At 36.9% G+C, this 57,671-nt stretch carries 55 protein-coding genes and 2 pseudogenes (1 of these 57 only partly in view); 28 read left to right on the plus strand and 29 right to left on the minus strand.

Annotation, left to right across the window (positions count from 1 at the left end; genetic code table 11):
- The 7 genes from secA to OLM61_RS02805 form a co-directional block, all read left to right on the plus strand.
- Positions 1-1,833, plus strand: partial view of a preprotein translocase subunit SecA gene (secA, locus tag OLM61_RS02775; protein ID WP_264525002.1) — the 3' portion only. The gene continues 1,509 nt to the left of window position 1, outside the view; the window shows 1,833 of its 3,342 coding nt (coding positions 1,510-3,342); the start codon falls outside the window, past its left edge; it ends in the stop codon at positions 1,831-1,833.
- Between the two features lie 210 nt (positions 1,834-2,043).
- Entirely contained in the window at positions 2,044-2,388 is a 345-nt protein-coding gene (locus OLM61_RS02780) for a hypothetical protein (protein ID WP_264525003.1), read from the plus strand.
- A 115-nt stretch (positions 2,389-2,503) separates the two neighbouring features.
- Positions 2,504-3,307 carry an MbnP family protein gene (locus OLM61_RS02785; protein ID WP_264525004.1) on the plus strand — a complete coding sequence of 268 codons (804 nt, stop codon included), beginning with the start codon at positions 2,504-2,506 and terminating at the stop codon, positions 3,305-3,307.
- 236 nt (positions 3,308-3,543) lie between these two features.
- Positions 3,544-4,584, plus strand: a complete 1,041-nt coding sequence (locus tag OLM61_RS02790; RefSeq protein ID WP_264525005.1) for a cytochrome-c peroxidase — start codon at positions 3,544-3,546, stop codon at positions 4,582-4,584.
- Positions 4,585-4,762: 178 nt separating this feature from the next.
- Complete coding sequence (locus tag OLM61_RS02795; protein ID WP_264525006.1) at positions 4,763-5,722, plus strand: transporter; 960 nt, start codon at positions 4,763-4,765, stop codon at positions 5,720-5,722.
- Positions 5,723-5,830: 108 nt separating this feature from the next.
- A complete protein-coding gene (locus tag OLM61_RS02800; protein ID WP_264525007.1) occupies positions 5,831-6,466 on the plus strand; it encodes a DUF2306 domain-containing protein in 636 nt (211 codons plus the stop codon).
- A 62-nt stretch (positions 6,467-6,528) separates the two neighbouring features.
- Entirely contained in the window at positions 6,529-7,353 is an 825-nt protein-coding gene (locus tag OLM61_RS02805) for a YARHG domain-containing protein (RefSeq protein ID WP_264525008.1), read from the plus strand.
- Positions 7,354-7,476: 123 nt separating this feature from the next.
- On the opposite strand, the gene OLM61_RS02810 is transcribed toward OLM61_RS02805, so the two are convergent.
- The 4 genes from OLM61_RS02810 to cysC all read right to left on the minus strand — a co-directional run bounded on the left by OLM61_RS02810 (position 7,477) and on the right by cysC (position 10,552).
- Complete coding sequence (locus OLM61_RS02810) at positions 7,477-8,139, minus strand: TrmH family RNA methyltransferase (RefSeq protein WP_264526350.1); 663 nt, start codon at positions 8,137-8,139, stop codon at positions 7,477-7,479.
- Between the two features lie 64 nt (positions 8,140-8,203).
- A complete protein-coding gene (locus OLM61_RS02815; RefSeq protein ID WP_264525009.1) occupies positions 8,204-9,172 on the minus strand; it encodes a sulfotransferase family protein in 969 nt (322 codons plus the stop codon).
- A gap of 9 nt (positions 9,173-9,181) precedes the next feature.
- Complete coding sequence (locus tag OLM61_RS02820) at positions 9,182-9,865, minus strand: aspartyl/asparaginyl beta-hydroxylase domain-containing protein (protein ID WP_264525010.1); 684 nt, start codon at positions 9,863-9,865, stop codon at positions 9,182-9,184.
- Between the two features lie 126 nt (positions 9,866-9,991).
- Positions 9,992-10,552 (minus strand): adenylyl-sulfate kinase, encoded by a 561-nt coding sequence (gene cysC, locus OLM61_RS02825; RefSeq protein WP_264525011.1) that lies wholly within the window; start codon positions 10,550-10,552, stop codon positions 9,992-9,994.
- Between the two features lie 149 nt (positions 10,553-10,701).
- Here cysC and OLM61_RS02830 point away from each other — a divergent pair, with 149 nt between their 5' ends.
- The 3 genes and pseudogenes from OLM61_RS02830 to OLM61_RS02840 all read left to right on the plus strand — a co-directional run bounded on the left by OLM61_RS02830 (position 10,702) and on the right by OLM61_RS02840 (position 15,360).
- On the plus strand, positions 10,702-11,394 hold the full coding sequence (locus tag OLM61_RS02830; protein ID WP_264525012.1) for an SIR2 family NAD-dependent protein deacylase: 693 nt from the start codon (positions 10,702-10,704) through the stop codon (positions 11,392-11,394).
- Positions 11,395-11,555: 161 nt separating this feature from the next.
- Positions 11,556-12,901: pseudogene (gene purB / locus OLM61_RS02835) on the plus strand (adenylosuccinate lyase).
- Positions 12,902-13,128: 227 nt separating this feature from the next.
- Positions 13,129-15,360, plus strand: coding sequence for a cation:proton antiporter (locus tag OLM61_RS02840; protein ID WP_264525013.1), 2,232 nt, complete (start codon positions 13,129-13,131; stop codon positions 15,358-15,360).
- A gap of 98 nt (positions 15,361-15,458) precedes the next feature.
- Here OLM61_RS02840 and OLM61_RS02845 read toward each other — a convergent pair whose 3' ends face one another.
- The 4 genes from OLM61_RS02845 to OLM61_RS02860 form a co-directional block, all read right to left on the minus strand.
- A complete protein-coding gene (locus tag OLM61_RS02845; RefSeq protein ID WP_264525014.1) occupies positions 15,459-16,250 on the minus strand; it encodes a chitinase in 792 nt (263 codons plus the stop codon).
- 17 nt (positions 16,251-16,267) lie between these two features.
- The gene (locus OLM61_RS02850; RefSeq protein ID WP_264525015.1) at positions 16,268-16,561 is read right to left on the minus strand and encodes a hypothetical protein; all 294 of its coding nucleotides are present in this window, start codon (positions 16,559-16,561) and stop codon (positions 16,268-16,270) included.
- 579 nt (positions 16,562-17,140) lie between these two features.
- The gene (locus tag OLM61_RS02855) at positions 17,141-17,779 is read right to left on the minus strand and encodes a peroxiredoxin (protein ID WP_264525016.1); all 639 of its coding nucleotides are present in this window, start codon (positions 17,777-17,779) and stop codon (positions 17,141-17,143) included.
- Between the two features lie 112 nt (positions 17,780-17,891).
- On the minus strand, positions 17,892-18,803 hold the full coding sequence (locus OLM61_RS02860) for an AEC family transporter (protein WP_264525017.1): 912 nt from the start codon (positions 18,801-18,803) through the stop codon (positions 17,892-17,894).
- Positions 18,804-18,911: 108 nt separating this feature from the next.
- Between OLM61_RS02860 and OLM61_RS02865 the strand changes: the two genes are divergently transcribed.
- From OLM61_RS02865 to meaB, 5 genes are all read left to right on the plus strand, one after another.
- Positions 18,912-19,478 (plus strand): Crp/Fnr family transcriptional regulator, encoded by a 567-nt coding sequence (locus OLM61_RS02865; protein WP_264525018.1) that lies wholly within the window; start codon positions 18,912-18,914, stop codon positions 19,476-19,478.
- A 53-nt stretch (positions 19,479-19,531) separates the two neighbouring features.
- Positions 19,532-20,011 (plus strand): hypothetical protein, encoded by a 480-nt coding sequence (locus tag OLM61_RS02870; RefSeq protein WP_264525019.1) that lies wholly within the window; start codon positions 19,532-19,534, stop codon positions 20,009-20,011.
- Between the two features lie 128 nt (positions 20,012-20,139).
- Positions 20,140-20,547: an Rrf2 family transcriptional regulator gene (locus tag OLM61_RS02875; protein ID WP_173966149.1), complete on the plus strand. Its 408-nt coding sequence runs from the start codon at positions 20,140-20,142 to the stop codon at positions 20,545-20,547.
- Between the two features lie 57 nt (positions 20,548-20,604).
- The gene (locus tag OLM61_RS02880; RefSeq protein WP_264525020.1) at positions 20,605-21,246 is read left to right on the plus strand and encodes an NAD(P)-dependent oxidoreductase; all 642 of its coding nucleotides are present in this window, start codon (positions 20,605-20,607) and stop codon (positions 21,244-21,246) included.
- Between the two features lie 175 nt (positions 21,247-21,421).
- Positions 21,422-22,513, plus strand: coding sequence for a methylmalonyl Co-A mutase-associated GTPase MeaB (gene meaB, locus OLM61_RS02885; protein ID WP_264525021.1), 1,092 nt, complete (start codon positions 21,422-21,424; stop codon positions 22,511-22,513).
- A 21-nt stretch (positions 22,514-22,534) separates the two neighbouring features.
- Here meaB and OLM61_RS02890 read toward each other — a convergent pair whose 3' ends face one another.
- The 4 genes from OLM61_RS02890 to OLM61_RS02905 all read right to left on the minus strand — a co-directional run bounded on the left by OLM61_RS02890 (position 22,535) and on the right by OLM61_RS02905 (position 26,977).
- Positions 22,535-23,080 (minus strand): hypothetical protein, encoded by a 546-nt coding sequence (locus tag OLM61_RS02890; RefSeq protein ID WP_264525022.1) that lies wholly within the window; start codon positions 23,078-23,080, stop codon positions 22,535-22,537.
- 174 nt (positions 23,081-23,254) lie between these two features.
- Positions 23,255-25,195, minus strand: coding sequence for an LTA synthase family protein (locus OLM61_RS02895; RefSeq protein ID WP_264525023.1), 1,941 nt, complete (start codon positions 25,193-25,195; stop codon positions 23,255-23,257).
- Between the two features lie 55 nt (positions 25,196-25,250).
- Positions 25,251-25,478: a hypothetical protein gene (locus OLM61_RS02900; RefSeq protein ID WP_017495128.1), complete on the minus strand. Its 228-nt coding sequence runs from the start codon at positions 25,476-25,478 to the stop codon at positions 25,251-25,253.
- Between the two features lie 113 nt (positions 25,479-25,591).
- On the minus strand, positions 25,592-26,977 hold the full coding sequence (locus tag OLM61_RS02905) for an MATE family efflux transporter (RefSeq protein WP_264525024.1): 1,386 nt from the start codon (positions 26,975-26,977) through the stop codon (positions 25,592-25,594).
- A gap of 189 nt (positions 26,978-27,166) precedes the next feature.
- On the opposite strand from OLM61_RS02905, the gene OLM61_RS02910 reads away from it, so the two are divergent.
- Together OLM61_RS02910 and OLM61_RS02915 are read left to right on the plus strand one after the other, a co-directional pair.
- Positions 27,167-27,670 (plus strand): hypothetical protein, encoded by a 504-nt coding sequence (locus tag OLM61_RS02910; RefSeq protein ID WP_264525025.1) that lies wholly within the window; start codon positions 27,167-27,169, stop codon positions 27,668-27,670.
- 168 nt (positions 27,671-27,838) lie between these two features.
- Positions 27,839-28,774 (plus strand): DUF6268 family outer membrane beta-barrel protein, encoded by a 936-nt coding sequence (locus OLM61_RS02915; protein ID WP_264525026.1) that lies wholly within the window; start codon positions 27,839-27,841, stop codon positions 28,772-28,774.
- 2 nt (positions 28,775-28,776) lie between these two features.
- Here OLM61_RS02915 and OLM61_RS02920 read toward each other — a convergent pair whose 3' ends face one another.
- The 6 genes from OLM61_RS02920 to OLM61_RS02945 all read right to left on the minus strand — a co-directional run bounded on the left by OLM61_RS02920 (position 28,777) and on the right by OLM61_RS02945 (position 36,193).
- On the minus strand, positions 28,777-29,490 hold the full coding sequence (locus tag OLM61_RS02920) for a LytR/AlgR family response regulator transcription factor (protein WP_264525027.1): 714 nt from the start codon (positions 29,488-29,490) through the stop codon (positions 28,777-28,779).
- Positions 29,491-29,764: 274 nt separating this feature from the next.
- Positions 29,765-30,814 carry a sensor histidine kinase gene (locus OLM61_RS02925; protein ID WP_264525028.1) on the minus strand — a complete coding sequence of 350 codons (1,050 nt, stop codon included), beginning with the start codon at positions 30,812-30,814 and terminating at the stop codon, positions 29,765-29,767.
- Positions 30,815-30,938: 124 nt separating this feature from the next.
- Positions 30,939-31,538, minus strand: a complete 600-nt coding sequence (locus OLM61_RS02930) for a porin family protein (protein ID WP_264525029.1) — start codon at positions 31,536-31,538, stop codon at positions 30,939-30,941.
- Between the two features lie 258 nt (positions 31,539-31,796).
- Positions 31,797-33,569, minus strand: a complete 1,773-nt coding sequence (locus OLM61_RS02935) for a cytochrome-c peroxidase (protein WP_264525030.1) — start codon at positions 33,567-33,569, stop codon at positions 31,797-31,799.
- A gap of 95 nt (positions 33,570-33,664) precedes the next feature.
- On the minus strand, positions 33,665-35,116 hold the full coding sequence (locus OLM61_RS02940) for a PhoX family protein (protein ID WP_264525031.1): 1,452 nt from the start codon (positions 35,114-35,116) through the stop codon (positions 33,665-33,667).
- A gap of 195 nt (positions 35,117-35,311) precedes the next feature.
- Complete coding sequence (locus OLM61_RS02945) at positions 35,312-36,193, minus strand: PPK2 family polyphosphate kinase (RefSeq protein WP_264525032.1); 882 nt, start codon at positions 36,191-36,193, stop codon at positions 35,312-35,314.
- A gap of 108 nt (positions 36,194-36,301) precedes the next feature.
- Between OLM61_RS02945 and OLM61_RS02950 the strand changes: the two genes are divergently transcribed.
- From OLM61_RS02950 to OLM61_RS02995, 10 genes and pseudogenes are all read left to right on the plus strand, one after another.
- The gene (locus OLM61_RS02950) at positions 36,302-37,141 is read left to right on the plus strand and encodes a DUF6929 family protein (RefSeq protein ID WP_264525033.1); all 840 of its coding nucleotides are present in this window, start codon (positions 36,302-36,304) and stop codon (positions 37,139-37,141) included.
- A 14-nt stretch (positions 37,142-37,155) separates the two neighbouring features.
- Positions 37,156-38,390: pseudogene (locus tag OLM61_RS02955) on the plus strand (S9 family peptidase); the annotation flags it as partial.
- A 273-nt stretch (positions 38,391-38,663) separates the two neighbouring features.
- Positions 38,664-39,308, plus strand: a complete 645-nt coding sequence (locus OLM61_RS02960) for a prolyl oligopeptidase family serine peptidase (RefSeq protein ID WP_264526351.1) — start codon at positions 38,664-38,666, stop codon at positions 39,306-39,308.
- Positions 39,309-39,621: 313 nt separating this feature from the next.
- Positions 39,622-40,122 (plus strand): RNA polymerase sigma factor, encoded by a 501-nt coding sequence (locus OLM61_RS02965; protein WP_264525034.1) that lies wholly within the window; start codon positions 39,622-39,624, stop codon positions 40,120-40,122.
- A 2-nt stretch (positions 40,123-40,124) separates the two neighbouring features.
- A complete protein-coding gene (locus OLM61_RS02970) occupies positions 40,125-41,084 on the plus strand; it encodes a hypothetical protein (protein WP_264525035.1) in 960 nt (319 codons plus the stop codon).
- 92 nt (positions 41,085-41,176) lie between these two features.
- On the plus strand, positions 41,177-43,342 hold the full coding sequence (locus OLM61_RS02975) for a YfbK domain-containing protein (protein WP_264525036.1): 2,166 nt from the start codon (positions 41,177-41,179) through the stop codon (positions 43,340-43,342).
- Positions 43,343-43,461: 119 nt separating this feature from the next.
- Positions 43,462-43,782: a Plug domain-containing protein gene (locus OLM61_RS02980; protein ID WP_264525037.1), complete on the plus strand. Its 321-nt coding sequence runs from the start codon at positions 43,462-43,464 to the stop codon at positions 43,780-43,782.
- Between the two features lie 133 nt (positions 43,783-43,915).
- Positions 43,916-44,503 (plus strand): LURP-one-related/scramblase family protein, encoded by a 588-nt coding sequence (locus OLM61_RS02985; RefSeq protein ID WP_264525038.1) that lies wholly within the window; start codon positions 43,916-43,918, stop codon positions 44,501-44,503.
- A gap of 111 nt (positions 44,504-44,614) precedes the next feature.
- Entirely contained in the window at positions 44,615-45,331 is a 717-nt protein-coding gene (locus OLM61_RS02990) for a 3-ketoacyl-ACP reductase (protein ID WP_264526352.1), read from the plus strand.
- Between the two features lie 149 nt (positions 45,332-45,480).
- The gene (locus OLM61_RS02995; RefSeq protein WP_264526353.1) at positions 45,481-45,990 is read left to right on the plus strand and encodes a hypothetical protein; all 510 of its coding nucleotides are present in this window, start codon (positions 45,481-45,483) and stop codon (positions 45,988-45,990) included.
- A gap of 158 nt (positions 45,991-46,148) precedes the next feature.
- On the opposite strand, the gene mtaB is transcribed toward OLM61_RS02995, so the two are convergent.
- A complete protein-coding gene (gene mtaB, locus OLM61_RS03000; protein WP_264525039.1) occupies positions 46,149-47,483 on the minus strand; it encodes a tRNA (N(6)-L-threonylcarbamoyladenosine(37)-C(2))-methylthiotransferase MtaB in 1,335 nt (444 codons plus the stop codon).
- 503 nt (positions 47,484-47,986) lie between these two features.
- On the opposite strand from mtaB, the gene OLM61_RS03005 reads away from it, so the two are divergent.
- Complete coding sequence (locus OLM61_RS03005) at positions 47,987-48,502, plus strand: hypothetical protein (RefSeq protein WP_264525040.1); 516 nt, start codon at positions 47,987-47,989, stop codon at positions 48,500-48,502.
- Positions 48,503-48,616: 114 nt separating this feature from the next.
- Here the strand turns inward: OLM61_RS03005 and OLM61_RS03010 are convergent, their stop codons facing one another.
- The 10 genes from OLM61_RS03010 to OLM61_RS03055 all read right to left on the minus strand — a co-directional run bounded on the left by OLM61_RS03010 (position 48,617) and on the right by OLM61_RS03055 (position 57,477).
- Positions 48,617-49,144 (minus strand): GNAT family N-acetyltransferase, encoded by a 528-nt coding sequence (locus OLM61_RS03010; protein ID WP_264525041.1) that lies wholly within the window; start codon positions 49,142-49,144, stop codon positions 48,617-48,619.
- Between the two features lie 6 nt (positions 49,145-49,150).
- Entirely contained in the window at positions 49,151-49,954 is an 804-nt protein-coding gene (locus OLM61_RS03015) for a Cof-type HAD-IIB family hydrolase (RefSeq protein ID WP_264525042.1), read from the minus strand.
- A 128-nt stretch (positions 49,955-50,082) separates the two neighbouring features.
- Positions 50,083-50,301: a putative signal transducing protein gene (locus OLM61_RS03020; protein WP_173966174.1), complete on the minus strand. Its 219-nt coding sequence runs from the start codon at positions 50,299-50,301 to the stop codon at positions 50,083-50,085.
- Positions 50,302-50,330: 29 nt separating this feature from the next.
- Positions 50,331-51,146, minus strand: coding sequence for an alpha/beta hydrolase (locus OLM61_RS03025; RefSeq protein WP_264525043.1), 816 nt, complete (start codon positions 51,144-51,146; stop codon positions 50,331-50,333).
- 13 nt (positions 51,147-51,159) lie between these two features.
- Entirely contained in the window at positions 51,160-51,825 is a 666-nt protein-coding gene (locus OLM61_RS03030; RefSeq protein ID WP_264525044.1) for a DEAD/DEAH box helicase, read from the minus strand.
- A gap of 86 nt (positions 51,826-51,911) precedes the next feature.
- The gene (locus OLM61_RS03035) at positions 51,912-53,075 is read right to left on the minus strand and encodes a sigma-54-dependent transcriptional regulator (RefSeq protein WP_264525045.1); all 1,164 of its coding nucleotides are present in this window, start codon (positions 53,073-53,075) and stop codon (positions 51,912-51,914) included.
- Positions 53,076-53,184: 109 nt separating this feature from the next.
- Positions 53,185-54,501 (minus strand): ABC transporter permease, encoded by a 1,317-nt coding sequence (locus OLM61_RS03040; protein ID WP_264525046.1) that lies wholly within the window; start codon positions 54,499-54,501, stop codon positions 53,185-53,187.
- Between the two features lie 78 nt (positions 54,502-54,579).
- Positions 54,580-55,509 (minus strand): ABC transporter ATP-binding protein, encoded by a 930-nt coding sequence (locus tag OLM61_RS03045; RefSeq protein WP_264525047.1) that lies wholly within the window; start codon positions 55,507-55,509, stop codon positions 54,580-54,582.
- Positions 55,510-55,677: 168 nt separating this feature from the next.
- Positions 55,678-56,790 carry a molecular chaperone DnaJ gene (gene dnaJ, locus OLM61_RS03050; protein ID WP_264525048.1) on the minus strand — a complete coding sequence of 371 codons (1,113 nt, stop codon included), beginning with the start codon at positions 56,788-56,790 and terminating at the stop codon, positions 55,678-55,680.
- 108 nt (positions 56,791-56,898) lie between these two features.
- The gene (locus tag OLM61_RS03055; protein ID WP_264525049.1) at positions 56,899-57,477 is read right to left on the minus strand and encodes a nucleotide exchange factor GrpE; all 579 of its coding nucleotides are present in this window, start codon (positions 57,475-57,477) and stop codon (positions 56,899-56,901) included.
- Positions 57,478-57,671: the final 194 nt, after the last annotated feature.

Raw genomic sequence — 57,671 nt, forward strand, 5'->3', positions numbered from 1 at the left:
GTAGAATATGTGATCATGGACAACAAGATTATGATTGTCGATGAGCAAACAGGTCGTATCATGGATGGTCGTCGTTATTCTGACGGTTTACACCAGGCGATCGAAGCTAAAGAAAACGTAAAAATCGAAGCTGCTACACAAACTTTTGCAACCGTTACATTACAGAATTATTTCAGAATGTACAGCAAATTAGGTGGTATGACCGGTACGGCTGTTACTGAAGCCGGAGAGTTATGGCAGATTTATAAATTAGACGTTGTTGAAATTCCAACCAACCGTCCGATTGCAAGACAAGACAAAGAAGATTACATCTACAAAACGACACGTGAAAAATTCAACGCTGTTATCGAAGACGTTACGCAATTATCAAATGCAGGAAGACCTGTATTGATTGGAACAACTTCTGTAGAGATCTCAGAATTGTTAAGCCGAATGTTGAAAATGAGAGGCGTTACACATAACGTTTTGAATGCTAAAATGCACAAACAAGAGGCACAAATCGTTGAAGAAGCAGGTAAAGCCGGAGTGGTAACTATTGCAACCAACATGGCTGGTCGTGGTACCGATATTAAATTATCTCCAGAAGTAAAAGCTGCCGGAGGTTTAGCAATTGTTGGTACAGAGCGTCACGATTCGCGTCGTGTAGACAGACAGTTACGTGGTCGTGCAGGACGTCAGGGAGATCCGGGAAGTTCTCAATTTTATGTTTCACTTGAAGACAACCTAATGCGTTTATTTGGTTCTGAAAGAGTAGCTAAAGTTATGGACAGAATGGGACTTCAGGAAGGTGAAGTTATCCAACATTCGATGATGACTAAATCGATCGAGCGTGCTCAGAAAAAAGTAGAAGAAAACAACTTTGGTGTTCGTAAACGTTTATTAGAATACGATGACGTAATGAACTCTCAACGTGAAGTAGTATACAAACGTCGTCGTCACGCATTATTTGGTGAGCGTTTGAAACTGGATATTGCAAACATGCTTTATGATACTTGCGAATTAATCGTAAGCAACAATAAAATAGCCAATGATTTCAAAACATTTGATTTTGATTTAATTCGTTATTTCGGAATTACATCTCCAATTTCTGAAGCAGATTTTACGAAATTAACCGATATTGAAGTTACCGGAAAAGTGTACAAAGAAGCTTTATCTTTCTATACTGAAAAAACAGAAAGAAGCGCCAGAGAAGCTTTCCCAATCATTAAAGGAGTTTACGAAGAGCCAAACAATCATTTTGAGCGTATCGTAGTTCCGTTTACAGACGGTATCAAAACACTGAATGTGGTAACTGATTTGAAGAAAGCATACGACAGCGAAGGAGCTCAGTTAATTGCTGATTTCGAAAAAAATATCACTCTTTCTATTGTTGATGAGGCCTGGAAAAAACACTTACGCAAAATGGACGAATTGAAACAATCTGTTCAATTGGCCGTTCACGAGCAAAAAGATCCATTGCTTATTTACAAATTAGAGGCTTTCAATTTGTTCAGAGGAATGTTAGACAACGTTAATAAAGAAGTAATTTCATTCTTGTTCAAAGGTGATTTACCGGCTCAAAACGTTCCTGAAATTCACGAAGCTAAAGAAGTACGTCAAAAAGAAAACTTCAAATTAAGCAAAGACGAAATTGTAAACAGCGAGGAAATCAACCGTGAAGCGGGAGAAACACAACAGCGTCAGGTTACGGAAACAATTGTGAGAGACATGCCAAAAATCAACCGTAATGATACTGTAACGGTTCAGGAAGTTGCAAGTGGCAAAACAGAAACAATGAAATTTAAAAAAGCGGAATCTTTAGTAGCCTCAGGCGAATGGGTTATCGTTAAATAATAAAGACTTTTAATTATGTAAACCCGACAGGTTTCAAAAACCTGTCGGGTTTGTCATTTTTAGAATATCCGCAAGTGTAAAATACCTGCGGATATTTTTTTTAGAAAAAAATCAATATTTGTTCGTTCAAAAAACGATTATAATGTATTTTTGCAAACGAAACAACGAAATCAACTCTTGAAGAAGTTATTTACCATATTTCTTTGCTGTATGCTCTTAGTGCCCTCATTCGGCAGTTTTGTTGTTTATACCACTTTCAAATTAAATCAGGACGAAATATCAAAAACAATTTGTGTGCAGCGCAAAATGGTTTTTAATACCTGTAACGGTCGTTGTGAACTTCAAAAAAGTTTAAAAAAATACGCCGATAATGAAAAGAAGATGCAAAACAACCTGAAAGAAAAATCAGAAGTTGTTTACATTCAAAATACCAGTACAGCAGATTTCAAATTGGTAGCACCTATTACAGTTGCAGCAAAAATTTATGCTTCTTTAAACGAAAAACCAATTTCGGTTTCTATCGCGACCTTTCGCCCTCCATCCTATTTTATATAATTTTTAAATCACATTTCAATACCAATTGAAATGATTTTCATTGTACCCAAAAAACAATGAAAACGTGCCTGCGCACACCTTACATTTAAATTTACAATTATATAAAATTCACAAAATGAAAAATACTTTATACAAAGCCCTTGTTATTGTAGCACTATCTATATCCTTAGTTTCATGTTCAAACGATGACAATAACGAAACTGTTTCAGGAAGCGGAAACATTACTTTAAAATTCGACAACGCTTATGGCGCAAACGATCTGATTTTAAACACACAAGGTAATACAACTTCAAACAACGAAGTACTAAAAATCAACCTTGTAAAGTATATCGTGAGCAATGTTGTTTTCACAAAAGCGGACGGTACGACTTTTACCTATCCAAAAAGCAAAAGCTATTTTATTGCTGACGAATCTACTGCTGCCGGTCAGCAATTTAAACTAACAGATGTTCCTGCAGGCGATTATGTTAAGGTAAAATTCGGAATCGGAGTTGACGAAGCACAATGGAAACTGGGTGCTGCGGGTCAGGGAGATTTTCTTGCGCAAGCAGACGCTGCCGGTATGATGTGGTCATGGGCTGCAGGATATAAATTTCTTGCTTTCGAAGGTACTTTTACCTCTGAAACGGTTACAAAAGCTACCCCATTTATGATCCATACCGGAAAAACAGGAACAGATTACAACTACACTGAGGTAACTGTAGATTTTCCAACAAAAGCTTTGGTTCGTTCCAACATTACTCCAGCGGTTCATATTATTACAGATCTTTCTAAAATAATTGACGGTCAGAACAAAATCAAACTTTCCGATAACAATATGGGCGGCATGGGCGCTATGATTATGGGTGGTGCAAAACTGCCATTGATCACTCAAAACATTTCGACAATGTTTAGAGTAGACCACGTACATAACGACTAATTTATTTTTAAGAAGCACAAACCTCAGGCGAAACAAAACCTGAGCTTTCCAACCTACCTTATCTTTTGTGTCCGCTAAAATGGACACAAAAGGATACTGGTAACGGAGAATAATACTGCTGCTTCTGCAAATCAAAGAGTAATTCTCGTAAAAAAATCCGGCCAGTTCTGCTTTGCGTCAACTCGTATAAACGGCGGCGGAAAAATTCTCTTTACTCTTTTTACACTTAAAAAATCATGCTGAAAATAAAACATTTTCTATGGTTGCTGCTTCCGCTGATGTGGAGCTGCTCTGATCAGGAAGAGGAGTATGTAAACATTCCTTTAGAGTTTACAGTACCTTCCAATTTTCCTGCTTTAGCCTATAATCTTGCGCAAAATCCCCCGACCGAAAAAGGATTTGAACTGGGTAAAAAACTATTCTATGACGGACGTTTAGCGTCAGACGGAGTAGTTTCCTGTGGCTTTTGTCACATACAGGCCAATGCTTTCACCCATCACGGACACACCGTAAGTCACGGTGTAAACGATGCTCAGGGAACACGAAACACGCCATCGATTCAGAATCTGGCCTATCAGCCAATATTTATGTACGATGGAGCCGCAGACCATTTAGACCTGCAACCTATCGTTCCCTTAACAAGTATTATCGAAATGAATGGCGATTTGAATACCATTTTAAAGATGATGAAAGGCGACAAGGAATACCAAAAATTATTTGGACAGGCTTTTACCGATGGAGAAATCTCAACCGAAAATATGCTGAAAGCACTTTCGCAGTTTATGGTTATGGTAACTTCTTCCAATTCAAAGTTTGACAAATACAGACGAAAAGAAGCCGGCGGAACTTTAACCGCTGATGAATTGGCCGGATATGATTTATTCAAATCAAAATGTGCTTCCTGTCATGCCACCGACTTACAGACAGATAACTCATTTCGCAACAACGGCCTGGCCGTAAACCCAATGATCAATGATGTTGGAAGATATAAAGTCACTGAGCTAGCAAGCGATTATTACAAATTTAAAGTGCCCAGTTTACGCAATGTAGAAGTCTCAGGACCTTATATGCACGACGGACGATTTGGCACTTTGGAAGGTGTTTTAGAGCACTATGCACGCGGCATAGAATCTTCGCCAACTCTGGATCCGATATTAAAACAAAACGGAAAGTTTGGAATTACACTTTCTGAAACGGATAAAAAGCAAATCATCGCTTTCCTTAAAACGTTAACCGATACAGACTACCTGACCAACAAACGTTTTGCTGAATATTAAAAATACGGTAATAGTCTGCCCGATACTTTCTTCTGTGAAAATTTGTGCAGGCTGTAGCCAAAAAAACATAATGAAAACCGAAGTCCTAGCCCCGATAGAGGCGGTATCCTTTTGGGGTGATTTTTTTCACCCCAAAAGATAAAGCCGAAAGCGGGATTAGCTTCTAAAAAAAAATAAAATGAAAAAGATATTAGTAATGTTCACCTTTTTGATTGGTTTATCAGCCTTTAGTTTCACCGCAAAAGACAGTATTTCTGCCTTCACTTTCCAACGTATGGCCCTGATGGAAGATTTTGACTGTGATGCCTGCGGCTGTTCTGCAAGTGGCGGGAGTATGGGGTTTAGCTCTATGCTGAACAATAATTTTGTGGGACTGAGATATTTCAAACAAAGTTATACCAGCCGTGACGGGATTTTTGCAAACTCTCCCTGGATTGATGAAAATTTCAACACGGTTCAGGCATGGGCGCGCATCCCGCTTACAGAGAAAATGCAAATTTCGGCATTGGTTCCCTATCATTTTCATGAAAGAAAACTAACCGCTGGAACCGAAAGCATCGCCGGTTTAGGAGATATTACGGTGATGGCTTTGTACACCGTTTTTGAAACACAAAAGGACAGTACATTCTTTACGCATAAAATAAATCTGGGTGGTGGTGTTAAAATTCCGACTGGAAAATTTACGGAAGCCAACAATTTAGGAAGCGTCAACCAGAGTTTTCAATTGGGAACCGGGAGCTGGGACTTTCCATTGGTTTCAGAATATGTAGTGAAACATAAAAACTTGGGATTAAACACTACGCTGAATTATATTTTTAAAACACAAAACAGCAAAAATTACCAGTACGGCGATCAGTTTAACTATGCCGCAACCTTCTTTTATTTGTTTGATACAAAATCGATTCAGATTGTTCCCCAAGCCGGACTGGCAGGAGAACTTTACCAAACGAATAAACAGCACAATCTGAATTTACCCAATACAGCCGGTGATATTTTGTTTGGAAAATTTGGTATTGAAGCCGGAAAAGATAAATTTTCGATCGGTGTAAATGCAATGCTTCCTATTACTCAAAATCTGTCCAATGGCAATATGGAAGCCAATTACAGATGGAGTATTAATTTGAATTATACTTTATAAACCTGACATTGATTCTGTACAAAATCCAGAAATAATATCTAATCCCTAATTGCAAATGTAGTTAGGGATTTTTTATATTTGAACAATCTAAATACACTCAATCAAAAATTGAAAAAAAATCTTTGGCACTCATTGCGACTCATCTGGACTATTTGCTTTAGTTTTTTTTTCATTCTAATGATTAAAATAACATGGCAGTACATACCGCTAAAAAGTGACGTCGCTTTTCTTCAAATAAAGCAAACCGAGATTAGCCAGATTCCTTTTTATTATCCAATATTTTACGTTCATGTTTACTCGGCTATTTTTATTTTGTTTGCCGGTTTCTTTCAGTTTAATGCTGCTATTTTAAAAAAATATCCCGCAACACATAGAAACATCGGTAAATTTTATGTTCTTGTCGTGCTTTTTTTAAGTGCACCTTCTGGTTTCTTTATTGGTCTTTTTGCAAACGGTGGTCTTTACTCTAAAATCTCTTTTACTACTTTGTCTCTTCTTTGGTTTTATTTTACACTCAAAGGTTTTTCTTCTATAAAAAACAAAAACATCGAGCAGCATAAAGCCTTTATGTTGCGAAGTTTTGCTTTAACATTTTCTGCAATAACATTACGTTTTTGGAAGGTTATTCTTGTATATTTGTTTCAACCAGCACCTATGGATGTCTATCAAATTATTGCATGGCTAGGCTGGATTCCTAATTTATTAATCGTTGAGTATTATCTTTATAACCAATTAAAAAAATGAAAAAACTTTTTTGTCTACTAGTATCTATATTACTTTTTTCCTGTAATTCTAAAGAGAAAAAAATGACAAAAGACATCGCCGAAGATCAGCCTAAAGAAATTAGAACCGATTTATATGGCTCCTACGTAGGTGATTTTACAATTCTGGAACGCGATACAACAAGACCTGAAAAAGAAAACCATATCAATAAGATTAACATTCTGATCAAAAAAATCACATCCTCAGAAGTTACAGGGCAAAGTATAGTTGCCGGAAACAGCAGACGACTTACTGGTGAAATGACTATAGAAGGAAACACTGTTCATTTTAGACTAAATGAACCTGGCGACGATAAAAATGATGGCGTTTTTGATTTTGAAATAAAAAATGACACGCTTTTAGTAGGAACATGGACTGCTAACAACACTAAAAAAGAAGTTAGGAAAAGAAAATTTGAACTCACCAAAAAAGAATTCAAGTATAACCCGAATGTAATGCTTCCGGAGGAAGGAATGTATATCGATTATGCAAATCCAAAAGAGAAAGAAGTAACAGAGGTAAATGATGATCCTGAAGTTAAAGAGACCGAAACTTATATGGAAACGGTCTATAGAGCCGCGTCAGAAAGTATTATTTTACTAAATTCCTCCACACAAAAATTAAAAGAATCTGATATTAAAAACCTAAAGAAAATTGATTTAGAGATTCTTAGAAATACCATTTTTGCCAGACATGGGCTCACTTTTAAAACGAAAACAGTTCGTCAGTTTTTTGATAATATTGAATGGTATATCCCTGTCTCGGATGATGTTAATAGTGAATTAACATCGGTCGAAAAAGAAAATATTGTTTTATTAAAACGTTTTGAAAAATATGCCGAAGACAATTACGACTCTTTTGGAAGATAGGTGTTTTTAGCCACAAATATCGCTTTAAAAAAGGTTCAAAGTAGCAAAGGGACAAAGTTTTTTAGCCATGAATTCACGAATGTTTAATCAAAATACATTCGTGAATTCGTGGCTAAATATTTTCTATCTGGGATTTTCTTCGTAGTACCTTGCTTCAATTCGTTTAATATCTTTAATCGAATTTTTCGCCCAGGCCAAACGTTTCTCCAGAATTTCTTCTTCGGATAAATGCCAGTCGATATCTGATTTTTGCAGTCGGTTTGTTAGGTTTTGAATGATAATGGCCGCCGAAACTGAAATATTCAGACTCTCGGTAAAACCAACCATTGGAATTTTAAGAAAACCATCGGCTTTATCTAAAATTTCCTGTGACAATCCGTCTCTCTCGGTTCCAAAGAATAATGCACTGGGTTTTGTAATATCAAAATCTTCCAGCAAACAGTCATTTTCATGCGGTGTGGTAGCAATAATCTGATAGCCCTGATTTTTTAACGTCGAAATGCAGGTACTAACGGAGTCGTACTGATGAATATCTACCCATTTTTGGGCTCCCATCGCGATTTCTTTATCGATTTTTTTTCCGTAACGCTGTTCGATCACATTAAGTTCCTGAATTCCAAAAACCTCACAACTGCGCATCACAGCGCTAGTATTGTGCATCTGAAAAACATCTTCTACCGCAATTGTAAAGTGCTTTGTACGGTTTCCGAGTACTTTCAGAAATTTTTCTTTTCGGTTATCGGTTAATATATTTTCAAGGAAAGCGAGGTAATCTAAATCAATCATTTCAATCTTATTTGTCACAAAAATACATTTTAAATAAAACAGAAAGAAAAATTCAGGATTATTTTCAATGTGCCGCGTCCTCTAACAGCATATTCCCCAATCTCTCATGCAAACTGTTTACCTCTGTTAAATCGATCTCTAAAACTTCTTCATTAAAGGAGTCCCCTGTAAAAACCGCTTTTTCATTTTTAGAATGTGTCTGAAGTCGCCCGTACATTCCCTCAAGTTCATCAGCACTATAATCGACTGCCATAAAGGAGATAAACTTTTCAATGACACTCTTCATCCCGTCGTTATAATTGAGTTTGACAACATTTTGATCGGTTTTATAAAAATCCAGAAAGCCCTGAAAATATTTCTCCAGCACCAATGCTCCGTATTGCTGGAAACTAATCTCACTAATTTCTTTAGCAGAAATTCCAAAAACCTCAGGAGGCAGTAAATTCGGAACCATATGCATTCCCATCATTTTTTGATGTGATTTTAAAACTTCTGTCGGATTTCTGTAAAGCAAAGCAAAAGGCAGTTCCGGGAAGGTCGATCTCAGATAATTGGCTTTAAAAATATGCCAGGCATCCAGTTTTACAATTAAATTCTGTTGCTCCGGAAATCTTTTCTGACCTAAGAAAGTTAGCAATGCTTTTAAAAGTGCACTTTTTTTCTCCAAGCCAAAATTATGACTTCTTAAAATCTCGTCGATAAGGGGTGCTTCCGAAATCATGATGTTTTCAGCCGAAGTAGCCAGTGACTGACTTAACATTGTAGATCCGCATCGCGAAACATGAAACACCAAAGCTTTTAACTCGACCGAAGCAAGCTCCTGAGACCACTCGATTAAATTTTCGACCGTACTAACGGCTTTAAACGAACTGGAATTATACGCATGGCTTTTACATTTAGAAATGGTTTCATCAAAAAAAGGATCAATATACCTTTTGTCGCCCAGGTACAGCCATTCCAGATAAACCTCATTTTCTTTCTCAATCAACTTATAGGGAATCCAATTAAATAAAGGGTGATTTGTATTTTTCATTTTCAGTATTTATTTGGATTGTAAATCGGCGATAATCTGGACTCCTGCTGCCGACGGATTTCTGGAAAGTTCTGCAATAATCTGTTGTTTCATCTCGTCAGAGTACTGTTCTTTTTTTCGGGAATAATGAATATCAAAACCCATCTCCGTGAATAATTGATCCGACCATTCATTTCGGATACAATCCAACGTGAGATGGATACGAGCTTCAGCACTTTTGTTTGCTACGCTATGCGGAAGCTGAAAATTAGCATACCAGCATTCCCCCATTTTCATAGGAACCAGTTTTTTATCCACATAAAAAAATACGTCAGGATTTGTTATGATCGGAACATGAATTCGAAAAAAGCCATCTTCATAAGAGGTATCATTATCAGTATGCTCTTTTATTTCGCTTTGAGGTCCTAACCGAAGCAAACGCACAGCCTCTTTTTCGCATTGAAACCAATCCATAATCTCTTTAAAATAATGACACCGATCCAGTAGCTCCGTATTTTTATAGCCTTCGTTGGCAAAAGAAGTAATGTCGTTTATCAAACCCGACTGGGATCTCAACGATACACTTGTCCAATTGCCTTCATAGCGGCCTGTATTAAAATGAGGCGTCCATAAATCGTTTTCACATAAAGCGAATTCTTTCTGCAATTTATCTATTGAAAAAGAAACGGGAAGTTTACTCGAAGAAGGATTCATATGCGTTTTAAAAGATTAAATTAGTAAGTATTCCTGGGGCTTGTAAATATATAAATTTTACAAACGCTTTACCATCAAAGAAATAAGTAAAACCGTTCGGATTTGAAAACCTGCGGCCCTTAAACGTTAAGCCAAATCAGGCAAACTGTCTATAATAAAATCATACAGTTTATGGGTTGAAAAAGAAACCGTTTCGAAATCGGTTTTCAGTACTAAATCGGCGTTTACGGGAACCTCAAAAACATCACTTATTCCGGTAAAATTATTTATTTTGTCACGGTCATTGTCGGGTAACAATGCTTTTTTATACAGTCCTTTTGGGTCTCTTTTGATTAAATTATTGATCGAACAATCTAAATAAACCGTTCTGACAAACTCATAATTTCTCAACTCATTTCTCAAATTTTCATAAGGATTGATGACTGACATCAAAACAATCGTATCCGACACCACAAAGTTTCGCCCGACATTAAAAAGCCGTCTGACGTTTTCACAGCGGTCTTCCTTAGAAAATCCCAGGTCTTTACAGATTGTTTTTCGATAGACATCGCCATCAATTATCTCTACTTTATAGTTTTTTTCCACCAACAACTGACGAACATTTTCAGCCAATGTCGTTTTACCTGAACCCGATAATCCTGTGAATTGTATTAAAATCATTGAAAAACTCTTTTTTTTATTCCTCACTAAAACTAAATCATTTGCAAGATTCAAACAACAAGTATAAATACGCTTTTATGGTACCTCTAAACTACTAAAAGAATTGTGCCAGCTGTACGCTTTTCTTCCAAAAATGAATCAGTAAATCACTATTTTTATCCTTTAATTAGAACAAAATGAAAAAGAAGTTAGTTGTTTTAACCGGAGCCGGAATTAGTGCCGAAAGTGGAATCAAAACTTTTCGCGACAGCGATGGCTTATGGGAAGGCCATGATGTAATGGAGGTGGCTACTCCTGAAGGCTGGAGAAAAAATCAGGAATTGGTTCTCGACTTTTACAACAAAAGGCGTCAGCAACTTAAAGAAGTAGAACCCAATGCCGGGCATAAAATTCTGGCCGAATTAGAGCAGGATTTTGATGTGCACATTATCACTCAGAACGTAGACGATTTGCACGAACGCGCCGGAAGTACAAAAGTGCTGCATTTGCATGGAGAATTACTAAAGGTACGAAGCACTCAAAACCAAAATATAATTTTAGACTGGACAGAGGATTTACATACCGGCGACACAGACCAAAACGGACATCAGTTACGCCCCCATATTGTATGGTTTGGCGAAGCTGTTCCGGCACTTGAAGAAGCAATTGAAATTACCGAAACAGCAGATTATTTTGCAGTCATTGGAACGTCGTTACAGGTATATCCCGCAGCAGGATTAATTTCATACACCTATTCGGTTACTCCCGTTTTTTATATTGACCCAAATCCAATTGCGATTCCGAATATTCAGAACAAAGTGGAAGTAATTGCCGAAGTAGCATCAAATGGTGTGGCGGCTCTCAGAGATCGCTTAAAAGCTGCACTCTAGTTTTTGATTAGTATTTAGTTGTTAGTCCTTAGTCCCTAGTCCTTAGAAGTAAGATCCGAAGACTAACAACTAAGGACTAGGGACTAAAGACTAACCTTTTTTATCTGTTTTTATCCGCAAATTCTGTTTATATTTGTGCCTTTCGAACAAACAACATAACAATGACTACTTTAAACGAATTGAACGCTATATCTCCAATTGATGGACGATATAGAAATAAAACCCTTTCATTAGCACCATTTTTCTCAGAAGAAGCTCTAATCAAATACCGCGTATTGGTTGAAGTTGAATATTTCATCGCTTTATGCGAAGTGCCTTTACCACAGCTTGCAGGCATAAACTCTGATTTGTTTGACAGCTTAAGAAATATCTACAAAAATTTCTCTACTGAAGACGCTCTTTGGATTAAAGAAACTGAAAAAGTAACCAACCACGATGTAAAAGCTGTGGAATACTTTATCAAAGACGCTTTTGAAAAACTAGGTTTATCTCCATACAAAGAATTCATTCACTTCGGATTAACGTCTCAGGACATTAACAATACTGCGATTCCGCTTTCTACAAAAGAAGCTTTTGAGCAGGTTTATATGCCTTCATTAATTGCCTTAATTTCTAAATTGAAAGAATTAAGCGTAGAATGGAGAGATATTCCAATGTTGGCCCGCACACACGGACAGCCTGCTTCACCTACTCGTTTAGGAAAAGAAATTTTAGTTTTTGTAGAGCGTTTAGAAGAGCAAATGCGTTTGTTATTTAATATTCCGTTTGCCGCTAAATTTGGTGGTGCAACCGGAAATTACAATGCACATCACGTAGCTTACCCACAAATTGACTGGAAACAATTTGGTAATAAGTTTGTAGAAAGCGATTTAGGCTTACACCATTCATTTCCAACCACTCAAATTGAACATTACGATCATTTTGCTGCATTTTTTGATGCTTTAAAAAGAATCAACACCATTATCATCGACCTAGATCGTGATATCTGGACGTATGTTTCGATGGATTATTTCAAACAAAAAATCAAAGCAGGAGAGATTGGTTCCTCTGCTATGCCACATAAAGTAAACCCGATTGATTTTGAAAATTCAGAAGGAAACTTAGGAATTGCTAATGCTATTTTTGAACATTTGGCCGCAAAATTACCGGTTTCAAGATTGCAACGTGATTTAACAGACAGTACTGTTTTGCGTAACATTGGAGTTCCTATCGGACATACGATTATTGCTTTTGAAGCTTCTTTAAAAGGTTTAAACAAACTATTGTTAAACGAGGCTAAATTTGCCGAAGATTTAGAGAAAAACTGGCTGTTGTAGCCGAGGCGATTCAGACAATTTTACGTCGTGAAGCTTATCCAAATCCGTATGAAGCTTTGAAAGGTTTGACCAGAACAAATGAAGCAATTGACAAAAAAGCCATTCATAATTTTATTGCCACTTTAGAAGTTTCTGATGCTGTGAGAGCCGAATTAATGGCCATTACCCCTAGCAACTATGTAGGAATCTAAAGAAAACCTATCATATTTTCGCAAAAAAAGCTATCTTTATCGATAGCTTTTTTTATTTACAAATCGTATTAAAAAATTAGCCATACGATTTCACTCCCTTTTTATTTTTTGAAGGAGTTGCGAGTGAACATAATTTACATTGAAAAGCTGTTCTTTCAGGAAACTGTTTTTTTAACAAAAACTGAAACAACAAGCTGAATGATTTCCATAACAAAAAACACTACTCTATGATCGCCTTAAATGCCGCTGCAGAAACTACCCACCATTTACAACCCTTAATTAGCGACTTAGGTCTAATCCTGCTGACTGCAGGAATTGCTGTTTTATTATTTAGATTAATCAAACAGCCCTTAGTTTTAGGGTATTTAATTGCCGGTTTTCTGGCCGGAAATCATTTTGATTTCTTCCCTACCATTACCGAGATGAAAAGTGTTGAAGTCTGGGCAGAAATTGGTGTAATCATCTTATTATTTAGCTTAGGTCTCGAATTTAGTTTTAAAAAGCTAATGAAAGTCGGCGGGACAGCCTCTATAACAGCCATTACCCAAATTATCACCATGGTCGTCATTGGTTATATGGTCGGGCGTTGGATGGGCTGGGCACAAATGGACAGCATCTTTTTAGGAGTCATACTCTCTATTTCCTCCACAACCATTATTTTAAAAACTTTTGATGAACTGGGTGTAAAAGCTCAAAAATTTGCCGGAATCGTAATCGGGTCTTTAATTGTACAGGATCTTGTCGCTATTTTGATGATGGTATTGTTGTCTACTATTGCAGTAAGCCAGCAGTTTTCGGGAGGCGAATTGATGATGTCTGTCTTGAAACTGATTTTCTTCCTTACCGTATGGTTTCTTGGAGGTATCTTTTTTATCCCAACATTGCTTAAAAAAGCCAAACATTTACTGACTGACGAAATGCTGCTGATTATTTCGCTAGCCCTTTGTTTAACGATGGTGAGTTTTGCTGCAAACGTAGGTTTTTCACCAGCATTGGGTGCTTTTATCATGGGTTCTATTATTGCCGAAACCACACAGGCAGAACATATTGAACACCTTATTAAACCTGTAAAAGATTTATTTGGGGCTATTTTCTTTGTATCAGTTGGTATGCTTATCGACCCTAAAATGTTATACACACATGCGTTGCCTGTCGCCATTTTAACTTTTGTGACCATCATTGGTCAATCGGTAAGTTCAACTATTGGAGCGTTACTGGCCGGTCAGCCTTTAAAACAATCGGTACAAACGGGAATGAGTTTGTCGCAAATTGGGGAGTTCTCGTTTATCATTGCTACTTTGGGAATGACGCTGAACGTAACAAGTTCCTTTTTATATCCTGTAGTTGTTGCAGTTTCGGCCATCACCACTTTTACAACGCCATTTATGGTAAAATATGCCGTGCCGTTTTCTGATTTCCTGGAACGAAAACTTCCTCGAAAATGGGTTAAAAACATCAACCGTTATAGTGTCAATGCTCAGGCCATAAAATCAGTCAGTACTTGGCAAAAAGTACTGAATGCCTATATCATTCAAATCGTTTTACACACTATTGTTATCGCAGCCATCATTTTATTATCTGTAAAATTTGTTGCGCCTTTGGTGGTAGAAACAAGATTCGGAAATGCATTGGCAGCCCTTATTACTCTGGTCATTATTGCTCCGTTTTTATGGGCACTTTCCCTTCGAAGAGTTGCGGTAGAAGAAGTGGATACTTTATGGGAAGAACGCAAATACCGTGGCGCCATTTTAATGTTGATTCTGATTAGAATGAGTCTTGGACTGTTCTTAATTGGATTCTTGCTAAACATTTTCTTCTCTCCTTTAGTTGCCCTGATTGCCTTAGTAGTTGCCGTAGTAGTTTACCAAATATTCCCTAAAAAACTAAACGAGCAATATCATAAAATTGAAAATCACTTTCTTAAGAATTTACACGATCGTGAAAACAAAAAAATCGACAGACGTTATGCTAATTTAATGCCGTGGGACGGTCACATGTCATTTTTTGATATTGGAACCGAATCAAATTTAGTAGGCAAAACCCTTGAAGAATTGCGTATTAGAGAATCAATGGGAATCAATATTGCTTATATCAAACGAGGAGATATCACGATTCCTATTCCGACTAAAAACGAACGTCTGTTTCCTGGTGATGAAATTTGCGTTATTGGTACAGATGCCCAGGTTACTGAATTCAATAAATATCTCAACCAAAACGAAATTGAAGCTCCTGCAAACGTAGAAGAATCTGAAGTTGTACTGCGCCAACTGGAGATTTCCAATGAGGATTTTATTCAGAAAAGTATCGGACAATTTAGAGGAAAAACCGGTGGACTTGTTGTGGGGATTGAAAGAAACGGTAATCGTATTTTAAATCCGGAATCTCGCTTAATTCTGGAAAAAAATGACATCATCTGGGTCGTTGGTGATAAAAAACGAATGTCAGATTTATTAAAGTAAAATAACTTAAAAAAAATAAGCTACTTAGAAAAACAGCTCCCTACCAAAAATGATTTTTGGTAGGGAGCTGTTTTTTTATGCTCCGGCCTTGACAGTAATTATCTAAACGGCTGCATTTTATCACATTGACATTCACAATTTGGATCACTGGTATTGAGAACGGTTAAATATCTTTGATAAAAACCTCTTCTGGATTGTGTTTTGTCATTATCAGCTTTATTGCACTCCAAAGCACCATTGATAATATTAATCGTAGCTCCGAAACCTGGTTTACGCCCCTCATTAATATCTTCTTGGGCAGGCACCCACTTACCAACCATCACGGCATGACACGAAGGTTTAGGAGCCTGTGGGGTCATCCAAAACCATATTGCAGTCTGGAACGCCAAAACAGCATCTTTGGCTACATTTTCAGGATTTTTAAGCAATATGTTTTTATCTTCGTATAAAAACTCACTTATCTGCCCATAATTGTAGTTCCAGCTCAACTGTATTGGCCCTCGACCGTGATAGGACTTCCCGGCAACCGGAGGATAATCCTTGTTATTCTCGTCTCTATAACCCGTGGTGCTATTACTATCATACCCTACCTCTTCACGAAAGTGTAAACCCCATGAATAAGCTCCTCCGGGTGCTGTCGACCAGCCTCCTGTAGTTTCATGAGATATATTGGCCAAAAAAGCAGCTAGTTCTCTTTTACGAACTTCCAAAGAACCACTTCTTATAAAATCTGCATAATCAACTTCTTGTTTCACTATAGCGGTAGTATTCCAGGAAGCACTGAAATCAGCATCTTCTTTAATCACTTTGGTCTCATTAGTAGATTTTTTAGTACGGGTTATTTTCTGAAACCATCCTTTTCTTTCGATCACAACCTTTATATCGGCCATAAGATCAGTCGCTTTCATCAGCGCATCATAGTAAAAAAATCTTTTGAAGGATTCACAATCCAGTTATTGCTCTGCTCTGCTCCATAACGGTAAGGGAACAACTCTAAAAATTGCTGTTGGCTTATAAGCTCTTTAAGCCCAGTATTATTCCCTGAGGTATCCGGAGTATCCAGTTTTACAGGTTCTTGATCAGGTTTAGGATTTTCGGTCGTAGGATCCTTCTTTTCTTCCAGATTATCATCACTACAGGAAGATAATAAAGAAAGTAAACTAAACAAAGTAAGCAAAAAAGCAAGTCGTGTAAATTTCATTAATACGTTTTTTTTTGTGGGACATTCACTGTACAATTAGTGTTATTTTTTTAAATCATGGTGGAGTTTTATTCTTTGGATTTCTCCAAATTACCAATTGTTAAAGTTAGCAATCCTCTGTACTGATTCCTTGAACAGGTGTGCGAGTGGCAAAACTCCTTGATTTAAGCATTCATGCAGCAAAGTTACCATACCAATCTTTTATTATGGGGACCAATTCAATACCTGGCAGCTTTTGTTTCATAAATGGTCAATTCAATTCTTTATACCTCTCTTCTAAACAACATATCCCGAAATTATTATTCTCTACTCTTGAATCTCAAAAAAAAATCCGGGTCTTTAAGATAGAACTCTTAAAAAACCGAAATCTCACTTAATTCTGGAAAAAGATGATATCATCTGGGGCGCCGGCAAGAAAAAAACGAATGGTCGAGTTTATGAAAGAGGTACTAAAACACTAAGGTTCTAAGGTTTGGAGTTATTAAAACTTCTTACCTTAGAACCTTAGTTAATATTTACAAAAATCCACAAGAAAAAACTTTGCGCCTCAGTACCTTAGAACCTCAGTAGCTTAGCCCCTTACTTATTAGGCTGCGGAGTTATACGCAAATAAGGTTTTATTGGAGTATATCCTTTTGGGAATTTCGCAGGAATATCACTATCCGGAACTGCCGGTGTAATCACAACGTCTTCTCCGTCTTTCCAGTTGGCAGGAGTTGCCACACTATAATTGGCTGTTAATTGCAGACTGTCAATGACACGAAGCAATTCATCAAAATTTCTTCCTGTTGAAGCCGGATACGTCAACGTTAATTTTATCTTTTTATCGGCACCAATTACAAATACAGAGCGTACGGTGAATTTATCGCTTGCATTAGGATGCAGCATATCGTATAAAGTAGCGATTCTTTTATCTTCGTCGGCAATTATTGGAAAATTAACCGTTGTATTCTGGGTTTCGTTGATGTCTTTGATCCACTCTAAATGAGACTCTAAACCATCAACGCTCAGTGCGATAACTTTTGTATTTCTTTTGGTAAATTCCGGAAGATAATTGGCAACTGTTCCTAATTCGGTAGTACAAACCGGAGTAAAATCAGAGGGATGCGAGAATAAAACACCCCAGGAATCTCCCAACCATTCATGAAATTTAATTGGTCCTTCGGTTGTTTCTGCATGAAAATCCGGAGCAATATCTCCTAATCTTAATGTTGACATAATTGTATATTTTTTAGTTTCTCTAAAATTAGTCAAAAAAAGAACAAAGAAAACACTGATTTTCTAAAAAAACGTTAAAGTTCTATCTGCTCTATCTAATTAGTATTTAAAACTAAATAAAACGCACTATACAATACCAGACTGCAAGGGTTACAAACGAAATTGGGATTCCGAAACCAATCATCATACTGCTCAATTTTGGCTTTAATCCATAGGTCGAAGCTAAGATTGCACCCGTAATCATGGGAGGCATTGCCATTTCCATAATGGTTATTTGAATGGCTTCAGAATGTTGTTTGAAAATAAAAACATACAAAACCAAAATAACAAACGGAACTACTATAAGCCGGAAGAAAAGTCCAAGGCGCAGAAATTGCCAATGCTGGCTTTTTCGGTCAAAAGTAAGTTGTAATCCCACCGAAAGTAAAGCCAAAGGAGTTACCAAACTTCCCACTTTCAACATAACAGACTGAATATTTACATCTAAATCGTACTCGAAGACATTCAACAGGCAGGCTGTAACAAAAGTAACAAACGGAGGGAATAAAATTATTTTTTTGAAAATACTAAAAGAATCCGCACTGCCTTTAGAATAAAAGGCGGCTACAAAAACTCCCAGCGTCGAAACCACCACAAAAGTCCCCGGCTGATCGACAAGAATTGCCGTTTCTAAACCTTTTTTCCCAAACAGAGCCTCAATAATGGGGTATCCCAAAAAAGAAGAATTACTTAATCCGGCAGTTAAAATCAAACAGCCGATTAATCTGTTGGACCAGCCCAATCTTCTGCCCAGAAAGTGAAAAAATACAAAAGCCAGTAAAAAACTAATCCAGCCCGAGAGTATCGGAAACAGTAATTCATTGCTCCATTTTATTTTTGGAATATGGTACAACGTAATTGCGGGCAGACACACATAAAGCACTACCTTATTTAGAACCTTATAAATATGAGTTGGAAATTGCTTTATATGCTGCAAAAGCAAGCCCAAAGCGAGAAATAGAAATATTTGAATAAAGTTGTTCATATGATTGAGTCCTGACAAAAATAGACATTTATTACTTGATGTGTAAAACATTTTAAACCACATCTTTAAGTTTTTTTGTTACTTTTAAGTGTAAAATCCAAAAAACAAATGCAGCTAATACGAGACAATTTTGAGCGAATGACCAAGCTTACGGATGCCGAATGGCATACTTTTTCATCCAAACTTGTACGTCAGGAATTTCCAAAGAAAACGCCAGTACTTGAAACGGGTACAGTCGAAAATTACCTCTCATTTGTAGAAAAAGGTCTGGTGAGATATTACATCCCCGGTGAAGACCATGATCTTACTTTTACCTTTGTATTTGATGGTGAATTTACAAGCGGTTACGATTCCTTTATCACCAGATTACCGGTACATTATACCATTGAAACGCTTTCAGAAACGGTGCTTTGGCGCATATCTTATGAAGATCTTCAGGAGGTGTATGCCGAAACTAAAATTGGCAATACTATTGGACGCATTGCAAGCGAAGGACTGTTTCTTAAAAAAGCAAAAAGAGAACTTTCACTGCTTAACGACTCTGCTGAGCAGCGTTATCTTAATCTTTTTACCGAGCAGCCACAGCTCATACAAAGGATTCCTCAAAAATACCTTGCCTCTTATATTGGCATCACTCCACAGGCATTGAGCAGAATACGTAAACGAATTTCTTAACCCAGGTTCATTGTTTCAGATCCCTTTACTGCGCAACTTTGTAAAAAAAAGATATGGAAACTTTAATTGTGTTACTAGGTGTCTTTACAATTGCACTGCTCTTCGTAAAGCTTACTTCAAAAAGATTTGAAATTTCAACCGCGGCCAGAATTGCCATGGCAGCCATGCTTGCATTTACAGCTGTAAGCCATTTTGTATTTACCAAAGGAATGGCCATGATGGTCTCTTTTTTGCCCTGGCCAACCGTAATTGTTTATGCGACAGGAGTTATAGAACTGGTCGCAGCAGTGGGGCTATTGATTCCGAAAACGAGATTGCTAACTGCTAAATTACTTGTGCTCTTTTTTATCGTTTTGCTTCCTGCGAACATCTATGCCGCCAGCCACAGTATCAATCTGCAAACAGCCAGCTACAACGGCAAAGGACTATCCTACTTATGGTTTAGAGTACCATTGCAGCTTTTGTTTATCGGTTGGGTTTATTTTTCTTCGATCAGAAATCAGGCACTGCATAAACCTGTTACCGCCTACTAAAACAGGCCTTTTACCACATTTTGTTCCAAAATCAGGTTGTGGTTTTTCTGCGTGAAAAATTAATTTTTAGTTAAAACTTTTTTTTATTTCAAAAAACACCTTAAATTTGTAATATATTTTATTACAGTATGATTTCAGGTAAGTTTGCCATAACGATTCACATTTTAACTTTACTCACTAAATTCCCGAATGATTTTTTATCCTCGGAATTTATTGCAGGGAGTATCAATCTGAATCCGGTGTTGGTGAGAAAAGAAATTGCCAATTTAAAAGCACATCATATTGTTGAAAGCAAAGAGGGCAAAAACGGCGGTACAAAACTGGCTGTTGATCCTTCGAAAATTACATTAAAGGAAATATTTGAAATGACTTTTGAGACCATTAATCTGGGTTATGCCAAAAATCAGCCTAATCCGGATTGTCCGGTTGGTAAAAAGATCAATCAAAATTTGAGTTCTTTATATGCTGAAATGAATCAAAAAGTTAGTTTACAATTAGACGGAATCACACTGGAAGATTTTTCTAATCAATTCTAAAACTATTTTTTTACACTAAACTGTAACATTTTTTATTACTAATTAAATTTATATATTATGAAAATCGCAATTATTGGAGCAACCGGATTTGTTGGCACAGCCATTTTAAACGAATTAGCAAGCAGAAATCATGAGATCACGGCTATTGCCAGAAATCCAAAAGATAATGCAAATGTAAACTGGAAAAGCGCAGACATTTTTGATGTACCTGCTCTCGCAGCTATTTTAAAAGGAAATGATGTCGTTGTTAATGCTTACAACGCAGGATGGACGAACCCAAATATCTACGACGATTTTATAGCCGGATCAAAAGCAATTCAGGAAGCCGTAAAACAATCCGGTGTAAAACGTTTTATCACTATCGGAGGAGCAGGAAGTTTATTTGTCGCTCCTGGTCTACAAGCTGTTGATACTCCCGATTTTCCTAAAGAATACTATGCCGGAGCCACCGCTGCAAGAGATTATTTAAATATACTGAAAGAAGAAAAAGAACTGGATTGGGCTTTCTTTAGTCCGGCTTTTGAAATGCATCATGGTATTACAACCGGAAGAACAGGAAAATACCGCTTAGGGTTAGACAATCCTGTTTTTAATGACGATCAGAGAAGTATTTTATCTGTAGAAGATTTAGCCGTTGTAATTGCTGACGAAACCGAAACCCCAAAACACCACCAGGTTCGTTTTACAGCAGCTTATTAAGTATTTAAGGGGCAAAGGTACAAAGAGGCAAAGTCGCAAAGGTTTTTTCTCTTTGTATCTCTGTCCCTTTGAACCTCTGCACCTCTGTACCTTTGAGCCTCTGCACCTTTCTAAAAAAAATCCTTTTTGAAACTGTTTTTGTTTTCTGTACTTTTACACTACCAAAAAGTATATTTTGTCAGCTTCAAAAAAACGATCAGGTAGTTTGCACGAAAAAGCCGGAATTTCTCCTCCAGAAATCACCAATGTTTCGGCTATTCAACAAATTAAAAAAAACAGAAGACAGCAGCCTTCTTCATCTGAATTGATTGCGGGTGTTTTATCGGGAAATATAACGGCGCTGAGTCGTGCTATCACACTGGTTGAAAGTACCAATCCGGAACATACTGCAAAAGCAAACGAAGTTATAAAAGGCTGTTTGCCGCATGCCAATCGATCGATTCGTATTGGAATCACGGGGGTTCCCGGTGTTGGAAAAAGTACTTTTATTGAAACTTTTGGAAGCTACCTAACCCAATTGGGGAAAAAAGTCGCGGTTCTGGCAGTTGATCCCAGCAGCTCTATTTCGCATGGAAGTATTTTAGGCGATAAAACCCGTATGGAAGAACTCGTAAAAGATGAAAATGCTTTTATCAGACCCAGTGCTTCGGGAGATACTTTAGGCGGTGTAGCCCGTAAAACACGAGAATCGATTATTTTATGTGAAGCCGCAGGTTTTGATACGATTGTTATTGAAACTGTTGGTGTGGGACAAAGTGAAACCGCCGTTCACAGCATGGTGGACTTTTTCTTACTACTAAAAATTTCCGGTGCCGGCGACGAACTTCAGGGTATCAAACGCGGCATTATGGAAATGGCCGATGCTATTGTAATCAACAAAGCCGATGGTGACAACATCAAAAAAGCCAATCAGGCCAAACTCGAATTCAACAGAGCTTTACATTTATTCCCTCCAAAAAAATCAAACTGGCAGCCAAAAGTCACTACCTGCAGCGCCATCACTAAAGAAGGTATTTCAGAGATCTGGACTACTATTTCTGATTATACAGAAACAACTACCTCAACTGGTTTCTTCCAGGAAAGACGAAAAGAGCAAAACCAATTCTGGATGATGGAAACCATTGATGAACATTTGAAATCAAACTTTTACAATCATCCTGAGATTATTGGGCAATTGCTACAAATTAAAAAAGCGGTGCAAAATGATGAAATATCACCTTTTGCAGCCGCTCAGTTTTTATTAGATACCTATAAAAACAGCTTCTAATTTCTTAAAGCTATTTTTCATTTACTTTACATTAATTGAAATTGTATAAGTCGTTTCACTTTGTTGAATAGGGTATTTACCGGGAACTAAAATGTTTGAATTGAATTTTAAATCTTTAACTAATTCCGGAGCTATAGTCTGTCCTTCAGGTATTACAAAAACTTCTCCATCTCTTACTAAATCTTTGTGATGCTCAGTAGTCAAAGCACTTTTTTGAATTTCCATAACAAAATTTCCTTTTTCATTTCTAACACGTACTGGTGTTCCGGTAGCATTTGGCTTAAAAAGGTTAAGGTAGTGCCAATCAAAGGTATAAATATCAGGACAGAACCCGTTTGGCTGACTGCAGTCAACATTATGCGATCCCCAATTTCGTACAATAAATGAATCGTGGAAGTAGATTCTTTGAGTATTGGGTTGATTTTGCTGCTCTGTGTCTGATAATTGAGTATTTTGATCTTCAACAGATTCGTTATTGCAGCTTATAAAAAAAGCGGCAGACACAACAACTAACATTACTTTTAACACTTCAGATTTTCTTAATTTTTTTTGTGGTAATTTTTTCATAATAAATAAATTTAATGGTCCCTACTCTATCACTGGCTTTTCAGGTTACGCCTTTTGGTTTAGTATAGATCAATTAAATTTATTTTATGTTACCCCCTATTTTGAAATTTTAACAAAAAAAAAGCTGCTAAGTATGAAATTACTTAGCAGCTTTTTTTTACAATAAGTTGAAAATTACTTTTTCTTATCCCTCAGTTTATATTTATTCTGCTTGTACAAATTGCCTGCAGTTATAACATGTGCCAAAGCATCTTTTGCTAAGTCTTCATTTAATTTAACTGGAATTAAAGTAGTGTCGTTTTTAATTTCAAACTGTAAGGGTTTCAAATTAGGCTGCATAATTACGACCTGATTCTCGACTCTGAAAGCATTGATATCGTTGAATTGCATGATGGATCTTCCTTGTGTTTTCGCATCCAGTTTGTTCAGGTTTCTTCCTACCATTGGTGTTTCAAACGGAAGTCCCAAATAACTCAATAAGGTTGGCGGAATATCGATCTGACTGGCCAGTTTACTATAAACAGCTCCTTTTTGAACGCCAGGTCCCATGATAAGAGCCGGAATGTGAAACTTGTTAATTGGTACTAAATTTTTACCGTAGGTTCTGGTGTTGTGATCCGCGATTACGATAAAAATGGTGTTTTTGAAATACGGTTCTTTTTTAGCCATTTCGAAAAATTTCCCAATAGAGAAATCGGCATATTTCATAGCATTGTTTACGGTTGCCGGTTTGGCATCGTAAGGTTTGATTCTTCCCGCAGGATATTCAAAAGGCTCATGATTGGAAGTCGAAAACATTAAAGAAAAGAAAGGTTTGTCTCCTTTTGCTTTAAAATAGTTATTGGCTTTGGTTACCAGATCTTCATCTGAATATCCCCAGGTTCCTTTAAAAGCATATTTGTTTCCATCCGATTCAAAATCTTCCTGATCTACGATATCCTGAAATCCATTTCCGTTAAAAAAGGAAGCCATATTGTCAAAATTTGCCATTCCACCATAAATAAAACTGGTGTCATATCCTTTTTGTTTTAACGCATCGGCCAATGTGAAAAATCCTTGCTGTGAGTTACCTAATTTCACTACACTTTCTGAAGGTGAAGGTAAAAATCCGGTTACTACCGCTTCGATTCCACGCACACTTCGCGTTCCTGTGCAATACAAATTGGTAAACAATAAACCTTCTTTAGACAGTTTATCAAATTCGGGCGTTAACGGTTTTCCTCCTAAAATTCCAACGTACTCCGCTCCTAAACTTTCCTGTAGAAAAATAACCAGATTGTATGGTTTCTTCAATAGTGTGTCCGGTTGCTGTACATGCAGAAACGGAATTTCGGCATCTGTAAAATCACCAGGTCCGGCCAGCATGTATTTTTTTACACGGGCGATGGCCTCGGCTTCTTCCATTTTACCGTACATCTTGGTGTTTCCTTCATTTTTAATCGAATAAGCCGCAAAAGCTACCGTATAAAAAGAATTCAATCCCAAAGTATTCGTTAACTGATCGGTTGAAAATACCGCATTACTGGCATTGATCGGACGTTTTGAAGTAAGACTTGAACGCGCTCCAAAAAACAACAGAAAGGCCACTAATGGAAAAAGCATCAGTTTAAATTTATAGTCGGCACTGCTGGTATAGAAATACTTCTTTCCTTTTTTGAAAGCAAAATACAGGACTACTCCTAAAATTATAAAAGTCACGATGATCGAGGTCAGATAACTTTTTAAAAGCATTCCGACTACTTCTTTAGGATAAATCAGATAGTCTAAGAAAATTTTATTCGGACGTGTGTCGTATTGTTTTACAAAATCTGGTGTTGCCAACTCTACAAAAAGAATCAGAAACAGGAATAAAAAGCTGTAAATAACCAAAAATTTATTGGTAAACTTCAATGCTTTATTGGGCAGGAAAGTAATTAAAACTGCCGGCAGGAAAGACAAGTAACACAATAAAATCAAGTCCATTCGCAGTCCGATTGGGAAGATGTACCAAAAATTTGGCGTTTCTACTACCCTGTCTTTAAAAATAAAGAACAAAAATAGTCGGCTTAAAGTAGTAATCAACAATCCGATTGCTATGAAATTGATGATGGGTTTTAAAAAACTTAATTTTTTCATTAGAAAGATTTAAATGTTTTGGGATTGGGGCCTATCATAAAGACACCGGATGTCTTTACTCTTCGTAACGATTTATTTCCCTATCGTAAAACTCATTGGCCAAAACAATTAAACCTTCCATCTCCGCATTTAATTCTGCTTCGTCAAGATCTTCTGCTTCTTCCATGAATTCTACCTCATCATCTTTTAAGTTGATTATGAATCTTGGATAATCCAGGTGAATGATGAAAATATCATCTGGAAAATCAGTATTGTCTCCGAGTAAAAATTTAGGTAATTCCATTTTTATTTATTTATTATTTTATTTATTGGTTCACAGACTGCAATGGTTTAAAGTGCTTTCAGCATACTTTGCGAATCCTTTTTAGCTGTGGCTGATTCTTTTGCCGTTCAAATTTAAGTATTTGAAACTGAATTTCTGATTAATTTTTTGGTCAGGTAATGAAAACGAATATAAAGAAATATTGCGGCTGTGGTCAATCCGGCCAAAAGTCCGATCCAAACCCCCTGTGCTTTTAATTCGGTATATTCAGCCAGGTAATAGGAAATTGGGAAACCAATTATCCAATAGGCTACAAAGGTAATGTACATCGGGATTTTTACATCCTGCAAACCGCGTAAAGCCCCCAGAACGACAACCTGAATTCCATCAGAAATTTGAAAAACGGCCGCTATTAAAAGTAATTTTGAAGCAATACCAATTACCTCATTGTTATCGAGAAGCTGACCTCCGTTTTCCATATTCAAAAAGATATGTGGCAGGAAATCATGAAACGCTACAAACAGTATCGCAAAAAAGGTTTCAATTATAATCGCCAGTAAAAAGATCGAACGGGCCACCACAACTAAGTTTTTATAATCCATCAAACCTCTTTGATTGCTTACTCTGATCATCGAAGTCACACTCAATCCCATTGCAAACATAAAGGTCATAGACGCCAGACTTAAAGCAATCTGATTGGCTGCCTGACTGGTTTTTCCAATGTTCCCGCAAAGCCAGATCGACGCAGTAAACAAAACTACTTCAAAAAGCATTTGCATGGCCGATGGAAATCCGATATTGATTATTTTTTTCAGGGTTTCTTTTTTAATTTCATCAAAGCTGAAATTTTTGAAGAAACGTTTCAAATCTTCTCTTCTCGAAAGCATGATGTGCATGAACATGACTAAAAATATTCTTGAAATTACAGTCCCCAAAGCAGCACCAATAATTCCCATTTTTGGAAATATCCAGATCCCGTAAATCAATACATAATTAATTCCAACATGCAGGACGTTGGCCATAATCATGGCATACATTGAATATTTGGTCATCGAAAGTCCGTCAGCAAATTGTTTGTATCCCTGATATACGATCAGCGGAATCAAAGAAAAAGCAACCCAATCCAAATAAGGTTTTGCAAGCGCAATTACATCAGCAGGCTGCTGCAATAACTCCATTATAGGTTTTGCGAGCACGATAATTCCGAAAAGTAATAATCCTAACAGTATACACAAAAACAATCCGTGATGAAATGCAGAGCGAATTTTACCATCATTTTTTTCGGCATCTCCTTCTGCTACAATTGGTGTAATGGCGGTAGAGAAACCAATCCCCAACGACATGGCGATAAAGATCATACTGTTTCCTAATGAAACTGCCGCTAATTCTGTACTTCCTAACTTTCCAACCATTATGTTATCAACGATACCGATTAAGGTATGTCCAACCATTCCTAATATAATGGGGTATGCTAATTTTAAATTATATGAAAACTCTTTGGTATACTGCTTTAAATTCACTTCTCTTCTATTTTAGTCGGCAAAGATAATCAGAAGCTTTGGATTCTTTGGTACGATTAAAAACATAAGCAAACATTAAGGCATTTTTTAACTAACCTTATATTATATAACAATTATGAAAAATTATATAACGCTCTCCTGAGGTCTTGAAAGTATTTTTACAGTATTAGAAATTCAAAATAGATGGTCATGAGAAATTTAAAAATGTTATGCCTTGCTGCCTTCGCTTTACTATACGCCAATACAACTTTTGCTCAGGACAATGCCGTTAAAGATTACAATCAGGGTTTTAGATTAGGCTTTGGTTTAAATGGTGGTATCCCAACCGACAACGACTATAAATGGTCACTTGGCGGGGATGTTCGTCTGCAATATGATTTATCTAAAAAAACATCGCTGACCCTGACTACAGGTTTTACCAATCTGTTTATGAAAGACGAAGCAAAAGATCTTGGATTTATTCCGGCGAAAGCGGGTTTTAAAGCTTTTATCTGGGAAGATCAGTTTTATGTTTTAGGAGAAGTGGGAGCTGGTTTTGCCGTTACAAACGGTTATGACGATACTACTTTTTTATGGGCACCGGGAATTGGGTATGCCAATAAATACATTGACATTAGTGTTCGTTATGAAGATTATAATAAATTCAAAACCAATCAGGTTGCTTTGCGCTTAGCCTATGGTTTTAATTTATAGAGATTGAGTTTAATTTATTTTTTTGTTTTTGGTATGAACCCGGTAGAGAGTAAGATCTATCGGGTTTTGTTTTTTTTATACCATTGGTCAAAAGATAACTGCCATTAGTCAAATGATTTTTTATGATTGGTTTAGAACGCGGTAATTCGCAGAAAAATTAATCCAATCATGAACAAAACAGTTTTTTATTTAGCACAGCTTTTTTTCTTTTTACTGATCAGCACTTGTGTCCGATCACAATCAAAATTCTCCGGAGAATTTAAAGTCGATTATGTCCCTTTTTCCAATTACGTACGACCAATGGACAGTACCAAAACAAACGCCGAAAGTAATTTTAAAAGAGTTCAGCTTGCTTTTGAAGTACCACTATCGCTGGAAATGGACCAATACAATCGTCCAAAACTCTGGTCGCTTTTTGCAACCGGAAGTTATGCCCGAATGGAAAATAAAAATTATGAGGCTCCCTCTCTTCCTATAGAGTTTCAGAATGGTTTTCCTAATGAATTGCTGAATGCCCAGGTGGGAGTTAAACATTTACGCTCTATTTCCAAATCCTGGTCTTTAATGATTGTAGCATCTGTGGGGGTTTACACCGATATGGTCGAAATTAACAAAGAGGATGTATTGTTTCAGGGAGGTGTCTTTTTTATTAAACAATTCAATCCAAATATGTCTTTTGGTATGGGACCTGTATTAACCAATAGTTTTGGTGTTCCGATGGTGCTTCCCGGAATTTATTTTAATTGGGAATCAAGAGGCGCCTGGCATTTCAAAATTACTTTCCCGGAAAGTCTGGAATTTGGGTATCGCATATCTGACACTTTTGATTTAAAAACGGTTGTCGAATTGAGCGGAATGACTGCCGAAACGAGAGTCAACAATAAATCAACGCTATTGGGTTACCAGCAAATTATTGCCGGTATACAACCTGAGATTAAATTGGGGAAACACTGGAGACTGCAACCAACTGCGGGAACAACACTTTTACGCAATTTCTCCAATACCAATAGAAAAATCAAGGACATTTTTAAGGAAAAAGATATAGCCAACCCGAGATTTACCACTACATTTTATGGAGCCGTAGCCCTAAAATGGGCATTCTAGGATTAACGGCTTAATAAATTTTTATAGACTACCTCTTTCAACAATGCTTCGCGGCGCGTTCTTGAAATGGGTAGTTCTTGTCCTTTTACAAACAATCGTCCACCCGCAACAGAATCGATATGGGTAATATTGACAAGGAACGATTTGTGAATTCTGAAGAAAATCTCTGTTGGAAGTGTTTCTTCTAATGAGATCATTGTCTGATGAATTACAAGAACCTTGTCTTTAAAATGAAGTTTTGCATAGTTTTGCATGCCTTCGATATAGAGGATATCCAGCCAGGAAATTTTTTGAAAGCCTTCCTCCTGACGCACATACAAATAGGGATCTAATTGATTTTGCTTCGGAGAAGCTGTCATCTGATGCCATTGTTTTGCTTTTAGAGCGGCCTGATAAAAACGCTGAAACGTTATGGGTTTTAATAAATAATCAACAACCTGCAAGCGGTAACCCTCCAAAGCATATTCTGAATAAGCCGTAGTAAAAATGACCAAAGGCGGATTGTCCAGCGATTCTAAAAACTCCAATCCGGAGAGATAGGGCATGTTAATATCCAGAAACAGCAAATCGACCTGCTTTTCCTGAATGTAGGACGTGGCTTCTAATGCGGAGGCACAAGTACCCGCAACTTCGAGAAAATCAATTTTAGAAACAAAATCTACTATTCCGTTTCTTGCGATAGGTTCGTCGTCGATAACAAGGCATTTCATGTTCATATTTTTGTATTTTTTACTATTTTTTTTCTCGCAGATCTGGCAGATTTTTTCTTTCTTTTTTACCCAATCAAAAATCTGCAATCGTTAATCTGCGATCTAAAATCTCTTAACTTTTTGGTATTTTTTACTATTGTTTTCTCTCTCGCAGATCAGGCAGATCAAGCAGATTTTTTCTTTCTTTTATAATACCCGATCAAAAATCTGCAATCGTTAATCTTCAGTCTAAAATCTAAAATCTTTTAACTTAAGGGCATTGAGCTATCAGGAACAGTACTTATTTTAAATCTAAATCCACCGTTACTGTAAAATCCGCATCGGTTTTGTTGATTTTGAGCTGATGTTTTTCGGGGTATTGAATTGCGAGTCTTTTTTTGACATTTTCAAGTCCAAGTCCCTGGTTTTTTGAAGGGATTTTGTATTGCTCGGTATAGGAGTTTTCGATTTTAAAATGCAATTGTTTAGCCGTTTGTTTGCACGACAAATGCACATAACCTCTTTGATTGGGAAGTCTTGAAACGTGTTTAAAGGCATTTTCGATTAAAGGAACCAAAAGCAAGGGCGCAATCTGAAGCTGAGCATCCTCGATTCTCCATTTGCATTTTACTTCTAATTCGTTACCCCATCGCGTTTCTTCGACTGCAATTAAATCTTTGAGATATTTTATTTCAAGCTGCAACGGTACGTATTCTTTGTTGCATTCATAGAGCTGATACCTTAAAATATCGGAGAACTGAACGAGTAAATCCGAAGCCAGTTTCACATTACTCTGCATTAAAATATGAATATGATTGAGCACATTAAACATGAGATGCGGATTGATCTGATCCTGTAAAATCCTGATTTGTGCCTCGAGATGTACCTGCTGCAGCTGCGCATGGTTGCGTTCGATTACATTATGTTCCTGATAAAATCGAAGTCCGCAGGCCGTACCGCAAATCAAAATGGCAGCGGGAATACTGCCAAAAAATCTTGCCCATAAAAACTGCATCGAAGTCATGTGAGCTTCATCCGGATATAAGCGTGCGCGAGAATAGGTATTAGAAAAAACAGCATAGACAATGGCCAGACAAAAGGAAAGTACCAAAACTATAATAACGCTTTGTACGGCAAATAGCGCCATTCTTCTTTTGCGCAAGGCATATGGTAATAACACATCACTTAAGAAATGTGCCAAAAGACAAGAACACAATAAAACCAAAAAAGCCTGAGAAGCAGCTGATAAAAAGCCATAAGCCTCTATCATCTGCGACCAGATCGTTATCCCGAGTATGCACCAAAAAAAGACTAAAAATATCCAGTGTCTGTTTTTACTTTTTGTAATCATTTAATAAAGAATATAAAATTCAGAAGAAACTTTAGGTCCAAAAATAGCCCTATATTTTTTAAACAAACAGCAAAGAACCCAAAAGATTCTTTGCTGCTGACAAGGTTCACTCCATAATGAACGCTTAAAATATAAAATAACCAACGCTGACGTTAAACGAATTTGGTTTTGAGCTAAATTCTTTACTCAGGTTATTCAATCCTCCTTGATAGGTAACATCAAAAGTAAACTTCCACATTTCGATTCCGGCCCCAACCTGATAACCTATATTCGATTTATCAAATTTCCCGTAGGACGTTTTTAATTGATTTAGTGAAGAAAAATTTTCATCCAGTACATAAGAATAAACTCCACCTCCAAAAACCTTTACCTTCAGAACAGATTGATCAATTACTTTGTACCCAATTAACAGTGGCATTTCGAGACTTCTCCAGGTTGCATTTTTTGAAGACGACTGGGCTGTTCTTTCAATTTTAGAAGATTTCTCACTGTACAAAATTTCATTTTGAACATAGAAACGTTTGAAGTCAAATCGAGCCATAGCACCACCAAAAAAACCGGCGGCATACTTTGAATCAAAACCGTTTGAAACTGGCAGTTCAGCATAATTTGATCCCGCTTTTATTCCGATGTGAATGGGAAGCGGAGATTGTGCATGCATTTTAGAAGAGAATAAGGCAAATGCGAAAACCGTTGTAAGCAATACTAATTTGTACGTGTTCATGATAATAGTTTTTATTAATTTGATGCAAAGGAGTACAAATCTGAAACGCTATTAAAATTAGTTTGATGAACGGCAGCTGGGTGTTGACTAACGGAATTATTCAACTATTACAAAACAAACCGGACAGGTTTTTGAAACCTGTCCGGTTTAAGAATAAAACCGGTTTTTGATGAACGGAATTATTGAACCATTATCCATCACACAAAAAACCCGACAGGTTTTTGAAACCTGTCGGGTTGAATTTAAAAAAACACTTTTTTATTTCAAATACTTTTTATCGGTCAGCGTTCTCATGAAGGCGATAAGCTGTTTTTTCTCCAAGTCGGATAAGTTTAATTTGTCTTCGGGTAAGGTTTGATTCGGAACATCGAATCCTAAGCCTAACCCTCCTCCGTCATTATAAAAGTCAACTACCTCTTCCAGTGTCTTGTAAACGCCATTGTGCATGTATGGAGCGGTAAGTGTTATATTTCGGATGGTTGGTGTTTTAAACGAATGTTTATGAATCGCTGCCTGAGTGATCACAAATTTCCCCAGATCTCCGTCTAGTTTTTTACTTTTATTCGGAACGCCCAATATTTCGCTTTCCGATCGGTCAAAATTAGGAGGAACGGTTCCGTTGGTAAGCGGAATAAAGTGACAGGTTGCACATTTGCCCTTCCCCGCAAACAAGTTAAAACCTGCTTTTTCATCCGCTGTAAAAGACGCTTTGTTTTGCATATACCCATCAAACTTCGAATCGTATTGACTTAGCGAACGAATATAAGAAGCCAAAGCATTTTTGATCTCAAATTCGTTTATTGTTCCTTTTGGGAAAGCTTTTTTGAAATCTCTCACATAGTTCGCATCCTTTTGAAGTACTAAAGCTGATTTCTCGAGAGAACCGTGCATTTCGTTTTCATTTTTAATAACGGCGACTGCCTGATCTTCGAGATAACTGACTCTTGAATCTGCAAAAAACACACGCTGAAAAGCGATATTGCTCAGTGTGGGCGTATTGCGCTGAAGCATTGATTTTCCGTCTAATGAAACCGCGGTTTCCATACCATCTGTAAAAGCTTTATCGGCATGATGACACGAGGCGCAGGAACGGGTGTTATTACCCGACAAAACAGGATCGTTGAACAGTTTTTTTCCTAAAGCAATTTTCTCCGGCGTTGTTTTGTAATCCGGGAAACCCGAAAAAGCTTCGGGATCAAATGCCTCCGGATCGAATAAAGTTTGTGCCGTTACTTTTAAACCTCTCTGCTCTTTCATGAGCGGAATGCCCAATTCAGATCGGGTTTGAAACAATCCTTTGTTTAGCGGATTGGCAATTTCTTTGATAAAATAAGCACGGTCAAAAGCATTAAAGTTGGTATTTGTTTTTAAATACTGCTGCCCTTTCTTTAATATTCCAAGTACCTGACCTGAATTAGAAACCGCATTATTCTCCACATAAACCTGATAATATTTTTCGATGGTTTCTAAAGCGACCAAAGCTTCGGGAAGTGAATTCAACACAACGGGCGAATCAAATCCAGTAATTCCTAAGGTAACAATTCGGTATACTTCCAGTCGCATCGCATCAAAAACATGCGCGTCTGTTAATTGATTTGAACTGGAAACTTTCTCCAAACGAACCAAATTAGCCGACAGGACACCCAATTCCTGCAACAGTTCTTTTTTACTCTCTTTGCTGTACTTCGGAAAAACAAATTCCTCAATAACCTGGAATCCTTCGGGCGGAACTGTCACTTTATCGTTTTCCTCAAACTCCGGTATTGCAGGACCATTTATTGCTTTGGAAACGGCTGGGGAATAATACTCACTTATCATTTCGACCTTTTTATAGCTTTGATGTGCTTCGAGAAATTGTCGCTGAATTTGTGCTTCGGTAGAATCCGACTGTACGGAATATTTCAGTTTGGCTACTTTTTCAATCAGTAAAGTAATATCGGACTGAAACAGTTCGTTTACTTCCTGATGTTTGTCCTTTTTCTGGCAGGCAACAAACGCCAGCAGAAAAAACAAACCGTATATTTTTTTCATCTTGTATTATAAATTAAAAGGGGAATATTCAGAAAAACAGAAACCACTACCTCAAATTGAAGTAGTGGATGACTGTTTGGTAATGCTTTAAAATTTTATCTCGCTAAACCTTTAATGACTACGATTTGACTTGCTTGTTGCTCGTTCGGACGATTTGTTCCTCCGTCAACTCCTTTATATTTATCACCAGTCCAGGTATGAGGCTGTATACTTAACATAAAAGTATCCGGAATACCCAACTGATCTGATACATCGATCATAGCACCATATTCCCAGTCTCCGAATTTAGATAGTTTCCCTACGTTGTATTTCGAAGCATCAGCCTGAGTACGACGGTGGTCTAATTCCAGTACCACTTTTAGCTCTTTTGTAGCGATATTGTATTGGTAGATGTAAGCATCGTGTGTTTCGTCACCGTATCCGTTTGCATCTTCCTGAACGTAAACGTAGTTAGAAGTTACACAAATGTTATCCGGGTTTTGAAATTTCCCTGCTTTTCCACTGCGAACATCACCATCCAAAACTAGTTCTAAAGTTCCTTTTAACGGATCAGCAGCATCAAGATTTAATCTGTAAACTCTACCGTATTTTGTTCTTGAACCATCAGCATTTGTTCCGGTAATGTCTTGTCCTGTTACGTTAAAGTACAATTCACGGTCGGCATTGTTACCTCCTTTGCGGTAATCTAAATCTTCCACACGACCAAATTTGATTGCTTTCAAAGTATTTACAGAGGCATTGATTTGAGCTCCTGTTAAAGTAGTATGATTGTCAATTTTCACAAAAGAAACAGGATATGTTTTGTCTACTTCCATGTCTTTCTCTCTTTGGTTGCTGTCATTTCTCTTTAGCATGTACAAAGATCCTCCGGCTAAATCACCAACAGTGTTTGATACATACATAAAAACCTGACCTCCGTAAGTTCCTGAGTCATCATCACCAATTACTACAACTGTTTTTCCTTTGTAAGCAGAAGAACGTAATGGTAAAGCATTTTCGGCGCTTAAACGTCCAAATCCTGCTAATTCTTTAGATACTGATGCTCCTCCTGCACTAGCGTACGGATCTAAAGCATGTGTACGAGACTCTTCTCCAGACTCTCCACAAGTTAAATAAAGTGGTCCAAAACCGTGTTCAGCCTGAGTAGCCATAGTAGCTCCGCACAATCTCCAGGTTCCTCCACTAGAGTTTAACAAATATTCTCCTTTTGTCGGTTTGAATGTTTTGTCTAAAGTAATTCTCGAAACCGCAAAATTGTCTTCGTTGTTTACTAAAAAAGTAAAAGTTCCGTCTGTATTTTTCAATAGACCTGAACCATCAGCAGAACCTCCAAAAACAAAATTAGGACTATCTGCAAAAACATCATCTGAACTAAAAAGAGAGTAAATTTTCAAACTTTCAAATCCTGCCTGAGCTTTTATTAAACTTGGTGTTACAGATTGATCCTTCAGTACAACACTTGTTGTTTCTGCTTCGTCTTTAGAATCGTTATTACAAGATGTAAGCAACGAACCTAACATAATTAGGGGTAAAATAATTCTTTTCATGTAGTTAAAAAGTTGGTTTCTATTTTTTTTACAAAGTAACCTCCTGCTCTTTAACTTAAAATGATTTAGATATTATCAAAAAAACAACAGTTCATTGAAAAAATGTTATAATGCAAAAAAATGTTAACATTAATTTAGTACTACAAAACACTCATAAACTTACAGTAACATTAGCGCAAAAAAAAGAGCCTTATTTTAAGACTCGTTTTCTAATTGCTCTTTATACATTTTAATATTAACCTTTATACTCTCCGGTAACTCAGGCTCTTTAATGTCGGTATGCTTCTGCATTTCTTCCCAAATGGTTTTGGCGACAATGTATCGTGCCATTTCTTTATCATCGGCCGGAATTACGTACCACGGAGCATCTTTTGTCGAAGTTTTGTTTATCGCTTCTTCATAATAATGCTGATATTCCTCCCAATGTGCACGTTCTTTTAAATCACCCGGCGAGAATTTCCAATTGTGTTTTTCTTCTTCCAGTCTTCGCAGTAAACGTTTGCGTTGTTCCTCTTTACTCAAATGGAGATAAAACTTCAGTACAATAGTTCCGTTTTGCGTAATATGCTTTTCAAAATTATTGATTTGTTCAATTCTGTCTTTCCAAAAATCCTTCGGAATATCTGCTACCGTTTCAATTCCGGGTAAATTTTCATTCAGTATAAACTCAGGATGCACGCGGGTAACCAAAATATTCTCATAATGGGTACGGTTAAAAATCGCATATTTCCCTTTTTCGGGTAAAGCCATATAATGTCTCCACAAATAATCGTGTTCCAGCTCTGCCGAAGTAGGTGTTTTAAAACTATGCACCACCACTCCACGCGGATTAAACTCTTTAAAAACCTCCCTGATCAGACTGTCCTTTCCGGAGGTATCCATTCCCTGTAAACAAATCAAAACACCGTACCTGTTATGCGCATACATGGCATCCTGTTGTTTACTCAATTTAGCCTGAACTTTATCGAGTTTTGCTTCTTTCTCCTCACTGTCTGCATCAAGATCGAGCAAAGTAGGAATCTTTGACAATTTTATTTTATCTGTGACTTTAAAATCATTTGGATCTATTGATTTCATATTTATGAGTTTTTTCGTAATAGTAAATATACTATTTTTACAAAGCATATTCCTGCTGTTCCTTGTAATACTTTCGGAGTCAGCAATTTTATTTTCAAAACAACATTCATGGAAAAATTCACCTTAGAAATATTATTTCAAATCATCGGAATCGGGTCGGCATCAGGATTATTTTTCAACAACAATTCACTTTATATTATTGGTGATAACAGCGGTTTTTTATACGAATACCATATGCAGGATCAGCAATTGAACCAGCATCCGTTAATTGACAATCCAACACAAAATATTGCCAAAAATCTCAAACCCGATTTTGAGTCTTTGACACATCATAACGATACGCTTTATGTTTTTGGTTCCGGATCTACCGAAAACCGAAACAAAATGATTGCATTCGATCTTAAAAACAAAACCATTTTACAGAAAAACAATCTGGTTGATTTATATGCCTTAATGCAGAGTTTTGGTGACATAAAACCGGAAGACTTTAATCTGGAAGGTGCTATTTTCGATGGTGAGAACTGGTACCTGTTCAATCGCGGTAACGGAATCTCTAACAAAAACACCATTTTTACGATTCATGCCAAAAGCCTGGGAGAAGAATTTGCGCTGGTTGCCACCAATTATAAGCTTCCAAAAATAAAAGGCGTTCGCTCCAGTTTTACCGACGCTATACTGGTGGAAGACAAAATCTATTTTCTATCTACCGCAGAAGACACCAAATCAACCTATGACGATGGTGCGATTCTCGGAAGTTTCATAGGAAGAATCGACCTTAAAACTATGAAAATCGATTTCACTCAAAAAATCACCTCAACCAATAAATTTGAAGGTCTGACATTCTACCAAAAGTCAAATAATACCATCGAGTTTTTACTTTGTGAGGATAATGACACAGAAGTTCTCGAAACGAAGATTTATAAATTAACTTTACCCAACAAACTATAAACTACCACAAAAAAATGATCCGGAAAACCACTTTAGCTCTTCTAATTTTTGTTACAAGTCAAATTACACAGGCACAATACCAATATCCGGCGACTCCCGAGCATCCCGTAGTGGATGATTATTTTGGCACTAAAATAACTGATTCATACCGCTGGCTTGAAGACATGAAAAATCCTGAGGTTCAAAAATGGTTCAAAGATCAGGGGATTACACCAATACTGTAATTAAAAAGATTCCCGGACGTGATGCTCTTTTTAACAGAATGAAAGAAATTCAGTCTTTAGGCGGAGACAGCTACGGAGAAGTCAAGCAATTAGGCGAAAATTATTATTATACCAAAAACAAAAAGGAAGAAGGTATTGATAAATTGTACTTTAGAAAAGGAATCAATGGAGCCGAAATTTTATTGCTGGATCCCGAAACCTTCAAAAAAGGAGCAACAATTACAGCATATGTTATAAGTCCTGACAGAAAGAAATTAGCCATTACCTTAGCTGAAAATGGTTCCGAAGTTTGTGAACTCCGTATCATGGATCTAGAATCAAAAACATTTCTTGCCGATAAACTGACCCCGGTTTGGAGCGAATTTAATTTTGAATTTACGCCGGACAGCAAAGCTATAACCTATACAAAAATGAGCAGTGGTGATAGTAATAGCGACGAATTTTTGAAAAACATGAAAGCCTTGATTCATGTTATTGGCACCAATCCGGAAACGGACAAAATTCTGGCATCAAAAAACAATAATCCTAATTTGAATCTTCTTTCGGAGCAGTTTCCGGAAACATCCTTCTCTGACGATTATTCCTATGTCATACTTCGTATAGGATCTACAAAAAATGAAGAACTGTCTTTTTATGCCCCATTCTCAGAGATAAATAAGGCCAAAATAAACTGGAAACCACTAATTAAATTTGAAGATGAAGTAATTACCAGTCTTATAATTGGTGATAAAGTTTTTTTCCTGTCTCATAAAAATGCACCAAACTACAAAATAGGTTTTATAGACATCAAAAATCCTGATTTTAGTAAGGCGACAATTGTGGTTCCTGAAACGAGCAAAGTGCTTCGCAGAATGCAGCAATCTAAAAATTTTATTTATTATTCATTGAGTGACGGAATCAATCAGGACAAATACCAAATTAACGCAAAAACATTGCAAACCAAAATGATTCCTTTACCAAAAGGCTCTAATGGTGGCTCTGCCCTATCCCCTCGTGAGAATGACAATATGAGCTTCACCAATATTGGCTGGATTACTCCTGCCGCAGATTATGATTATAATGCTGTATCGGAAAAATTAACTAAGGCTGAACAATTTATATCCAGTAAAGCTTATCCTGACTATTCGCAACTCTATACCGTAAAAGAAATCGAGGTACCAAGTCATGACGGTGTAATGGTTCCGCTATCTGTTATATATCCTAAAAACATAAAAATGGATGGCTCTACACCTTGTTACATTTCGGGTTATGGTGCATACGGGATCAGCAGAACTCCACGTTTTATTGGCCCTTCCTTAATGGCATTGCTAGAACAAAACACAATAATTGCCATCGCACATGTACGAGGTGGTGGTGAAAAAGGTAATGAGTGGCATAAAGGTGGTATGAAAGCAACAAAACCAAACACCTGGAAAGATTTTATCGCCTGTTCAGAATATCTGATCAAAGAAAAATACACCTCTGCTGATAAACTTATCGGGAACGGGGTTAGTATGGGCGGCATATTGATTGGAAGAGCCGTTACAGAACGTCCTGATCTTTTTGGAGTGGCGCTTATCGAGGTTGGCTGCACAAATGCCATACGAATGGAAACAACCCCAAATGGTCCTAATCAGATACCTGAAATCGGTTCTTTAAAAAAGGAAGAAGATGTCAAACACATCTTAGAAATGGATGCTCAGAGCAAAGTTAGAAAAGGAGAAAAATATCCTGCAATATTGCTGCGTACCGGAATCAATGACCCGAGAGTTTCTCCTTGGGAACCCGGAAAATTTGCCGCTGTCTTACAAAATGACAATGGATCGGACAAACCAATCTTATTACATGTCAATTATGCCAACGGACATTTTTCCAACGATTTAAATATTACCTACGGTGATGCTGCGGATATGTTTGCTTTTGCATTGTGGCAGGTTGGTAATTCAAAATTTCAAATTAAATAATTCCCAATATTTCCGATAAGAAATAGCTTTTTATATTTAAAGCCTCTCCAAACGAATTCCGCAGCGAAACACATGATGTCGCTGCGGAATTCTTTTTTACAAAGATTCCTCGTTCCTCGGAATGACAACTTTGTGGATAATTTATTGTACTTTAGATGTCTTAGTAACCCCCTCTACCGAATAAAAATTAAAAAATAAATGCCTTTTTTGAACTTTTTTTCATTTCTCTCCCAACCTTTTTATCTTTTAAGCCCTCTTTAGTATAAAGACAACAATTGTGATAAACGAAACTCTCATTTCCAACTGCAAAAAAATGCATCGTGACGCCCAGCGTCAGGTGTATGAGCACATGGCTCCAAAACTGTATCGCGTTTGCAAACGATACCTTAAGAAGGAAGAAGAAATAGAAGAAGCTATGGCTGACGCTTTCTATACCATATTTACAAAGCTGGAGCAACTTAAAGAAGTTTTGGCTTTTGAGGCTTGGGCGCGAAAAATTACCGTCAACCATTGTCTGGCAACCATCAAGAAAAACACCAATTTCAATATGTACCTTGATGATGTCAAACTGCTTTCACAACCTTTTACCGAGGAAGTGAACGCATTGGAAGAAGAAGATTTACTGAATTTACTAAACCATATTCCGGACGGCTGTAAAACGGTTTTCAACCTTTTTGTTATTGAAGGTTTCGGACATAAAGAAATAGCCGCTATGCTGAACATTTCTGAAGGCACATCGAAATCACAATTGAATGCCGCTAAAACCAAACTAAAGGAGTTAGTCAATAAATTGTATTACCAAAAAGCAAAATAGTCATGGACAATCAAGATAAAGTATTCGATAAATTTAAAGAGGCCGCACAGCACTCGGAAACTAAAGATTTCCCGGGAATGGAAAAAGTCTGGTCGCGCCTTGAAGATAAACTGGACAAAAAAGAGGATAAAAAAACCATTTCGTTATGGAAAAAAATTGCCATCGCAGCCTCTCTTTTATTGCTCATTTCTTTAGGAGCCCAATTTTTAAAATCAGATAAAACAACTCCTCTTGCAACACCAAAAGTTGTAGTTAACGAAACAGAGCAGCCGGCTTTGAAACAAGAGAACGCAATTGTTTCTTCCGATTCTATAATAGTTCCGAAAGCAGAAGCGGTAAAAATTTTAGACCAGCAAATCAAACAACAACAAAATGTAGCGTTACAGGAAATACAATCTGCTCCCAACAATGCTGTAATCACGGAAGTCGCTCCACCAGCTGTTGCAGATCAAATTGCTGCTCCGGTAGCTGTACAATCCGAATCTTATAAAAATAAAGAAGAGGAAAGCAGCATTGCAAAAGACAAAGCCGTTCCTAATAATTATGGTTACGCCGGATCGATGCAGCGAGAGTCAGCTAAAATGGCTTATGCAGAAAAACAGGTAACAATGGCCAAAAAAAGCGCTCCTCTAATTGTTTTGAACGGAAATGCCATCTCGCACAAGGACGATGCCAAAAGGGATCAGATGATGCAGGCAGAACTTCCAAATTTACAGCCTGAAAATGTAGATTCTCTTGTTGTACTGGATGCCCCGTTGTACATTATTGACGGAATATATTATTCTGAAGATGATTTATTTGGGAAGAACCCAACCAGTCCGTATGCTCCTTTAAACAAACAGGAAATCAAAACAATTACTGTTCTTCAGGATCTTGAAGCCACCTCTAAATATGGCGAAAAGGGAAAAAAAGGAGTGGTAATCATCACAACCCGAAAAGGAAAACCTGCAGCAAAAGACTAACAGCAAAACACTCATTTAATTTCAAAAAATCCTGGTCAGGGCTTTAAGTTCTGACCGCGCTCAACCCGATTATTCATCTAAAAATTACTACCATGAAAAACGTAAAACTTATTTCATTAGCCCTATCTATGCTTATATGTTTCGTAGCATCGGCACAGGAGAAAACCATTACAGGAACGGTTACCGACGAAACCAATATTCCGCTTCCGGGTGTAACCTTGGTGGTTAAAAATACCAAAACCACAACACAAACCGACTTTGACGGAAAGTATTCTATCAAGGCTCAAAAAGGCGATGTTTTGGTATTCAGCTATATCGGATTCAGCTCTCAAACCAAAACGGTGGGCGATCAAAATGTTATTAATGTCAAATTAATTGGCGAAAATCTATCTTTGAGTGAAGTGGTAGTTGTGGGTTACGGAACTTCAAATACGGAGTATGAAAGCTCAAATTATAGTCGTCGTGACAAAAAAAAGGCGGCTAAAACTATTACTCCCATGCTTCAGGGAAGAGTTGCCGGACCACAAATCACTTCCAATTACGTTCAGCCGTCTCCCAATCAAAACATTGTGATAAGAGGAACGGGATCTGTTTCTTCTAAAGATGAACCTTTGTATATTATTGACGGCGTTCCGGTAAGATCACAGCAATTTTCAAAGATCAATCCCAATGATGTTCAGGAGGTAAAAATCTTAAAAGATGCAGCTGCCACTTCTCTTTATGGAAGCAGAGCCTCAAAAGGGGTCGTATTAATTGAGACCAAAAATGGTCTTTACAAAAACCTTACGGAGAAAGAATTAAATGCCAAACTGAAAAAAATACCCGCTCCTCAGCCGGTAGAACCCAATCAGGAAGATTATGATACTTTTGTAGAAAATGCCTTTGAGAGCCCAAAAACTGCACCGCTTTCTACCTTTTCTATCGATGTTGATAATGCTTCGTACACCAATGTGAGACGTTTTATCAATAATGGTCAGGCCGTTCCCAAAGATGCTGTTCGCGTAGAAGAAATGGTCAATTTCTTTAAATACAATTATCCACAGCCAAAGGATCAAAACCCATTCTCGATTCACACCGAACTGAGCGATTCTCCATGGAATGCAAAAAACAAAGTGCTCAAAATTGGTTTACAGGGTAAAAATATCCCAACAGAAAACTTACCGGCCTCCAATCTGGTATTCCTGATTGATGTTTCAGGATCGATGAGCGATATGAATAAATTGCCTCTGCTAAAACAATCTCTGAAAATACTGGTAAATGAGTTACGACGAAAAGACAAAGTAGCCATTGTGGTGTATGCCGGTGCAGCCGGACTAGTTTTACCTCCGACTTCCGGTGACGAGAAAAAAACAATTGTTGATGCTCTCGACAATTTAAATGCCGGAGGAAGCACTGCCGGAGGAGCCGGAATTGAACTGGCTTATAAAATCGCAGCAGAAAATTTCATCAAAGACGGAAACAACAGAGTAATTCTGGCCACCGACGGAGATTTTAATGTGGGAAACACTTCTAATGCTGACATGGAAAAACTAATAGAAGACAAAAGAAAAACCGGTGTTTTCCTTACTTGTCTGGGTTATGGAATGGGGAATTACAAAGACAGCAAAATGGAAACGCTAGCCGATAAAGGAAATGGAAATTATGCCTATATCGATAACATTCAGGAAGCCAATCGCTTTTTAGGAAAAGAATTTAAAGGTTCTATGTTTGCGATTGCCAAAGATGTAAAAATTCAGATTGAATTCAATCCGAAACAAGTTCAGGCCTATCGTTTAATTGGATACGAAAACAGAAAGTTACGTCCGGAAGATTTTAAGAACGATGCTATTGATGCGGGCGAACTGGGGAGCAACCACACGGTTACTGCTTTGTATGAAATTATTCCTGCAGGAGTGAAAAGTGACTATTTAACACAGCAAGCGGACGATTTGAAGTATACAAAAGTAGAAGAAGCTGGAGCAAACTACAACAATGAATTGGCAACTATAAAATTCCGTTACAAAAAACCGGATGGTAACAAAAGTATCGAAATGGTGCAGGTAATTGAAAACAAAGCCGTTGCTTTAGAAAAAGCTTCTGATGATTTTAAATTCAGTTCCTCGGTTGCCTGGTTCGGATTAAAACTAAGAGATTCAAAACTCATTTCAGATAAATCTCCGGATGCCATTTTGAAATTAGCCAGACAAGGCCTTTCTAATGATGCCGAAGGATATAAAGCAGAATTTATTCGTTTGATTGAAGCTGCTAAATTCAATTAAACTCTGATCCTATTTATTTAAAAGAACCTTAAAAAACATCATTGTCATTCCTCCTTCACCGGAATGACAATGTTGTTATCCATTTGACTTGAATCTCAATACTTATCTAAAACATTATAATGAAAAATATAAAACGTATTTCACTGGCTTTTTCTCTATTCCTCTGTTTTATATCACATGCACAGGAGAAAACCATTTCTGATATAAAGCCTGCAAATGCCAATAATCGGATCATAATATGTGCACCATCAAAAAGATCTCTTATGAATGCACCTTTGGTAATTATTGACGGAGTTATAACAAATTCGGAACAATTTTCTAAAGTAAATCCGAATGATATTAAAGAGATAAAAATTGTAAAAGAAACGGAAGCAACTTCTCTCTATGGAGATAAAGGAAAAAATGGTGCTATAATTATCACAACAAAGGAAAATAATTAAAGATTTAATGATGTGGATTTTATTTTAACAGGGGTTTATTAACAAAATTATTTTTACATTTGATCTACTTTAAAGAAAATTGAAACTACAATCTTTAAAAAATCATTTACAAATCAATTTCAAACCCCATTTAATGAACCCTATCTTAAATCAGAATTTATTTCTTGTGAAAGAACATGTTGGCATGTTTAAAGCAGCAAACAATTACGACATTTACAATCCCGAAAGCAATCAGATCATTCTGAATTGCAGGGAAAATAACCTGGGAACTTTTACCAAAATATTTCGCTTTACCGATTACAAAAGAATGACTCCTTTTGATATTGAAATTACAACCGCTTCGGGCGAGAAAGTAATTACAGTTAAAAGAGGTATTGCCTGGCTCAGATCGACTGTTACCGTTTTTGACGAGAAAGACAGACTAGTAGGAACCTTTAAACAAAAGTTCTTTTCTTTTGGCGGCAGATTTGAGATTTTAGATAAAAACGAAAAACCGGTAGCTACGCTTCAGGGAAAATGGACCGGTTGGGATTTTAAATTTACGCATGAAAACAAACAACTGGCACAGGTAAGCAAAAAATGGGCCGGAATGGGGAAAGAACTTTTCACCAGTGCAGATAATTATGTGCTTCAAATTGAAGAAACTGTAGGGGCTGACAGTCCGCAAAGACAATTAATCATGGCAGCAGTAATGTGTATCGACATGGTTTTGAAAGAATAAAAAAGTTGTTAAACTTAGATTAAGAAAACACTTAAAAGCATCATTTAGGAAGCAAAAGCCTTATTTTTGTTGTACTAAAATGATGCTTTTGGCATTTCTAATATTACAATGATGACAGACTTAAAAAATAAAAATGCTCTGATTACAGGAGCAGGAAAAGGGATAGGAAAAGCAATTGCAATTGCACTTGCCAAAGAAGGCGTTAACTTAATTTTAGTCTCAAGAACACAGGCCGATGTAGATCAACTGGCCATTGAAACCACTAATCTGGGTGTAAAATCTCTGGCTTTAACTGCCGATGTATCGGATATTAATTCAATAAATACGGCTGTAGAAAAAGCTTTAGCTGAATTCAAACATATTGATATTCTGATCAACAATGCCGGTACTGGTAAATTTGGTAATTTTCTGGAATTGGAACCGGAAGAATGGGAAAACATTATCAAAGTAAATCTAATGGGAACGTATTATACAACCCGCGCTGTTGTTCCAAACATGATTGAAAGAAAAACGGGGGACATTATCAATATTTCTTCAACGGCCGGACTAAATGGAAACGCTTTAACAAGTGCTTACAGTGCTTCAAAATTTGCTGTTTTGGGACTGACCGATTCTTTGATGCACGAAATGAGAAAACACAACATTCGTGTTACCGCCTTAACACCAAGCACCGTAGCAACTGATTTGGCTATCGACTTAAAATTAACTGACGGAAATCCGGAGAAAGTAATGCAGGCTGAAGATGTAGCCGAATTGATTATCGCACAATTGAAATTGAATCGTCGCGTTTTCATTAAAAACAGCAGCATCTGGTCTACTAACCCTTAATAATAAAATTCCAATACGCTTTAAATTTAAATTCCAATATTTTTTAAATCCCAAATTCCAATTTTTGGAGTTTTTGCAAAATATTGGAATTTGGAATTTTAGTATTGATATTTAAGATTTTAGCATTTGGATTTCAAAAACTTTATATGATGGAACAATATTTAAGACAATTAATCGCCATAGAATTTACAGACAAGAAAGAACTTTTTACAGGATTTCTTATTGACTATTCGGATGAATGGATTTTATTGCGAAACAATCCGGTAGATTTTATTCTGGATGGTTTTGTAGTGCTGAAAAATAAAAACATCGAAGCCATTCACAGGGATCAGGATCTGGCATTTACAGAAAAAATCATCCGCCTAAAAGGGCTAAAAACCAATGCTGAAGATATCATCCCAATTAGGGATTTAACTTCCATTATAAATTTTATTACCAGCAAGTATGGTATTTTTCAGATTTCTAAAAAATCAGCCAAATCGGCTTATTTAGGAAAATTAATCGAATTGACAGAGGAAGAACTTACCATCGATTTCCTAGACACAAAAGGTCAGTTTGGCGGAGAATTAAGCTTTAATCCGCAAAAGATAAGAGTGATTGAATTTGACACCGATTACATCAATTCGCTGAAATTGGTTGTTCCGGAAAATCAGCAGTAATTATTTTAAAACAGAAAAGCCCTTTATTACAAAGGGCTTTTCTGTTTTTTGTCTTTTACCAATAGTTCCGTTCCTAAATTCGCCAATCTTTGTCGAGTTTCTTGTGTGATTTCTCCTTACGTCGAAATGACACTAGAAATTGAAATAACAAATTAAGTTTAAGCCTCTGCCAATTTATTTAAAAACTCGAGACGAACACTTCCATCTTCGTCAATTTTAGTCAGGTTTATTTCTTGTAAGGTATTGACCAATTCAGGATTCCATGGTGTTTTTACTTTTACGTAATTCTCCGTAAAACCATGAATGTATCCTTCTTTATTTTCGCTTTCGAACAAAACAGTTCTGTTAGAACCTAATTGACTTTCGTAAAAAGCACGGCGTTTTTTAACCGATAATCCGCGTAACATTTTACTGCGTTTCGCTCTTACATTTGCAGGAACACTTCCAGGCATGTTTGCAGCCTCTGTATTGTCTCTTTCCGAATAAGTAAATACGTGTAAGTACGAAATATCCATTTCGTTAAGAAAATGATAGGTTTCTAGAAAATGTTCGTCTGTTTCACCAGGGAAACCTACAATAACATCGACTCCTATACAAGCATGAGGCATTACTTCACGAATTTTGTTAACACGTTCTGTATAAACTTCGCGTAAGTAACGGCGTTTCATCAATTTTAAAATGTCATTGCTTCCGGATTGTAACGGGATATGAAAATGCGGTACAAAAGTTCGGCTTGTTGAAACAAATTCAATCGTTTCATTCTTCAGCAAGTTGGGTTCGATAGAAGAAATTCGCAAACGCTCAATTCCGTCAACCTGATCCAAAGCCTGAACCAGTTCAAGAAAGGTATGCTCGTGTTTTTTATTTCCAAACTCCCCTTTTCCGTAATCTCCAATATTCACTCCGGTTAAAACAATTTCTTTGATGTTCTGAGCCGAGATTTCTTTTGCATTTTGCAATACATTTTCCAAAGCATCACTTCTCGAAATTCCTCTTGCTAACGGAATGGTACAGTAGGTACATTTATAATCGCAACCGTCCTGAACTTTCAAGAAAGCACGGGTACGATCTCCAATAGAATAACTTCCCACATAAAAATCGGCTTCGGCAATTTCACAAGAGTGTACTTCTCCCATATCATTCTTGCTCAAATCGTGAATATAGTCGGTAATTTTAAATTTTTCTGTAGCTCCCAAAACCAGGTCAACCCCATCAACTGCCGCTAATTCCTCTGGTTTCAACTGGGCATAACAGCCTACTGCCGCTACGAAAGCTTTTTCATTAAGTTTCATTGCTTTTTTTACAACCTGCTTAAACTGCTTATCGGCATTCTCTGTAACAGAACAGGTGTTGATGACATAGATATCGGCTATTTCCTCAAAATCAACACGATCAAAACCTTCGTCGTTAAAGTTTCGGGCAATAGTTGAAGTCTCTGAAAAATTCAGTTTACATCCAAGCGTATAAAAGGCAACTTTTTTTCTATTTTCCATAGGAATAAACTACGTTTTAAGTAGTAAGATATTATATTTACATCTCTTTTGAAGAGTTTGCAAATTTACGTACAATATTCTTTAAAATAAAATCAATAATACACTATATATCAACATTTTGCAACGAACCTCTATTTTAATTCATTTTAAAAAACCATAAATCAAACAAAATAACGCTTTTAAAAAAAAGTCTCTGAAAAAAGCAAAGCCGCAATTCGATAAGAATAAATTGACAAACAAATCGATTAAACGCAAATAATATCGATTAAGTACATTTTTTTAGCTGTTAAATTGAAATTTTCTTACATTTAACTTTGTTTGAATTGTTTTTAGAAGTACTTTCACTTCTCCAAAAAACAGGGAGCGAAAATTGTATTGTTTAAATCATAAATAGCATATAACAATTTTGATTTTCCGTCGTTATGTTGTTGTTTTGTTACAGTAAAAAATGGGAAGGCCGAAAACCAGAAAGAGTAGGCAAAAATTAAAAATTAAAACTCCATATGAAAGCATTTTTACCCACAATCTGCTTGATGTTCTTAACCCTTTTTAGCGCTCAGGCACAAACTGCTCCTGCCGCTAATCCATTTCCATCTATCAGCACATTGACAACTTGGGCGAGCTTAAACTCTCAATCTCAATTTGATATTGCCATTCGTGCGGTTGGATTTAAATTTGAAGTAAAAGAACCGGGTGAAGGCTCAACAGCTTACACTTATATTCGTAAAGTAACGGTAAACGAAGTAAACTATACAGACAGAATTGTTTACAGAATTACAAACAATAATTCAGCAAGTATCATTTCACTGGTAACCGCTTCTACTGATTTAGTAAGCTTATACACACCACAATTGTCAACTTTTAAAAACAACAATTGTAAAACTGAAATGTCTAAAGACAAAAATACAACTTGTACTTGCTACGAAAGTGCCAATTTTGCAATCGATCTTTGTGACGAACGCGTAAAACTGACGATGGGTGACGGAAATAAATATTTTGTTTCGGTAGCTAAAAAATAATACCTGATACTTTCTTTTTTCTAAGTATTAAAAACTATGGGCTGTTTTCCAAATCTTTGCAAATCTTACACATGTTGAGTTTACAAAGATTTGGAACACATTTCTTAGGATTCTCTATCTGTTGGGATTCTTTAATTCATACCAGACTTCCAACTCCCCTTCATACTCAAAGGAATTGACATAACGAAAACCCAATTTTTCTAAAGCCTTTCTTGAGTCTTTATTTCCTTCATCGGCATAAGCATAAAGAGTTTCTGCTTTGATCACATCAAAAGCATAATTTACAAATGCTTTTCCGGCTTCGGTAGCATAACCTTTCCCCCAATGTTTTTCGATGAAACGATATCCTATTTCATAAAAATCTTTATGGTTGTTGATTTCCGTAGTAATAAACTTTATTCCGGACCAGCCCAAAAACTCATTGGTTTCTTTTAAAATTACTGCCCAGCGCCCTGTTCCATAAGCTTCATATTGCCCCTGAATGTGTTTTATCATGGCAACACTTTCCTCAATTTCTTTCACGGGTTTATTTCCCACGAAACGCTGCACGTTGGGATTAGAATCTAATTCAAACATGCCGTCAACATCCGAGAGAAGTAATTCTCTTAAAAGTAGTCGGTCTGTTTCAATTGGGGCTTTCATAAAAATTTAATTTAAAATATAGCGCTGCACTACCTCAGCTACGCCATCGTCATTATTTGAAGCTACGATTACATCTGCCTTGTCCCGCAATTCCGGTGTTACATTGTCTACCCAAACACCAAGTCCGGCATATTCGATCATGGTCAGGTCATTTCCGGCATTTCCAACGGCAATAATCTCACTTTGATGAATGTTTAGCTTTTCGGCTAAAAGTTTTAAACTGGCGGCTTTATCAATTCCGTTTTGCGCTGCTTCCAGGAAAAAAGGCTTTGACATAGCAACACTCAAATGCGGCATTGCTCCTTTCAAATCACTTTCGACTTCTTTCAGATAAGAAGGTTCTGCCAGCAATATACATTTTACGGCAGCTTCCGTCACAGCTTCTTTAAAACTATAGACTTTATTGTGTGATAATCCGGTAATTTCTTTTTCGACCTCGATGTATTCCGAATCGGTTTCACTGATAATTTGACCGTCCAGATACGTAATGACGTGGGTGTTCTTTTTTACACTGTAGTCGTACAATTCATGGATTTGCTCTACCGTTAGCTTTTGTTCAAACAAAATCACATCATCTTTCACCGTGCTAATGATCGCTCCGTTGAACGAAATGATATACGAATTATTCAAATCTAACTCTAATTCCTTAGCATAAGCCGTCATTGCAGATGTAGGTCTGCCGGAAGCCAAAACAACGTACACGCCTTTTGCCTGTGCTTCGAGAAGTACTTTTTTGTTAAGGTCGGAAATTTTATGATCGTCGGTTAACAAGGTATCATCCATGTCAAGCACTAACATTTTATATTGCATATTTTTTATTTTCAGTTCTTGGTCTTAGTGTCCAGTCGCAGTCGCAGTCACAGTGCTTCTTTACATCTCACATTTTGCATTTCACATCTAACATCTAACATCTCACACTTCACAAACAACTACAATTATTAAAGGCTCATTCTAAACTCTTCGATAATCGGATTTGCTTTTGCAAAATCGGTTTCCTGAATAAATACCTCTACTGCCAAATCTGATCCGCCATAACCAGCCATACGGGCCGATTGAATGTTATCTTTCTTTACCGTTTCCAATCCTGCCTCTTCCAATCTTTCCTGTAAAGCAATTGCTAACACTTCACTACCTGAATACACTTTCATTAATCCCATGACATCTTATTTTTATTGTTATTTATTTTTTACTCTAATATTCTTTTTAATTGATTTTGAAAATCACGGTTTTCATTCATACCAATATGCCCCTGCCCTTTTAACAGATAAAGATACCCATTGGATTTTACCATTTTACTCAATCTAACCGAGTTCTCATAAGGAATTAATTGATCTTCCGTTCCATGAAAAATATAAACCGGTACCTTAATTTTCGGCAAATATTCGGAGGTTTCAAAGTGGAATTTCTTCATAAAATTCGGAAAAAAAGGCACTTTCTTACTTGATAATTCTGTAAAACTATAATAAGGCGACTGTAGCATCAACGCTTTTGGCTTATTCTCAGAAGCTAAAATAGTGGCCAAACCGGAGCCTATCGAATAACCTGCAATAATAATGTTACTTTCAGAATATCGCTTGGATAGTCTTTTATAGGCAGCAGATACATCCTTATTTAATTGCTCTTCGTCTTTAATTTCGCCTTCACTCTTACCGAAACTTCTGTAATCTAAAATGAAGATATCATACCCCAATCTGGTATAGATTTTTGCAATTTTTCCCCAAGTTTCAAGTGTTCCTGCATTGCCATGCAGATAGAAAACCAAACCTTTTGAATTTTCAGCCTTAAACAATAATCCATTCAATTGTATGCCATCAAAGGACGTAATGTTTAATTCCTCGAATTTTTGCTGATAGTCGAATTGATACTCTTTAGAGAGCTGTGCGCTCTGAAAAACCATTCCAACCTGATTAAAATAAACATAGGAAATAATAGCCAGATAAATCACAGCGAAAAACACCAGAAGTATAATCGTTAAAAATTTAAAAGTCTTCAATACTTCCATAAAGCCCTTTTAATTATTCTTCCTCTTCAATATCTTCTTCTTCCTCTTCGTCATCAAGTTCCTCTTCATCTTCCATATCAAACACATAAGGCTCCAGCAACATTTTGTCGGCCAAAATTTCGATGCGTTCTGTTAAGGATTCTGCAAAAATAATGCGTTGTGTTTTGGCGATACTGTTTGAAATACGCATGATCTTTGTTTCGTGACGCAATTTCAAAATAGGATCGGCATCGTCCAGAACAAACATTTTCAAACGATTTACATTGTAGCCCGCTGTGGTAAACATGTCGCTCAATTTATTTGGCGTTCCAATCAAAACATCAATCCCAGTAGAGATATAGTTTTTGTCGTAATCCATGTCGCCTTTGTCGTGCACTCCGTAAACTTCAAGCTTGGAATATTTTCCGTATTTTTCAAAAAGCGCTTCCATTTCCAACACCTTGGCCTTGTCCTCTACAAAAATCAACGCACGTGGCGATTCTTCTGTGTGACCTGACAGTTGCTGAATCACATTCAATACAATTGTTGTAGATTTTCCGCTCCCTGCCGGAGAAAGAATGATACAATCAGCCCCGCTTTTAATAGTCGAAAAAGTTTCCTGCTGCAAAACATTTGCTTCTGTTAAACCGTTTTCAATTAGAGCCTCTTGTAACTTCTCGTTTATTTTTTTTAGTTTCATTTTTTTTATGCTTTACGCTTTAAGCCTTAAGCTTCAAGCCAAAATTCATTTTATTTCTTATGCTTACACCAGAAAGCCTATTGCCTTTACTTGCTTGCAAACATTTTAACATCGGTTTCAGAAATTTCGTTTCCTCCCAAGATAATTAATCTTTCGACCACATTTCGAAGTTCACGAATATTTCCTGTCCAATCGTACTCTTGTAGTAACTTGATCGCTTGTGGCGAAAACACTTTTACCGAATTTCCTTGCTCTGAAGCAATTTTCTCTGTAAAGTGAGTAATCAACGCCGGAATATCATCACGTCTTTCGTTCAATGGCGGTACTTTAATTAAAATAACAGCCAGACGATGGTACAAGTCTTCACGAAAACGACCTTCAGCAATTTCAGTCTTTAGATCTTTATTCGTTGCTGCCACAACGCGTACATCCACTTTGATGTCTTTTTCAGCTCCCACTCGGGTAATCATACTTTCCTGTAACGCACGCAACACCTTGGCTTGTGCTGAAAGACTCATATCTCCAATTTCATCTAAGAAGATTGTTCCTTTGTCAGCAGCTTCAAACTTTCCGGCACGGTCTTTCACCGCCGATGTAAAAGCTCCTTTTACGTGACCGAACAATTCACTTTCGATCAGTTCACTCGGAATTGCAGCACAGTTTACTTCGATTAATGGAAAGTTAGAGCGCTCACTTTTTTCGTGCAATTGGTGCGCTACCAACTCTTTCCCTGTTCCATTCGGACCTGTAATCAAAACTCTGGCTTCGGTTTGAGCAACTTTATCAATCATTAATTTGATATGACTAATTGCTTCACTTTCTCCTACCATTTCATAGTTTTTGCTGACCTTTTTCTTTAGGATTTTATTTTCAACCACGAGTTGTTTTTTATCTAAAGCATTACGAACGGTGTTCAGTAATCGGTTTAAATCAGGTGGTTTCGAGATATAATCAAAAGCGCCTAAACGCATCGTATGAATCGCGGTTTCCATATCGCCATGACCGGAGATCATAACCATCGGAATTTCCGGTTTGATTTTTTTTGCTTCTTCTAAAACCTCAACCCCGTCCAATTTTGGCATTTTGATGTCACACAAAACCAAATCGTAATCGTTGTTTTTTATTTTCTCAAGACCCGCCGCACCATCTTCAGCTTCATCTACCTGATACGTATCATTTTCTTCTGATAAAATTTTTACCAAAACTCTTCTGATGGATGCTTCGTCTTCTATAATTAGTATTTTACTCATTCTTTTGAGGTTCTAAGGTTCTGAGTTACTAAGGTTCTAAGTTCTTCTTTTCTGCCTAAACTAAAAGCTTAGCAACTCAGAACCTTAGTATCTTAGCAACTTAAAAAAATTAATATTTAAGCCATTTATACAATTCTTTCCAGGTTGGTTTTTTACCGTACATCAAGATACCTATTCGGTAAATTTTGGCGGCGAACCATACTACAAGGAAAAAGGTAGCAAACAATAATGATACCGAAATTGCAATTTGCCACCACGGCACTCCAAACGGAAGTCGCATTAACATTACAATTGGCGAGGTCAACGGAATCATGGAAAACACAACCGCAATGGTTCCGTGAGGATCATTGACAACGGTGAAAAAACCAATATAAACACTTAAAATAAGCGGCATTAAAATAGGCAATAGAAATTGCTGCGAATCGGTTTGATTATCCACTGCTGCACCGATGGCTGCATAAAAGGAACTGTATAAAAAGTATCCTCCGATGAAATAAATAACAAAACCAATGATAATACTGGCAATAGGCAAATTCCATAATTCGCGTATGTACATTTGAGCTGTTCCCGACATTTCATGCTGGGCCGACTGCATTAATTCAGGTGAAATTCTGGCCGTAGGTCCAACATTTACGCCAAAAAAGGCCGAAGCCGCAAACATCAATCCCAGACCGATGATCGCCCAGATGATAAACTGAAGCAACCCGGCAAGAGAAGTCCCCACGATTTTACCAATCATCAGCTGAAAAGGTTTTACGGAGGAAATAATGATTTCGATAATTCGGTTCGTTTTTTCTTCGATCACACTTCGCATCACCATATTACCGTAAATGATAATAAACATCATGATCAGATATCCAAACGCCCCGCCTATTCCTATTTTTATTTCATTCAATCCTTTTAAGCTTTCCTCTCCGGATGCTTTTACCAAATGTATATTAACTTCAGACTGTGCTTTTTGAATGGCCGTCGTATCCAGTTTCGCCGCCTCAAGATTTACTTTGGTAATTTTTGACGCAATAACACGCTGTGTTTTTTCGATAAAAGAAATACTTGGACTGTTATTGGAAATGAATTCGATTTTACTTTCTAAATCGGATAAATTATTGGTTTTTGGAATTACAATTAAACCGTCATAATTTTCATTAGTGATGCTGTCTTTTAATGCTTTTGTATCAATTTCAGACACATTGAGGTATTTAAACTCGGCTTCTTCCTTATTCTTTTTGACAAAATCCTGGGCAAACAAACCCGTTTCGTCATGAATTGCGATTCTTTTTGTCTCTGCTTTCATAGAGCTCAGATAACCAATAAAACCTGCAATTGCCACAAACAATAACGGACTCAAAAACGTCATGACAACAAAAGACTTATTGCGCACTTTTGCAATAAATTCTCTTTTTATAATTAATGAAATGATGCTCATAAATATTTTAATTTTCAAATTCCAAACTCCAATTTTGATCGCTCTGATATTGGGATATGGGATTTATTTTTTTGGAGTTTAATTTTTGTTTTCGGTAACTGTTTGAATAAAAATATCATTTACACTTGGTATTTTCTCTACAAAATGGGTCACCTGTCCGCGTTGTGTAAGCAAATGCAGCAACTCGTTAGGCGCAGCGTTTCCAATTTGAATATCCAGTTTTAAATCATCATTTAAGGATTTAAAATTAGCAGGCGAAACGGTAAATTTTTGTGTGATATCGTACATCAGACCTTCTACATTATCCGTGAGGATTCCAACTTCAAAACTATTGGTTCTAAACTGGCGTTTTACATCGCTTACCTTACCTTCAATCAGTTTATTCGATTTGTGAATTAAAGCAATATGATCGCAAAGTTCCTCCACACTTTCCATACGGTGTGTCGAAAAAATAATGGTGGCTCCCTGTTCTTTCAATGCCAGAATCTCATCTTTAATGACATTGGCATTGACCGGGTCGAATCCCGAGAAAGGCTCATCAAAAATCAACAATTTAGGCTTGTGCAGCACACAAACGACAAACTGAATTTTTTGGGCCATTCCTTTTGAAAGTTCCTGAATTTTCTTGTTCCACCAGCCCTGAATTCCAAGACGATCAAACCAGTATTCCAGTTGTAATTTTGCCTCGGCTTTAGAGAGTCCTTTCATCTGCGCCAGATACAAACATTGTTCTCCTACTTTCATAGAAGTATACAACCCTCTTTCTTCAGGAAGATAACCAATATGCTGTACATGTTTGGGCTGCAATTTTTCTCCATCCAAAATTACCTCACCGCTATCCGGCAATGTAATTTGATTTATAATTCGGATCAGGGAAGTTTTTCCGGCTCCATTCGGACCTAATAGTCCATAAATACTACCTTTTGGTACATTTAATGAAACTTCGTTAAGCGCTACATAATCACCGTATTGTTTTACGACTTTATGTACTTCGAGTAAGTTGCTCATGCTATAATTAAGATTTTCTGCGTCAGTTTGACCATTGCGGCATTACGAGTGTAAAAGTAAATAAATAGTATCGAAATTTTGTACTATTGATACAAAAAACCCATTCTATGATTTACTATAGAATGGGTTTTGAAATTTATTATTGTTCCATTTTAGAAAAAGCTCTGTTTATGAAAACATATCTTTTACTTTTTCAAAAAATGATTTTTCTGATTTTTCAGGACTCGGAATAAAGTGATCGTCGTTCAATGCATTTTCAAAGAATTGTTTTTGCTCTTTGCTCAGTGTTTTTGGAGTCCATACATTTACATGAACTAACAAATCTCCACTTCCATATCCATTGATACTCGGAATACCTTTTCCTTTTAATCTTAAGATTTTTCCGGATTGAATTCCTTCTTCTAATTTGATGCGAACTTTTCCATTGATTGCTTCGATGTCTTTAGAAACTCCTAAAACAGCTTCCGGGAAACTGATGTATAAATCATAATGAATGTTCTCACCTTCACGTTTCAGAAACTCGTGCTCTAATTCTTCAATAGCTACAATTAAATCACCAGGAATACTATTTCCGGGAGCATCATTTCCTTTATTAGAAACTTTCAACTGCATTCCATCTACAACTCCCGCAGGAATTTTGATGGAAACGGTTTCGTCTTCTAAAATCATTCCCTGTGCATCCGCTTCAGCTGGTCTTTTATCTAAAATCTGGCCAGACCCGCCACAAGTAGGACAAGTTGACGCAGACTGCATTCTTCCTAAAATAGTGTTGGTTACACGCATTACCTGTCCCTGACCGTTACAAGTCGAACACGTTTTGTAGGTAACTCCTTTAGCCTGAACTTTACGTTTTACTTTTACTTTTTTCTCAACACCATTTGCAATTTCTTCTAAAGTCAATTTTACTTTAATTCGAAGATTGCTTCCTTTAGCACGACGAGGGCCACCGCCTCCGCCTCCGCCGAAACCACCAAATCCACCGCCAAAAATATCACCAAACTGGCTGAAAATGTCATCCATATTCATACCACCGTGACCACCGCCAAATCCGCCAGAACCATCAAAAGCCTGATGTCCGTACTGATCGTATTTCGCTTTTTTGTTAGGATCGCTTAGTACTTCATAAGCTTCTGCCGCTAATTTAAAGTTTTCCTCTGCCTCTTTGTCGCCCGGGTTTTTGTCCGGATGATATTTCAATGCACTTTTTCTATAAGCTTTTTTAATTTCGGCAGCATCCGCATTTTTTGAAATGCCTAGTATTTCGTAAAAATCTTTTTTCATAATTTAGGTTAAATTGCTTCGCCAGTTCGCTAGCGCTTGTGTCCAAATTTAAAATTCCGAATTCCAATACTTTAAAAATTGACTTTCAGAATATGTCATTTGCTCTTTTTAGTTTCCGATCACAACTTTAGGGAAACGGATAATTTTGTCTCCTAATTTGTATCCTTTTTCAATAACATCAACAATTTTCCCTTTTAATTTCTCAGACGGAGCCGGAATTTGGGTAATTGCCTCAGCAAAATCAGCATTAAAAGCATCACCTGCTCTTACTTCAACTTGCTCTAAACCTTTAGAAACTAAAGTGCTTTTTAATTTTTCGTGAATCAACTCAACCCCTTTTGTCAAGGTTTCATCTTCCGATTTGTTGATTTCTACTATCGCTCTGTCAAAATCATCTAAAACTGGCAGCATCGCCAATAAAACCTCCTGGTTTGCCGTTTTAAACAAGTCGATACGCTCTTTTGAAGTTCTTTTTTTGTAATTTTCGAATTCGGCAAATAGTCTCAAAAACTTATCTTTTTCTTTTGCCAAGTCTTGAGCCAATTGCTCTTCAACACTTAATTCTTCAACAATTAACTGCTCACCGTTGGCATTGTTCTCTAACGTTACATCATCTAATTCCTGATCGAATTCTGTATTTTCAGTAGTCATATTACTTTTATTTTTAAAAATATTCTTAAACTTCATTTTTTATTCTTTCTTTTGGATTGCAAAAGTACTGCCAAATCTTTCAAAATGTCAAATTGTCACTTTATTAAAACTGAGCCGTTTAAAAACTAAAAACAGCTTTTTAAAATTTAGTATAATTTTAAGACTATCACGATATCCTTTATAGTATATTTGAGATACAATTGAAAACTAAATTATTACCTATCAAAATT

Origin of the sequence: Flavobacterium sp. N502536, assembly GCF_025947345.1 — a bacterium.
Lineage (GTDB): Bacteria > Bacteroidota > Bacteroidia > Flavobacteriales > Flavobacteriaceae > Flavobacterium.

What these genes read in the sequence shown, in the direction of transcription:
- OLM61_RS02945 (WP_264525032.1), bottom strand. Translation starts at nt 36,193, where the DNA reads ATGAAATCAATAGATCCAAATGATTTTAAAGTCACAGATAAAATAAAA.
- OLM61_RS02850 (WP_264525015.1), bottom strand. Translation starts at nt 16,561, where the DNA reads ATGAAATTTACACGACTTGCTTTTTTGCTTACTTTGTTTAGTTTACTT.
- OLM61_RS02780 (WP_264525003.1), top strand. Translation starts at nt 2,044, where the DNA reads ATGCTCTTAGTGCCCTCATTCGGCAGTTTTGTTGTTTATACCACTTTC.
- OLM61_RS02865 (WP_264525018.1), top strand. Translation starts at nt 18,912, where the DNA reads ATGCAGCTAATACGAGACAATTTTGAGCGAATGACCAAGCTTACGGAT.
- OLM61_RS02880 (WP_264525020.1), top strand. Translation starts at nt 20,605, where the DNA reads ATGAAAATCGCAATTATTGGAGCAACCGGATTTGTTGGCACAGCCATT.
- OLM61_RS02970 (WP_264525035.1), top strand. Translation starts at nt 40,125, where the DNA reads ATGGACAATCAAGATAAAGTATTCGATAAATTTAAAGAGGCCGCACAG.
- OLM61_RS03010 (WP_264525041.1), bottom strand. Translation starts at nt 49,144, where the DNA reads ATGAAAGCCCCAATTGAAACAGACCGACTACTTTTAAGAGAATTACTT.
- OLM61_RS02860 (WP_264525017.1), bottom strand. Translation starts at nt 18,803, where the DNA reads ATGAACAACTTTATTCAAATATTTCTATTTCTCGCTTTGGGCTTGCTT.
- OLM61_RS02980 (WP_264525037.1), top strand. Translation starts at nt 43,462, where the DNA reads ATGAAAAATATAAAACGTATTTCACTGGCTTTTTCTCTATTCCTCTGT.
- OLM61_RS02995 (WP_264526353.1), top strand. Translation starts at nt 45,481, where the DNA reads ATGGAACAATATTTAAGACAATTAATCGCCATAGAATTTACAGACAAG.
- OLM61_RS02875 (WP_173966149.1), top strand. Translation starts at nt 20,140, where the DNA reads ATGATTTCAGGTAAGTTTGCCATAACGATTCACATTTTAACTTTACTC.
- OLM61_RS02870 (WP_264525019.1), top strand. Translation starts at nt 19,532, where the DNA reads ATGGAAACTTTAATTGTGTTACTAGGTGTCTTTACAATTGCACTGCTC.
- OLM61_RS03030 (WP_264525044.1), bottom strand. Translation starts at nt 51,825, where the DNA reads ATGAAACTAAAAAAAATAAACGAGAAGTTACAAGAGGCTCTAATTGAA.
- OLM61_RS03025 (WP_264525043.1), bottom strand. Translation starts at nt 51,146, where the DNA reads ATGGAAGTATTGAAGACTTTTAAATTTTTAACGATTATACTTCTGGTG.
- OLM61_RS02990 (WP_264526352.1), top strand. Translation starts at nt 44,615, where the DNA reads ATGACAGACTTAAAAAATAAAAATGCTCTGATTACAGGAGCAGGAAAA.
- OLM61_RS02890 (WP_264525022.1), bottom strand. Translation starts at nt 23,080, where the DNA reads ATGAAAAAATTACCACAAAAAAAATTAAGAAAATCTGAAGTGTTAAAA.
- OLM61_RS03040 (WP_264525046.1), bottom strand. Translation starts at nt 54,501, where the DNA reads ATGAGCATCATTTCATTAATTATAAAAAGAGAATTTATTGCAAAAGTG.
- OLM61_RS02915 (WP_264525026.1), top strand. Translation starts at nt 27,839, where the DNA reads ATGAACAAAACAGTTTTTTATTTAGCACAGCTTTTTTTCTTTTTACTG.
- OLM61_RS02790 (WP_264525005.1), top strand. Translation starts at nt 3,544, where the DNA reads ATGCTGAAAATAAAACATTTTCTATGGTTGCTGCTTCCGCTGATGTGG.
- OLM61_RS02855 (WP_264525016.1), bottom strand. Translation starts at nt 17,779, where the DNA reads ATGTCAACATTAAGATTAGGAGATATTGCTCCGGATTTTCATGCAGAA.
- OLM61_RS02795 (WP_264525006.1), top strand. Translation starts at nt 4,763, where the DNA reads ATGAAAAAGATATTAGTAATGTTCACCTTTTTGATTGGTTTATCAGCC.
- OLM61_RS02840 (WP_264525013.1), top strand. Translation starts at nt 13,129, where the DNA reads ATGATCGCCTTAAATGCCGCTGCAGAAACTACCCACCATTTACAACCC.
- OLM61_RS02950 (WP_264525033.1), top strand. Translation starts at nt 36,302, where the DNA reads ATGGAAAAATTCACCTTAGAAATATTATTTCAAATCATCGGAATCGGG.
- OLM61_RS03015 (WP_264525042.1), bottom strand. Translation starts at nt 49,954, where the DNA reads ATGCAATATAAAATGTTAGTGCTTGACATGGATGATACCTTGTTAACC.
- OLM61_RS03035 (WP_264525045.1), bottom strand. Translation starts at nt 53,075, where the DNA reads ATGAGTAAAATACTAATTATAGAAGACGAAGCATCCATCAGAAGAGTT.
- OLM61_RS03055 (WP_264525049.1), bottom strand. Translation starts at nt 57,477, where the DNA reads ATGAAGTTTAAGAATATTTTTAAAAATAAAAGTAATATGACTACTGAA.
- OLM61_RS02940 (WP_264525031.1), bottom strand. Translation starts at nt 35,116, where the DNA reads ATGAAAAGAATTATTTTACCCCTAATTATGTTAGGTTCGTTGCTTACA.
- OLM61_RS03045 (WP_264525047.1), bottom strand. Translation starts at nt 55,509, where the DNA reads ATGAGCAACTTACTCGAAGTACATAAAGTCGTAAAACAATACGGTGAT.
- OLM61_RS03020 (WP_173966174.1), bottom strand. Translation starts at nt 50,301, where the DNA reads ATGGGATTAATGAAAGTGTATTCAGGTAGTGAAGTGTTAGCAATTGCT.
- OLM61_RS02985 (WP_264525038.1), top strand. Translation starts at nt 43,916, where the DNA reads ATGAACCCTATCTTAAATCAGAATTTATTTCTTGTGAAAGAACATGTT.
- OLM61_RS02810 (WP_264526350.1), bottom strand. Translation starts at nt 8,139, where the DNA reads ATGATTGATTTAGATTACCTCGCTTTCCTTGAAAATATATTAACCGAT.
- mtaB (WP_264525039.1), bottom strand. Translation starts at nt 47,483, where the DNA reads ATGGAAAATAGAAAAAAAGTTGCCTTTTATACGCTTGGATGTAAACTG.
- OLM61_RS02820 (WP_264525010.1), bottom strand. Translation starts at nt 9,865, where the DNA reads ATGAATCCTTCTTCGAGTAAACTTCCCGTTTCTTTTTCAATAGATAAA.
- OLM61_RS02935 (WP_264525030.1), bottom strand. Translation starts at nt 33,569, where the DNA reads ATGAAAAAAATATACGGTTTGTTTTTTCTGCTGGCGTTTGTTGCCTGC.
- OLM61_RS02830 (WP_264525012.1), top strand. Translation starts at nt 10,702, where the DNA reads ATGAAAAAGAAGTTAGTTGTTTTAACCGGAGCCGGAATTAGTGCCGAA.
- OLM61_RS02975 (WP_264525036.1), top strand. Translation starts at nt 41,177, where the DNA reads ATGAAAAACGTAAAACTTATTTCATTAGCCCTATCTATGCTTATATGT.
- OLM61_RS02925 (WP_264525028.1), bottom strand. Translation starts at nt 30,814, where the DNA reads ATGATTACAAAAAGTAAAAACAGACACTGGATATTTTTAGTCTTTTTT.
- OLM61_RS02895 (WP_264525023.1), bottom strand. Translation starts at nt 25,195, where the DNA reads ATGAAAAAATTAAGTTTTTTAAAACCCATCATCAATTTCATAGCAATC.
- OLM61_RS02920 (WP_264525027.1), bottom strand. Translation starts at nt 29,490, where the DNA reads ATGAACATGAAATGCCTTGTTATCGACGACGAACCTATCGCAAGAAAC.
- OLM61_RS02785 (WP_264525004.1), top strand. Translation starts at nt 2,504, where the DNA reads ATGAAAAATACTTTATACAAAGCCCTTGTTATTGTAGCACTATCTATA.
- OLM61_RS02930 (WP_264525029.1), bottom strand. Translation starts at nt 31,538, where the DNA reads ATGAACACGTACAAATTAGTATTGCTTACAACGGTTTTCGCATTTGCC.
- OLM61_RS02910 (WP_264525025.1), top strand. Translation starts at nt 27,167, where the DNA reads ATGAGAAATTTAAAAATGTTATGCCTTGCTGCCTTCGCTTTACTATAC.
- dnaJ (WP_264525048.1), bottom strand. Translation starts at nt 56,790, where the DNA reads ATGAAAAAAGATTTTTACGAAATACTAGGCATTTCAAAAAATGCGGAT.
- OLM61_RS03005 (WP_264525040.1), top strand. Translation starts at nt 47,987, where the DNA reads ATGAAAGCATTTTTACCCACAATCTGCTTGATGTTCTTAACCCTTTTT.
- OLM61_RS02845 (WP_264525014.1), bottom strand. Translation starts at nt 16,250, where the DNA reads ATGGCCGATATAAAGGTTGTGATCGAAAGAAAAGGATGGTTTCAGAAA.
- OLM61_RS02805 (WP_264525008.1), top strand. Translation starts at nt 6,529, where the DNA reads ATGACAAAAGACATCGCCGAAGATCAGCCTAAAGAAATTAGAACCGAT.
- OLM61_RS02900 (WP_017495128.1), bottom strand. Translation starts at nt 25,478, where the DNA reads ATGGAATTACCTAAATTTTTACTCGGAGACAATACTGATTTTCCAGAT.
- OLM61_RS02960 (WP_264526351.1), top strand. Translation starts at nt 38,664, where the DNA reads ATGGCATTGCTAGAACAAAACACAATAATTGCCATCGCACATGTACGA.
- OLM61_RS02815 (WP_264525009.1), bottom strand. Translation starts at nt 9,172, where the DNA reads ATGAAAAATACAAATCACCCTTTATTTAATTGGATTCCCTATAAGTTG.
- OLM61_RS02965 (WP_264525034.1), top strand. Translation starts at nt 39,622, where the DNA reads ATGCATCGTGACGCCCAGCGTCAGGTGTATGAGCACATGGCTCCAAAA.